Genomic DNA, 57,671 nt, shown 5'->3' on the forward strand with positions numbered 1-57,671 from the left:
AAAACCATCCCTATCTGCATCAAATGGACGAGAAGCTTTTTCTGGATCATGGTTTGTCGATAAGGCAGTGTTGGCACAGAAACCGGCCATAGACATTTTCGTGATCGGCGCTTCTGTTCCTCCCGTAACCATTACATCTGCATCACCGCGCTGTATGACTTTAAAGGCGTCTCCGATGGAGTTGGTTCCTGTTGCACAAGCAGTGACAGTACATGAATTGATACCCTTTGCCCCCAACAGAATGGATACTTGTCCTGCAGCCATATCAGGAATGATCATAGGCACAAAGAACGGACTGACTCGGCGGTATCCGCGCTTTTGGAAAGTTTCGAACTGGTTCTCGAATGTTTCCATTCCCCCGATACCCGATCCAATCCAAACACCAACTCTGTTAGCAATTTCGTCAGTGATTTCCAAATTGGCATCTTTTACTGCCATCATGGAAGCGGCAACAGCATATTGTGTAAAGCGATCCATTTTTCTCGCTTCTTTTTTCTCAACATATTGTTCAGGGTCGAAGTCCTTCAATTCTGCCGCTACTTTTGCCGGGTACTCATCAGGGTTCAACCTTGTAAGCGGTCCTATCCCGCTCTTCCCTGCCAAAACATTCGACCACGTTGTTTCTATATCATTGCCAAGCGGTGTCACTGCACCTAATCCTGTTACGACTACTCTGCGCTTATTCATTGAATTCCATCTCCTTTATCCGGTCCTGGAAGATTTAGATTTAGTTTGTATCTCGATAAAATTAATTTGTTATCCAAAAAGTTAACGGCCCCATTTAAGAACAATGGCACCCCATGTCAATCCGCCGCCAAAACCTACCATTACGAGCACATCATCCTCTTTAATCTTGCCGGCCTCCAATTCCTCAACCAGCGAAATGGGGATTGATGCAGCCGATGTGTTTCCGTATTTTTGAACGGTTTTAGACATTTTTTCTTCAGGCAGCTCAAGACGCTGCCTGGATGCTTCCATGATTCTGATATTAGCCTGGTGAGGAATGAGGAAATCGACATCCTCTTTTTTCAGTCCAGCTTTCTCAATTACATTGAGACTTGATTCTCCCATTTGCCTTACAGCAAATTTGAAAACCTCCCTGCCGTTCATATAGATATAATCATTGTCTTGAAACAGATGCTTTCCACCTGAGCCATCAGCCCCCAGTTCAAAGGAAAGGATTCCTCTTCCTTCGGAAACAGGGCCCATCACTACAGCTCCAGCTCCGTCGCCAAAAAGAACTGCCGTGTTCCTGTCGTTCCAGTCTGTGATTTTAGATAATTTTTCCACACCAATAACCAGAATATGTTTGTACGCATTATTCTCAATGAATTGTTTGGCTGTTATCATGCCGTACATAAAACCTGCACAAGCCGCACTCAAGTCCATCGCGGCAGCACGCTTTGCCCCCAGCCTCTCCTGCAACATTGTTGCGACAGAGGGAAAAGGTTTATCAGGTGTCACTGTCGCTACCAAAATCAAGTCTATTTCTTCCGGTTCAATCCCGGCATCCTTAATAGCATTTTTCGCTGCCTCATAACTCATATCGGAGGTGTTAATATCATCGCTTGCAATTCTTCTTTCTTCAATCCCTGTCCGGGTACGGATCCATTCATCAGAGGTATCAACTATTTTTTCCATATCAGCATTCGTCAATACTTTTTCAGGTACGTATCTTCCAATTCCGATAACCCCAGCATTCATAAACTTCCCCTTCTTTCTGGTTTTATTGGCGCAGGCTGTCTGACTCCCCAGAGTCAAATAACTGCGTATGTAAATGTTTATATCCCAACTATGAGTTAATATTTATATCAATTATTATGACTTGGTACTAATTTTAACGAATATTTTCTTTTGTTGCAAGATTTTTTAGGAATCCACTGAGTTAATTTTTTGTTAAAGAGTGATGTTTTTTAGGAACCTAAATAGATGGAAGTGCATGATCTCCGCTCCAGGTGCGCGACTCCGCGGGGCGGGCGGTGAGCCTCCTCAGCTTCATAAAAAGCGGAAGCGGCCGTTCAGCACCGTACGGATTGGAGGGCTCCTGCATGAGATAAAGGAATCACAACGAACAAAGTGAGTTGATGATTACTTATCGCAAGGAAGGAGACCGAAATCCGCTAGGTGCTGGCCGCTGGAGCTGGATTCGCCTGCGGGGTTACGTTCCAGTGGGTACGTAACCTTGGTCTCACCTGTCCCGCTAATCCCGCAGGAGGTCGCACACCTTCCGCTCCAATCAACCGTTGTTTCTATATTTAACTGAACCATTAGTTTCTAGTACTAAGAAACAAATTTGCTTCTATAATCGGGTTCCAGAAAACTCACCAATAACTGAAGTAGCATCAGAAATAATGCAGTTTGTTAATAGATAAAAAAACATTCCACATTTAAACCTGAATAACAACATTATTAACTAACAAATCCTTTAACTAATATACGTTTGTCTATACACCCGGGGCACATATACATACTCTAATAAAAAAGGGAAAACAAGATGAAAGGAGTCAAGCATATGGATCAAAATACATCACGACAGCATCCTTTTGATATCATGGTCAGAGGGAGAAGGCAGGAACACTCTCATGATGAGCACGGCGAAAAGAACGTATTGAGCGAAACTTCGGAAGAAGATATTAACTATGGGGATCTTATGGCTCATGTTGAAACACTCATGGGGGCTGCTTCCGAACTGAAACCAATCTTTAATAAATTCTTGCCGCTGCTAAATAAATGGATGAAATGATTCAATGTAAATTTAAAAAAAGATTGACCCTATAAGGATCAATCTTTTTTCATTTCCTGAAGTGCGTCTTCGCGCCCTAATTCATATGCTTCATTCATTACTTGCGTGAAGAGATTCATGAACGGCTGAATCATCTCCATAGATAATTCAACACCAGACTGTTCGAGCTGTTCTTTCGCTTCAGGTAAGTATTTCATAGCGATTTGCATAAACTCCATATTCTTATCCTGCATTTTTATTCCTTCCTTTCATTAGGCAATTCACCTGTTTTAATATAATGGTCAATATCTTTTTCAATGTCTTCACGGAACTTTTGATCGACTAAAGGACTGAACCTCCCCATCGAGATGACACCATCTTGAAAGTCGAAATGGATGTTCCCCGCTTTAAGGTCACCTTTGGAATACCTATCTGCAATCAATTTATAAAGCTTGTCCACATGCTGCACAGTACTGGTCAACACCGTGGATTCTCCCATATCCGATTGATCGGAAACAAACCCAATGGCAAATAAGCCTCTTTCTTTAAGTTCTTCAATAATTGAAACATTATATCCGTCACCAGCTGGGTAGACAACATCAACCTGTTTCTTCAACTGCCTATAAAGCAGGACCATCGCCGCTTCATTATTATTCCAGTCATTTGTATAATCAACATGAACTTTCACGTCTGTATCCTGATAACGGGCACCTTCAATGAACCCCTTTACCTCAGGCTGCCACGCAAAAGCAGCTACAATACCGATGTTATCCGTTTGTGTTTGATGAGCGGCTGTCATACCACCAAAAAAACCCATTGCATATGCTTCGAAATTGACACTTGTCGTATTGGAATTGATTGCATTACCATTAAAGCTGACAAAATGTATCTCCGGATATTCGTTGGATAGTTCATTGAAGATAGGGGCATATTCCTGCCCATGGCCGAAAATCAAGTTAACACCTTTACTCTCATATTCAGCAACCGCCCGTTTTATAGCATCTTCGGAAGCCATTCCCTCTTTATAATAGACATCCACACCAAATTCAGATTGAATTTTCAATAATCCTTTGTACCCTTTTGTCCCCCATACTTGATCACTCACCGTTTCAGGAACAAGCAGTCCAGCCTTTTGCAGGCTTCCGTTATCTCCCTGTTGAGCACACCCGGCCAGGGAAAGCAGCAGAAGCAGGACAACGTAAATTTTTTTCTTCATTATAGCATCTCCTTAAGGATGTCATCCCACAGGACTCTTTTTCCTGTATTAAGTATTGACATCTTCATTCGCAGCGAAAATCCTGCGAATCCCTTCCGCAAAAAGGATTTCTTTCAGGGAGGGTTTGACTTCTCTATTTTACATGGGAATAAGTATGTTGAAAAGAAAAATTTAGCAGTGTGTTCTTCGTTAGATATTTCGCTGAAACTCGATTATTTCCTCGAGCGTTGAAGAAAACTCAACTTTAATGTTCTCCAGGCCTTCCGGACATAAGTTTTTAGTGTTTTGCTTTTCTCTCATATCTGCTGCCTGGTCTTTATCCAATAATTGATGAGTTTTCTGCCAGCTGTCAGGAGTACTTGAGATCAAGAGGTATTCCTTTGATTCTTTTTTCTTATTTATTATAGCATGCGCTGCATCTCTTACGAATATTGCATTACGGGTGTCATCGATAAATGGTGAATTTTGTTCCTGGTTGGTAATCAGCTGTTGAAATAAAAAGGTCTCGGGCTGATGAGGTCCAATCAAAGTCGGAACATAAACCTTCGATTGAACTTCAAATGGCTCTTCATCAAGGAATGTCAAGAATCCGGACAGCTCTTCTTCATCGACTCTATGGGAAAGAACGGTTGGTACCAGCACCACTGCTGTTCCCAGTCTCTTGTCGCTTTTCCCCAATACGTTCATGACTCCATCGTAAAAGTCCTGCTTCTCTTTCTTGTCCTCCGTTAGAATGTCATATAGATTTATATAGAAAACAATCTTTCCGTCTTTGCCTGTTAAATCTTGATGGAGGGGCTGGTAGGTGATATTGGAATTCCTGCCAACTTCAAGCCACCTCTCTCCCGCCTCATCATGTTGATCGACAGCCAAAACCTCATACCCCTCTTCCAACAAGACCGAACACAGTTCAAAGCCGAGAAACCCTAGGCTGCCAGCCACTATTGCTCTTGTCATGTTTAACTCTCCTCCCGCTTCTGTTATAGTTCGTCTTCATGCCTGGAAAAGTAAGATACGATTTTCAAAGAAGCTTTGTATCTTTTTTCAGGCAGAATGAAGAATACTTCTCCCGGTACCTGATTTTTGTTCCGCTCCATATATATATCTTTTATGAGAGGAAATTGATTTTTATAACGGGAGCCTGCTATCGATTGGATTGTATATAACGGGGTTTTTGCCTGAATAAACGATTCTCCATCTTTTACTTTCTCACTTATTATCTTCTCACACTGCTCTTCGCTAATTTCGTAGCTTTTTGAAATTTCTTTTTTTAACTTTTTATAAAAAAATTTTTGTTCCTTTTCTTGTGAAAAATGTTCATAAAGAGATACACAAGGTGTGAGCATTACAACTGACCGAATCTGACTTTCTAATGAAGGAAGAAGTTTTTCAATTATCAACCCTCCCATCCCTTCGGCTAAAATGTGAATTTTTTCATTAATGATCTCTGTCCGTTTTATATAGTGATACAGCCGCCGGGCAAGACTGACAGCTTTATCACTTGCCCAGTTCGTACCGTATAAATTCGAGTAAAAAACAAGATACCCTTTGTCTGTCAGTTCCTTAATGATTGATTTCCTTGTTTCCTGCTGCAGCCAGAAGCTGCTCTGCTCATCAACATAATGATTGACATCCCCAAGAATAAAAACGGCAAATCCATTGGGTTGAAAAGGGTAATGTATAATACAATGTTCATTTTCAATTTTAAAAATTCGTTGGCTCATTTAAAATTTCCCCTTTTAACAAGCTGTCATCTCAATAGATAATTTACATTTGCACATAATCGCAAGATGCAAAACACAATTTGTCATAATATTTTATGAAGAAAATTTATCTATGTATAGATGTCAGCCCACAATTTTTAATATCAAAATTTTTTGATAATTTTCTAATCTTAATACCTAAAAACTAATTCCTCAATAATCACACCAAAAATTCAGTATATTCCTATAGTTATAAAAATTTGCAATTAAGTTAGTTTTTCGAAGAATGCTTAGGTTGAACTGTTAAAAGTGACAAATTATCCTAAATTCATACTTTAGAATCATGTTGTATTATATAAATTGTAAGAAATACATGAAAAAAGGCGGTGTTAATATGAAGAAAATCTCAATTAAAAAAGTAGAGAAATTAGTTCCTTTAAAACCTCTTCCACACTTTTATTAATCAACAGAGGAGATACTAATACATAATGAAAAGGAGGAATACATTTTGAAAAAGATCTCGATTAAAAAAGTAGAAAAGCTTGTACCATTAAAACCACTACCACATTTCTATTAAGAAACAAAATATTTTTAAAAAAGGCTTAAGGATTCAACATCCTTTAGCCTTTTTAAATAACCACTAAGAAAGGGCGGTTTTCATGAAGCCTCAATTTAAGAAATCTTTTACATCCTTAATAGAGAATAATGAAAGCATACTATTATTTTTTGAAGATGATTGCTTGGAGATTCAAGATCCAGACAAAGAATTTAAATTACTTATTGATCAATTAACCGGTACTCAAAGTATTGAGGAAATAGCCAATAAATTAAATTCATCTACTGAGGTTATTCTTGATGTAATTCTTGACTTAAATGAGTATGGTCTAATAGAGGATTTTATACATAATGAAGAAACTGATTTAACAGATAAAGAGAGGGAACGATATCGTTCAAATTTAAATTACTTTAGTAATTTTTCAAATCTAAAAGTAAGCAGATACTCTTACCAAGAGAAGTTGAAAGACTCAAAAGTAACGGTTTTAGGCCTTGGTGGCAGCAGTATTATTTTGAGTTGTTTGGCAGGTATGGGTATAGGGAGTATTGTAGGCTTAGATTTCGATGAAATTGAACTCAGCAACTTAAATAGGCAATTTTTATATAATGAAAACGATGTCGGCAATTTGAAAACCGCGGCGGCCAAAACCGCTCTTAGTAAAATGAACAGTGATATAAACATAAATGTGTATAATCAAAAAATTACTAGTGCAGCAGAATTATCGATGATAATTGAAAATTCCGATATTATCATCAACAGTATAGACCAGCCAAGTATACTATCGACAAGGTGGGTGAATTTTGCGGCAGTAAAACATAATATTCCAATACTTCAAGGCGGCACAGGGAGTAAAAAATTGCTTTTACAGAGATTTATGCCTAACAAAGGTGGTTGTTTCGATTGCTACCTTATTCAAATCCTTAAGGAAAATCCAGATTTTGAGCAAGAATTAAGGTATATGTATGGAGAAATCCTGGAAGGCAGAAATACTGCATTTGCACCTAACGTTGCCTTCTTGGCTGGTTTAATATCCAATGAGACGGCCAATATTTTATGTAACTTCAATAACAATACGGAAGAATCAAGTGTAACTACTGAATACAACTCTATAACAATGAAAGAAACTGCTTCGAAAGAATGGGTAAAATTAAATATTTGTCCAACTTGTGGAAACACAGAAAAAAACAGTGAACCGGTTGATCTTGACACTTTAATTTTCATCGCCAATAAACAAAAGCAGGGCTTGAAAATATGAATAATATTAGTGATAATTCTGTGGTTTGCACTCAACTTTCCATTCAAAAAGATGCTGAAGAATTTATTATTGGAAGTGTTTTTAATAACGTTTTCATTAGAGTCCCGGAAGAAGCTGTTATTCTGATCGGATATTTGGATGGGAGTAAAACAATTGATGAAATTAGAAATATACTTAAAGTAGAACACCAGCTTGATATTGATATTATCGACTTTATTCAGGATTTATTAGAGCTGGAATTAATCTTCTCCATAGACGGTAATAGATTACATAATAATGTGAAGAAACAAAATAACTGGCTGGTGGGAATCTCATCTATGGCATTTAACAAATTCACAAATATTTTATATCTTATATTATTCTTAAGTTGTTTTGGTATTTTTATTATTAGAAAAGACCTTTTCCCTACCTATAATGATATTTTCGTGTATGACACTATGGGAATAAGCCTTCTAATTCTAACGGCTACAACATGGTTCTTGACTTTTTTTCACGAGTTAGGACACTACCTAGCTACAATAAAATTGGGGGTTCCAGTAAAGTTTCAGTTATCGCTAAGACTATATTGGCTTGTTGTGGAAGCAGATGTTAGTGGATTATGGTCTGTTCCACAGAAAGCAAGATACGTCCCCTACCTGGCTGGAATGGCTTTTGATGGATTGCTATTATTCTTAGCACTTACTATTCAAATTCTGTTCCCTTCGTTTTTTCCTGGCTTTTTTGCTATGTCTAGTTTGCTTTTGATATTAACATTTGGTTTTCATTGTCTAATTTTTCTCAGAACGGATATTTACTATGTAATAATGAACTTATTAAACATACCCAGTCTTCATGATCACGCAAAAGAATATATAAATTCATTAATATGGAAAAGAATGGAATCACCAACTGTAAGTTTAAGTAAAAAAGAACGTTTTTATATAAAAGGGTATTCAACAATTTATATTCTGGGATCTTTTATAGCCCTAACCTTATTGTTTTTATATACGATACCAGGATCCTTACTATTAATAAAGAATACATATAATCAAATTATTAGTATTAATTCATCAACTTTCTACTTTATTGACGGTTTAATTACCTTATTAATAATCTTATTTAATTGTATTTTATGGATTTTCGGAGCAGTATCTAAATACAAACAACAATTAATGAAACCCTATTCTAAAATAGGGAATTAAGAGGAGAAATCATTATGCTAAAACCATTAAAAAACAAAAATTTCTTCCTCCTATTTTTAGGAAGATTAATTACCAACATCGGAGACAGCATCTATGCGATCGCGGCTATGTGGCTTGTGTATGACTTAACTAAAGATCCCCTATTTTCCGGGATTGCGGCAGCATTAACAATGGCTCCAGGAGTATTCACATTTTTAATTGGCCCACTTATTGACAAATGGTCACTAAGAAACATTTTAGTAAGGACACAACTTCTTGAATTCTTTCTCATATCTCTTATCCCTTTAGCTTATTATCTTGGCGTATTAAATGTCTGGCTGGTTTTAATTGTAATGCCCATCGCTGCATTTATTGAACAATTTGTATATCCCGCCCAACAGTCAGCAATGCCAAGAATATTGTTAAAAGATGATTTGGTTGAAGGAAATTCTTTGATGTCTTTTGCTTATCAGGGAACAGATTTACTTTTCATGGGTATATCAGGTATTATGATCGTTTATTTTGGAGCTATTAACCTTTTTGTTGTAGATGCCTTTACTTTTCTTTTAGCAGCGTTTCTATTTAAGTTAATAATAGTTCCAAAACAAAAATCTCAAGATTCCCTTTACGACAGCGACTCGCCAAAGAATTATAAACAAGAATTAATTGAAGGATTTAACGCAGTTAAAAATAGTTTCATTTCAAAATTCCTAATTCTAATTATTTTTGCGAACTTTATTTTTGGCTCCATCCAAGCAATCCTTCCTGCTTATGCCGATTACCGAGGAAGCTCTGCCTACTTAGGTTTTTACCTGGCAGCCTTAACAGGAGGAATTTTAGTAGGTTCACTGGGTGCTGCTATCCTTAAAAAATTGCCAATTGGTGTTACAGTTATAATTGGCACCTTTTTCTCTGCATTTCTTTGGCTTGCTTCAGCAATGGTTGAACACACTTTTGTATCGGTTATTCTATTCGGTTTCTCCTTTATTCCCATCGGGTATTTGAACGTTAATATTTTTTCAATTTTACAAGCTAGTACACCAGAAAATTTAATTGGAAGAGTGTTTTCGTTTATCGGGAGTATTACAGTCCTATCAATGCCGGCAGGTGCACTGGTAGGTGGAGCAGCCGCAAAAATATTCGGTGCAGAGACTGTTTTCTTATTCGGCTGTATAGGTAACTTTTTAATTGCCTTCTATTGGTTATTTTCTCCTGCCTTAAGAAAGTATAAATCTTTAATTTCTCTTGATAAGTCAGATCAACAGGTATCTGCTTAATTCTTTAACATGAGGACATGTGTCTAATTTATTTTTTCAACGTTAATTTTTATTTTTCTTCACAAATAATAAATATGAAGATTTATTATTTGTTTCTCTTATGGTACTATAATACAGAAAAAGAATTATCGTTGAAGGATGAAGGGCTTTTCTTCCTTCTTGAATCTCTATGATGATAACTATACATAGATGCAAGGAATTGAGGTGAATGTTTTGAAATACTTTTGGACTTTCTTTTGGACTTTTCTGCTGGTAGAAATGCTTACGTATGTAGTCAGCTCAATGACTGGCGCTCACTTTGAGTTCGAGACTGGCGCAATATTGGCTGTTGCAGCAACAATCTTGATCTTTATCGTTTCAATGATCATTCCGAACGACCCTGTTGAGAAACATTAATCTTTCTGACAGTGAACAGCAGACAAAAAGGAGAACCCCTATTGCGGGTTCTCCTCAGGCTGTCGAGAAAGTCTCGACAGCCTTTCCTTTTGTTTGAATACTTTAATAATTCACCGCGTTAATATGTTAAAATATAATTATAAAACAAAGGTGGGTGTTATCGTGTTTAATACTAGAAAAGACATGCAAAATGAAATCGAATTTATCTCAATTGAAGAGTTAGTCCCCCAAGATCACCTTCTAAGAAAAATCGATCAGTACATAGATTTCTCCTTTATCCTCGAAAAGGTTCGTCCTTACTATTGTGAAGACAACGGGCGTCCTTCATTAGATCCCCTCGTCTTATTTAAAATGATGTTTATAGGTTATTTATATGGAATTCGTTCCGAACGCCAACTTGAAAAAGAGATTCAAATGAATATAGCTTATCGTTGGTTTTTGGGTCTTCGACTCGGTGACTCCGTCCCTCATCACTCCACCATCAGTTGGAATCGTCATCATAGGTTTAAAGGAACGAATATTTTTCAAGAGATCTTTGATGAAATCGTTCTTCTGGCCATCAATCATAAAATGGTCGGCGGAAGAGTTCTATTTACTGATTCAACGCATCTGAAAGCGAATGCTAACAAACACAAATTCACCAAAAAAGTCGTAGAAGTCGAAACACGGGAATATGTGGAAGATTTAAACAAAGCTATTGAAGAAGACAGGAAGAATAACGGAAAAAAGAACTAAAGGACCGCGAGGAGGTGAAGGATACAAAAGAAATAAGAAAAAGTAACACAGACCCAGAGAGTGGATTTATGTCGCGTGACCAAAAACAAGAGATGTTTTGTTATTTAGATCACCGGACGACCTATATGAAATTCAATATTATTACCGATGCCTTTGTCACTCCTGGTAATGTCCATGATTCTGTACCTTACCTTCAGCGTCTTGACCGTCAGATTGAACGATTCAATTTAGAAGTAGAAGCTGTCGCATTAGATTCCGGGTATCTCACGAATCCGATTTGTAAGGGGTTGGCTGATCGTACAATATACGGAGTAATAGCTCATAGAAGATACCATCCTACAAAGGGGCTTTTTCCAAAATGGAAGTTTATTTATAACTCAGAAGAAAACCACTATATTTGTCCAAACGGCCAGACTTTGCCTTACCGCACGACAACCCGTGAGGGGTATAGAGAATACAAATCCGATCCTAAACAATGTGCACAGTGTCCTCTTTTACAAGAGTGTACACGTTCAAAAAACCACCAAAAGGTAGTGACACGCCATGTTTGGGAGGAACATAAAGAACAAGTAAGGTTGAACCGGTTGTCAAAGTCCGGAAAAAAGCTTTATAAATTTAGAAAAGAAAAAGTTGAGCGAAGCTTTGCAGATTCAAAACAACTGCATGGGCTTCGCTATTGCCGGTTAAGGGGAATACAAAATGCAAGTGAGCAGGTGTTGCTTACTGCAGCTTGCCAGAACATGAAAAAGATTGCCACACACCTAGCCAAGAAGGGCTAGGTGTGTGGGAGGCTATTTTCAGTAAAATTTGGAGGGTAATTTCAACAATATATTTAACCACAAAAAAAGCTTGTAGAGAAAAACACTAGGTTTCTCTACAAGCTGAGGAGAACCCCTATTGCGGGTTCTCCTTTTGTTTCGTTTATATTGTTACTATCAACAAGGTCAGCGTGATTTCCGCTCGGGCATGTGACTCCAATTGACAATCGCTGATTAATCACTTGGTTTAGTAATATATCCAACCTAATCTGGGTATGTTCATTTATATGAAAACAATCTCACCGTTACTTTCATTGATTGTAATGATATCACCCGGTTTTATGCGGCCCGAGATGATTTCCCGTGCCAATTTCGTTTCGATATTCTTCTGAAGGTAACGTTTTAACGGCCTTGCACCATATACGGGATCGTATGCCCCTTCCGCAATGAATGCTTTTGCAGCTTCGCTGATCTTCATTGTAATATCCTGTTCTTTCAAACGTTCCTGAAGTTCTTTAGCAGTGTTTTCAACAATTCCTTTGATATTTTCTATACTCAGTGGTTTAAAGAGGACAATATCATCAATACGGTTCAAGAACTCCGGACGGAAGGAGGATCGTAATTGACTCATTACCAGATTTTTTGTCTTCTCATCGATTTCTCCAGCCCCCTCTTCTCTCTCTAATAAAAATTGAGAGCCGATATTGGAGGTCATTATGATAATCGTATTCTTAAAGTCCACGGTCCTGCCCTGTGAGTCAGTGATTCTTCCATCATCTAAAACTTGAAGCAGGATGTTAAATACTTCAGAATGAGCTTTTTCAATTTCATCAAGAAGTATGACTGAATATGGTTTTCTTCTAACGGCTTCTGTCAGCTGTCCGCCTTCTTCATACCCCACATAACCCGGAGGTGCACCAATCAGCCTTGATACTGCATGTTTCTCCATATATTCAGACATATCTATTCTGATCATTTGATCCTCACTGTCAAACAAGGTATGGGCAAGGGTTTTCGCTAATTCAGTTTTTCCGACACCGGTTGGCCCAAGGAAGATGAATGAACCGATTGGTCTATTGGGGTCTTTTATCCCGGCTCTTGCCCTTAATACTGCATCACTAACGAGCTGGACCGCTTCATCCTGTCCGATGACCCTTTCATGCAAAATACTTTCGAGTTTCAGGAGTTTTTCCCTTTCCCCCTCAATGAGCTTGCTTACTGGGATTCCAGTCCACCTTGCGACGATTCCGGCAATTTCTTCTTCTGTGACTTCTTCCCGCAGCAACCGGCTGTCCTGCTCCTGCAGCATTTCACTTTCAAGTTCTTGAAGTTCACGTTCTGCAGAAGGTATCTTCCCATGCCGGAGTTCGGCAGCTTTATTGAGGTCATATTCCCCTTCTGCTTCGTCAAGTTTTCTGCGAAGCCGGTCCAGTTCTTCCCTCTTCTCCTGAAGTGAACTAATTTTATCTTTTTCCAGCTGCCATTTTGCCTTCATGGTATCTCTCTCTTCTTTAATATTTGCTAGTTCTTCCTGTAAGAGGGATAAGCGGCTTTGGCTTGCTTCATCTTTTTCTTTCAACAATGCTGCTTCTTCTATTTCAAGCTGCATGATTTTTCGTGTCACTTCATCCAGCTCAGAAGGCATCGAATCTATTTCAGTCCTGATAAGCGCACAAGCTTCATCCACCAGATCAATTGCTTTATCCGGGAGGAATCTGTCAGTTATATACCGGTCGGACAAAGACGCGGCTGCGACAATTGCTTTATCATGAATATTGACCCCGTGATGGATCTCAAACCTTTCCTTTAATCCCCTTAAAATAGAGACGGTATCTTCTACATCAGGCTCTTTGACCATCACTTGCTGAAACCTGCGTTCTAATGCCGGGTCTTTTTCTATATATCTTCTGTATTCGTTCAGCGTCGTGGCTCCAACGCAATGAAGTTCTCCTCTTGCCAGCATTGGCTTCAACAGATTTCCTGCATCCATTGCCCCCTCTGTTTTTCCGGCACCGACAATGGTATGGAGTTCATCGATAAAAAGCAGGATTTTCCCTTCGCTCCGCTTGACTTCATTCAACACTGCTTTTAGCCTTTCTTCGAATTCCCCCCGGAATTTTGCGCCTGCAACCAGCGCTCCCATATCCAGCTCGAAAATCATCTTATCCTTTAAGCCTTCCGGGACATCCTTCCTCACAATTCGTTGAGCAAGGCCTTCGATAATTGCTGTCTTCCCAACACCAGGCTCTCCTATCAACACAGGATTATTTTTGGTTTTCCTGGACAGAATTCGTATTACATGGCGAATTTCACTGTCTCTTCCAATAACGGGGTCCATCTTACCCGTTTTAACTTCCGCTATTAAATCTCTCCCATACTTTTTTAACGCTTCATACTTTGCTTCAGGGTTTTGGGTATTCACACTTTCGCCTCCCCTTATTTGTTTGATAATTGTTGTGACCTTCTCCTTTGTAACTCCCCGCTCTTCCAGATAGGTTGTCAACTTATGCTGTTTCTGCCTGTATAATGCCAGAACTAAATGTTCTACAGATACATACTCATCTTTCATTACGGTTTTGGTTTTCTCTGCATCCTGGAACACAATGTTGATATCCCGGGAAGCATATTGGCCATAGGCGACTCCTTCTCCAGAGACTGCCGGCTTTTCATTCAGCAGTTGTTCGATATATAGTTTTAGTTCACTGGTATCCAAATCACATCTCATATATATAGAAGTTAATAATCCATCTTCCTGCAGCAGTAATGCTTTCCAAAGGTGAAGAATTGTAATGTCTGTATGACGATGCTCGGCAGCAAGCTGGCCTGCAGCCACAATGGCATCCTGCACTTTATAGGTGAAACCATCGATATTCATAGCACTCCTCCATATCCTGACCATTATTGACCTTTAACTTCATTATAATTATTCCCACAAAAAAGTAAAGCCATCCGCCCATGGATGGCTTTACTTTTTTATGGTTTAGGCTTGTATGTCCAATAACGTTTATCGTTTGAGGTTTCCGGAAAGCGGTCTCCCGCTTTAAGCTTCACTTTCTTCGGGTTCATGACGCCGCTCCCGGTTTCCCCTATTTCAAGGTATATTCCATTATTCGGTGCTTTTTGCCCTGCACGGAATTGTCTTGACTGGCCCATAACAGCCCCTCCTTTATGTGAGAGTACCTGAAACATCGGCGATATTTATCGCTTCATTATTACTATTGGATTAATGGACAGAAATAATTCAAGGCTATTATTGCCAATAAGCTTATAAGACGAACATCCCCTCTTCCGATTTCACTTTTGTCTTGCAGGGGGCTCCTCTTTAATGTTAAATAGAAAGATGTGAAGAATTTTATCTATGGAGGAACTTAAATGTCTGAAACTGCTTATGAGCTTCTGAAATTTCTTTTTCTTGGATTATTTCAAGGCTTTACAGAACCTATTCCGATTTCATCAAGTGGACATCTGCAGCTTGCCCAGCACTACCTTGGCATTGACCTTCCAGGCCTCACTTTTGAGATACTGGTTAATACGGCTTCGCTCTTTGCCGTGCTCATCATATATCGCGCCGATATTTTACGGCTGATGATGAACGGCCTTGGTTATTTTACTGATAAAAGCCCGGAAAACAAACGTGATTTTCACTTTATTATTTACTTAATCATTGGTACTATTCCTGCTGGAGTGATTGGAGTATTATTCGGGGATTTCATTTCCGATAACCTCTCGTCTATAAAAACGGTCGCCATCACTCTCATCATAACAGGTATTGCTCTTTGGCTGATCCGTAATTTGCGCGGGAAAAAGCATGATGGAGATCTCACCTACAAAGATGCAGTGATTGTCGGTATTGCTCAGGCAATCGCTTTAATACCGGGAATCAGCCGTTCCGGTGCCACTATAGTTGCCGCAATGGCCAGAGGGATGAATCAGGAAACTGCACTGCGTTATTCATTTCTTCTCTATATACCAGTCAGTCTCGGTGGAATGATTCTCGGTTTATCAGACCTGCTGGATGACGAAAACCTGAAAACCATGCTTATGCCTTACACGGTAGCCTTTCTTGGTTCATTAGTTGCTTCTTATTTTTCTTTAAAGTGGTTTATGAATGTTATGGCAAAAGGAAACCTAAAGATTTTTGCCATTTACTGCCTGGTTGTAGGTATAACAGTATTGATTTTCTAATTAGAACAACAATAAAAAAACATCCAAAGCTTCAACTAAGGGTTCCGTATGGGAAGAGAAAATTACAAATAGCAGGCTAATTTGCACATGAATTAGACCTGCTCTTTTTATTTTTATAATAAGGTTTTTACTTGATTCTGGGTTAATCAGCACTTCGAATGGCACCTTATTTAACAAGCGTACAAAAATTATTGTGCAGATAAAAATGAGTTGCTAATTGTGCTTCTAAAAGACTTGCGAATTAGCATCTTGTTCTTGGAGAGCATATGGTAGTTGGGAAAATGAAGATTGAGTAACCAGTGATAGAAAATAAGCGGAGTTTTTACCCTTAAATGCAGACTAGAAGTGGCTTTTGGCGAAAATAAAGGGAGTTTTCCCCTCTATACAAAGCAAAGCTGCCTATTTTCACGTTTTTTGAGCCGAATAAGAGGAATTTCTCCCTCTATTTAAGCTATTTTCAGTATTATTTGCTAATTAAGGGGAATTTTTCCCTCTATAATTCTCAATCAGCAGAGAACCTGCTGTTCACTTATTCAGCGATCGGGGTAATAGAAAAAGAAGTATATAAAAAGCAAAAAAACCGGATTTTTTGGATCCGGGTTTTTTGCTTTTAAATACAGTGTTATTTGCACTGTTATTTCTGCTGCTAATTAGGGTGTGATTTAAGGTTTTCTCTCCTTAAACGGAATCCCTTAAGCTCCAACTTTGGGTGTTTTTTTGATCATCGGATTCCCAAGGCAATCTTTGCATACCTGGACATTTTATCTTTGCTCCATGGCGGATTCCAGACAATATCGACTTCTGTATCCTTGACTTCCGGAAGGTCTGCCAACGCTGCTTTTACCTGGTCGACAATGGTTCCTGCCAAAGGACAGCCCATAGAAGTAAGCGTCATTGTTACTGTCGCTTTTCCTTCTTCATCTAAGTCTACATCATATACCAAGCCAAGGTTGACTATATCTATTCCCAATTCAGGGTCGACTACTTGTTCCAAAGTCCCCATCATACTGTCTTTCATATCTTGATCCATGCTCCAGAATCACTCCTTCTCTGTCCCTTATTCTATTTTTATCTTAACAAAGAATGTTATGTATAGAAAGTGATACGGCTCTTAAAAGAGCAGAATGATTTCCGCTCCAATCAATACTGAATTAACTGCAGCCAAATAAAAAAGACTAAAAACCACAAGCTAATCTTTTCGAAAACAGGCTTTATAGACCATCACAATCCATATGAATGCTCAGTATTGGCTAAAGGTTTTCAGCAAACCACCCCACACTCTTTAATACACCCTCTCTGGAAACTTTATGTCCGGCCAGGTCATCAGACATAAATTGCAAATCGCGAAGTGCAGGATTGCCTGTTTCTGCAAGAGTTTTATAAAATTCATAAGCAGGCTGGTAAGGGACCACTGTATCCTGCTTTCCATGCCAGAAGAACAGCGACTTGTTTTCAAGTACCTCAGGCTGCATGCTTAAATCATACTTCTTAAGCATCTCCATCAAGGATGCCACTTTTTCATCGGAATAGGGCAATCTGTACCCTTTTGATTTTAATGAATTAATTTGCGCACTCGCCAGTGCAACATAAGAAGGACAGCCCATCAGGCTTACCGCAGATTGGATCCAGGAATACTTTGTCAGCGACCCCAAAGTGACAATTCCACCCATTGAAGTCCCAGCCACTCCTATACGAGAATCTTCAATAAGACTGTGACGGCTATAGTGGCTTTTCAACGTTCCTAGTTCTTCTATGGTCGTCAGGACAATTTCCCAAAAATTCACACTTAACTGCTGCTCATCCAGACCTTCTTCCCTCTCACCATGCAATAAGCAGTCAGGCATAAGCACCCTGTATCCTTTTTCCGCGAGATAATAGGCATAATGGAGATTATGTTCCTTTGCACTTGTAAAACCGTGAATGAAGAATATTGCTGGAAGAGTATGTTCCATCTGGTTCTCTAATGCCATGTTCAATACCGGTATACTCTCAATTTTATCTTTTTGGATTGTGATCATGATCATTACTCCTTTATTAATTCATCTCATTTATATTTAACTTCAGTAAATGTTTATATAAATTAGTTTACCATGGTGGACTTCTGTTTTACGAAACATATACACTATACATGTATCTTAAAAATGGATTGGAGATTGATTCTATGGAGAAGCATTTAATCGTTCTGGACTTAGATGGTACATTACTGACTGATGATAAGAAAATATCTGAAAAAACCAAACAAACACTACATAAAGCAAAAGAACATGGCCATGAAGTCATGATTGCCACTGGAAGGCCTTATCGCGCTAGTGAAATGTATTATAAAGAATTACTGCTAAACACACCTATCGTTAATTTTAACGGGGCCTTTGTCCATCACCCACTTGATGAAAAATGGGGAATGTTTCATGAGCCGATGGAAGTAGATGTTGCAAAAGAAATCGTTCAGGCATGCCATGACTTCGACTTCGAGTTCAGAAACATTATTGCCGAAGTCATGGATGAAGTATATTTCCATTACCATGATGAACGTTTAATTGATGTTTTCAATTTCGGAGAGCCGAATGTAACGACAGGAGATTTAAGAAGTTACCTTAAAGATTCTCCTACAAGCATGCTGATTCATGCAGATGAAGAACATGTTACCGAAATCCGAAAGCACTTAAGCAGTGTGCATGCTGAAGTCATTGACCACCGCCGCTGGGCAGCTCCTTGGCATGTAATTGAAATCGTCAAGAGTGGATTAAATAAAGCTGTTGGGATTGAGAAAGCAGCAAGCCATTTACAAATCCCCCCAAGCCGCATCATTGCATTCGGCGATGAGGACAATGATCTCGAAATGCTTAAATATGCCGGTATCGGTGTCGCGATGGGAAATGCAATCGAACCGTTGAAAAGCGTTGCAGATGACATTACGTTAACCAATGAAGAAGACGGTATTGCCGTATTCTTAAACAATCATCTTCGTTTAAGATAATAGTGCAGTACCTTCTTTAGACTTTGACAGTGCTGGAAAAAATTCTGTTCACTAATCCCCTGTTGTTCCGTTCATACTAAGGTGGAGCACAATGGTGGTGCTTAAACTGACAAAGGGGTGCTGTGTAATGGGCAGAAGCAATAAATCCAAAAGATTTGTTCAACAAGGGAAAGATGCGGTTTCTAAACATGATGATCGTATTCCCTACCACTCCACACTAGCTGAAGCTGAAGCGAAAAAGCTGGAAAACGTAGAAAAATCTTCACTTGGAGGGATATAAGATGGGCAACAGATTATTCCAGGAAGCCCGTCAATATGTCCAACTGGCGAAGCAAGCTACATCTTCAGGCGGCGAAAACACCGAGCAAACCATTCAACGTGCCAAAAATGCTCTTTCATCGGCTTATGCCAATACTACTAGAGCAGAGCAGCAGCAGCTGCGTGAATTGCAGGAAGAGCTGAATCAGCTGCAATAATCAACCTAAGAATCATGGCTGAATCAGTTTTTATTTAAGTAATAAAGAAGCATTTGGCTATCGCCAAATGCTTCTTTACGTTTAATTTATCCTTTTTGCATAACTGTGATAAACTGTACCATCCTTGAGATCCCTTTCGTATAGATTGAGTATCAGCGGGCGATTGTTATCAGATATGCTTTCGGGATCCAACTCAAATGAGAAACTGAAATCAGCCCAGTTTGGGCGCTTTTTGTTCACCTTAACAAGTGTTTCTTCAATAACAATGTTATGGCCATCTTCCACCATATAATAGAAACATCCTGCGGAAACTTTTGCTTTCCCCTTGAACTTGTAGGTCTGGCCGGATTTGGACAACCCTACATCCTTAAATGAAGGATTCTCATCACCAACACTAAACTCTTCTTGTTTGACCCTCTCTATATCAGCTGGTTTACCATTAATGCTTTTCACAAAAATCGAAGCTTTTATTGAATATACACCTGAAGGTATTCTTTTCCCGTTAGAAAGAAAATTCCATTTATCCCGCCAGGTTTTCGTTTCCCCGCTCTTTAAAGTAATGAGCTGGATGGCCTGAAGGAACGATTTATTATCACTGTATTTGTAAATTGTTTTTCCTTCTGCGTTTTTTATTTCATAATCATAGAATTTACTTGAAGGGAATTCCATGGTCACGGTTTCAGCACTTGTATTAGTGGCCATCAATTGGATATCCGCATATTCTTCCGCCGGCTCCACTTTCACCTTCCAGCTTATTGCCGGAGTTGCTGAGAGAGATTGAACCTGTGGGAATGCAGCTGCCAATAGTAGTGAGAATAAGACGGTGATAATTATTTTTTTCAAAGGCTGTACCCCTTTCACTTTGGTTGCACCTTTTATTATTCTCATTTTTGCCAGACTTAATCTCTTCTGAAGAAACCAAATATCCCTGCTGTTTCAACTATATTCGTAAATGCGGTTGGATCCACTTCTTTAATAATATGTTCAAGGTCATATAACTCGTAACGGGTTATGACGATAATCAGCATTTCTTTTTCCTCGTTTGTAAAGCCGCCTTTGGCAGGGAGAGTTGTGATCCCACGCACAAGTTTCGAATGAATTGCGTCCTTCAGCACGGTTGCATTCTTCGTAATAATCATCGCTGTCAGCTTTTCGTGTCTTGTATGGATAGCATCAATGACACGGGTGGAAACATACAAGGTTACTAAAGTATACAGTGCTTTCTCCCAGCCGTACAATTGCCCGGCAGTAATGATGATCACTGAATTCATAAGGAAGAAGTATGTACCGACAGGCTTATCTTTTAACCTGGAAAGGATCATGGCGATAATATCCATCCCTCCTGTCGATGCCCCCCATTTCAAAGTGACCCCAACACCAACCGCTGCAATGACACCGCCAAACACAGCATTCAGCAAGATATCCGGTGACAGATGCGTAATAGGGATGAATCCAAGAAATACAGTTGTAGATAATACAGATACAAAGCTGTAAAAAGTAAAGGACTTTCCTACCTTTAACCACCCCAGAATCGTAACGGGGATATTGAGCAAGAGAAGCAGGATCCCTGTGGATACGTTTATAGGAGTATACTCAGTAAGTATACCTGACAGCAGCTGTGCTACTCCTGTAAAGCCGCTTGCATACACGTTAGCCGGTATGAGGAATAAATTAAGTGCCAGAGCATTGAGCAGGGCACCAAATAAAACGACGACCATTTTTTTTGTTTCGAGCAAAACAAAATCTCGAGACATTGCATTACCTCCTACTAAAAAAAATCTCTACTCTCTATTTAACCCAAAAATGCAAAAAACAACAAATGATTGTCATTTTTTCTATAAATGGCTAGACTTAGAATATAAAGCCTCGATAAATCATGCTTATATAATCCAATCTAAAAGGGTGATCGTTCTAATGAGTTTTCGTTTATTAGCTGATAGTGCCTCCGACCTGCCAACAGTTTTCTTTGAAGAACACGATGTCACACTTATACCTCTTCGTGTCTTGATCGACAGCGAAGAATATGAAGATTTGGTAACTATCCAGCCTAAAGATGTATTTCAAGGAATCAGAAATGGAAAAATGCCAAAAACCTCTCAGGCGTCTCCATTACTATTTCAGCAAATTTTTATGGATCTTGCAAAGAGTGGACAAAAAGGAATCTATGTTACCTTCTCTTCAGAATTATCGGGAACATACCAAACAGCTGTCATGATAAGAGATCAGGTTAAGGACGAATACCCTGGTTTGGACTTGACGATCATAGACAGCAAGTGCGCGTCACTTGGGTATGGGCTGGTTGTGAAACAGGCAGCCGCACTCAGGATGCAAGGGGCCAGCTCCGATAAAGTCATTTCAACTGTGCAGCATATGTGTCTTCATATGGAACATCTTTTTACTGTAGATGACCTCGATTATCTCGCTAAAGGCGGAAGGGTTTCGAAAGCTTCTGCATTCCTTGGCGGCCTTCTGAATGTTAAACCGCTTCTTCATGTGGAAGATGGAAAGCTTGTGCCAATTGAAAAGGTCCGCGGCAAAAAGAAAGTGCTCAAGCGTATCCTTGATTTAATGGAGGAAAGAGGGGAAAACCTCAATCAGCAAATCATTGCCATCAGCCATGGAGATGATGAAGAACTTGCACAGCAAATGAAACAAATGGTTGAGGAAAAGTTCCAGCCAAAAGAAGTCTATGTCAATATTATCGGCGCAGCAGTAGGCTCACATGCAGGCCCGGGGACATTGGCAATATTCTTTTCTAATGAATATCCGATTAATTAGTAATAACCCGGCTCCTCTCCGGAAAAACTAAATCCGAAAACCAAGATTTAGAAGGGAGAGTCCTGACTTGCCACATACTTCTGATAATGACAAGAAAGCAAAAGATAATAACGCACTTCGTCATGAAAAAAACATGATGAGAGAAAAAAGCCGAAAAGCAGGCAAACGCCAGTATTCAAAAAAAACAGATCACATTTAATTTTTGTTTCATCAAGAGCGAAACAGGGCCGGGTCTCGGGTGGTATCCACCGAATCCCGGCCCTGTTTTTCGGTTCTGATCCTTCACACTGCCAGACTGCAATTGTTAAATGTTGTATGGGTGTATTTCGTTGTCTATAATAAAGAAAGATGCACATACCCCCATCACTCCATGTCTCTTTGATGGTGGTGCAAAAAGCATTATGAATACATAAGGAGGTTTTTTCATGGCAAAAGAAAACTCATTTGATGTTGTCTCACAAGTTGATTTTCCAGAAGTAACAAATGCGATAAATGCTGCCTTGAAAGAAATCAAGACAAGATATGACTTTAAAGGAAGCAAGAGTGATATTTCTTTAGACAAAGAGGAAATTGTTTTAGTATCAGATGATGAGTACAAAATGGACCAGCTTAAAGATGTATTATTGAGCAAGCTGATTAAAAGGGGAGTGCCGGTAAAAAATCTTGACTACGGCAAGATTGAAGGCGCATCTGGCGGCACCGTCCGCCAACGAGCAAAGTTAATGCAGGGTATCGGAAAAGAAGATGCCAAGAAAATCAATACGCTTATTAAGAATTCCGGCGTTAAAGTGAAAAGCCAGATTCAAGATGATCAAATCAGAGTAACAGGTAAAAGCAGAGATGACCTTCAGCAAATCATGGCGGCCATCAGAGAAACGGATTTGTCCGTTGACGTGCAGTTTGTTAATTTCCGATAAAAGTATTAGTTTTCAGATAAAGTCGGATGGGTAAAATAAGCCCATCCGACTTTTTAATAAGTGTATAACTTGCGATACAGAAAACACTTTAGGAGGGATTGGCTTTGAAAAGACGAATACTCATAGTCGGCGGCGTGGCTGGCGGGGCAACAACTGCTGCCCAGTTAAGAAGATTGGATAAAGAATGTGAAATTCTCATGTTTGAAAAAGATGAATACATCTCATTCGGAAACTGTGGAATGCCCTATTATTTAGGCGATGTCATCAAAGAGAGAGATCACCTGTTTGCCGCCACTCCTCAATCAATGAAAGAAAACCTGGATATAGATGTACGGACATTTGCCGAAGCCATTTCCATCGACAGAGAAAAACAGCTGCTCACAGTTAAAGATTTGGCGTCGGACACGGAATATCAGGAAAGATACGACTCTCTTGTCCTCGCTCCCGGATCTGCTCCGTTTATTCCTCCTATCACGGGTTTGAAAGAGAGCAGTTTCTTTACCCTTAGAAACATTGCTGACATGGATAAGATCAAGCAATACATTAATCAACATAAACCTTCTACCTGTTCGATAATCGGTGGAGGTTTTATAGGTGTGGAAATGGCGGAAAATCTATTAGGGCTTGGACTGAAGGTGAATCTTATAGAAGCTTCTCCTCATGTAATGGGGATGATGGATGAAGATATTAGTGAAATAATTGAAGATGAGCTAAAGAGACAGGGCGTCAATCTCATCCTGAATGATGGAGTACAGGAAATCAAAAGTCTTTCCATCCTGACACAAAAAGGGAATAAAGTTGATTCCGGGATGATCATTGTAGCAACAGGTGTCAGGCCGCAAGTAAGTCTTGCAGAAGCAGCCGGTCTCTCCATAGGCACAACAGGCGGTATTTCAACGAATGAGTATATGCAGACATCTGACCCGTCCATCTATGCTGTTGGGGATGCTGTTGAAACGAAAAGTGCTGTGACAGGACAGCCTTTGCGGATTCCTCTTGCCTGGCCTGCACACAGACAATCCTATATAGCAGCAAAACATATTACTGGGGAAGCTGTCCCCTTCAAAGGACTGCTCGGAACTTCCATTGTGAAAATTTTTGATTTGACAGCTGCCTCCACCGGCCTAAATGAGAAGCTGCTCATAGAAGCAAATATCGGCTATAAAACGGTCACTCATACTGGAAAATCCCATGCCGGATATTATCCTGGAGCTTCAAGAGTCATAATTAAAGTACATTTTAGTGAAGATACGGGCAAAATATTAGGGGCTCAAATTATCGGTGGAGAAGGAGTCGATAAGAGGATCGATATACTAGCAGCCTCCATACAAGGCAATATCACTGTAAATGAGCTTCAGGAGATTGAGACAGCGTACTCTCCTCCATACTCTTCACCAAAAGATCTTCTCAATATCATCGGCTATAAGGCAGAAACCATGTTGAATGACCAGCAAGGTTAATCCTTAAAATAATGGGTAAATACATTTAATGAAAATATGTAAAGGATTGTTTCGTTTTAAAAAAACTAAGGAGTGATATTCACTATGTCTCAAAACAAAAACACATTTCCTCCTCAGCATCAAGACCATCAACCTGGCACTGAAAAAGAGATGAACCCGCAGCCGAAATACATGGATGAAAATTACAAAGGGAGCGGAAAGCTCCAAGGCAAAGTAGCTCTCATATCCGGCGGCGACAGCGGTATCGGAAAATCAGTGGCTCTCTATTTTGCCAAAGAAGGGGCAGACATCGCCATCGCTTACTTGGAAGAAGACCAGGATGCCCAGGATACGAAAGCCTTGATTGAAAAAGAAGGAAGAACCTGCTTGCTGTTCGCTGGTGACCTTGGAGATTCCTCCTACAGTGCTGATGTTGTCAAACAAACAGTTGACCGTTTTGGAAAACTCGATATCCTTGTGAATAATGCCGCAGAACAGCATCCTCAAAAAAGCATCCTTGATATATCAGACGAGCAACTGGAGAAAACATTCCGTACAAATGTGTTTTCCTTCTTCTATTTAACAAAGGCTGCTCTGCCTCACCTTAAGACCGGCAGCACAATAATCAATACTGCCTCTGTAACCGCCTACCAGGGAAATGAACAGCTGCTTGATTATTCCTCAACAAAGGGTGCAATTGTTACCTTCACCCGATCACTTTCACAGCAGCTGGCATCAAAAGGAATCAGAGTAAACGGTGTAGCTCCGGGTCCTATCTGGACACCGCTTATACCATCAACTTTCGATGCCGATAAAGTTGCAAAGTTCGGTTCAGATACAGCGTTCGGGAGAGCCGGACAGCCTTTTGAACTCGCACCTGCATATGTTTATCTGGCAAGCGGGGATTCACCATATACCACCGGACAAATCATTCACGTAAATGGCGGCCAGATCGTTAATGGGTAAAATTAGTTCCAGGAGCATCAGGAGCTATAAGTCAATCTTTTCAATCCAGAATATCGTAATCCACTAAGGAAACGCTGTTGATATTTTCAACAGCGTTTCCTTAGTGGATTAAGCAACAATCTTTTAGAAAAGAGCATTAGGAAAAAAACGTAATAGCAAAAAAAGACCCAATTATGAAATTGAGTCTCTTTTGCTTAAATATATTGACGTTGCTTATTATCTGTTTAGTTCAGGCTGAACCTCTACATCACTGCACGAAGCACGTTCAACAATTTTATGTGGGATGGTAATCCGTTTGACAGGTTCACGCGGATCCTCAATTTTTTGGATAAGGCTCCGGGCTGCCTGGTAACCAAGATCAAAAATATTAATATCCACCGAAGTCAAAGGAGGACGCGACATTTCTGAAAGCAAAACATTATTAAAACTGATGATTGAAATGTCTTCAGGCACACTGATCCCCATTTCATTTAAAGTGTTCAGAACGCCTAATGACATTAAATCATCGGCCACCACCAATGCGGTTGGCGGGTGTTCCAGCCTCATCAATTCTTTAACGGCCTCCTGACCGCCCTCTCTCAGAAATTCTTCATGAACAATGTATTCATCCTGAAGGGGAATTCCGGCGTTTCGAAGTGATTTTTCGTAACCGAGCAGGCGTTCTACTGTGACAACAAGATTTAAATCACCGCCAACAAATGCAACCCTGTCATGACCTGCCATTAACAGATAATCTGTTGCATCTTGAGTCGCCCTGAAGTTGTCATTATCGACATGAGTAATTTCTTCAGCTGCTTTGAAAGGTTTGCCAATGACTACAAAGGGAAATTCCCTTTCCTTTAAATACATCATCACTTTATCTTCTACTTTAGAGTAAAGCAGTACTATTCCGTCTACTCTTCCGCCTTGAACCATTTGAACGATTCCATCATATATCTCCTGCTCGCTTTGACCTGTGGTCATTTGCAGAGCATATTGCTTTTCATGCGCACCTTCGCTCAGACCGCGCAACACTGTCGGAAAGAACGGGTTTTGAAAAAATTTATCAGCTGATCCCGGCAGTACAAGACCCAGCACACGCGTCGATTGATTCGCCAAGCTGCGGGCTATAAAGTTAGGGTGATACCCCAGCTCCTTCATTGCCTCTCTTACTTTCTGCTTGGTACTGTCACTTATGCGGGAATTGTTGGCTATCACTCTGGAGACAGTCGATGGAGCAACATTAGCAAGCTTTGCTACATCTTTGATTGTTACAGCCATATGCTTCTCCCCTTCCCTGTAACTGGAGCCTGAAATGGTGATACCTTTAACAGAAATGGTCCGTTATTGTACATAACGGCTCACCGATCAAAAAGCCAATATTATGGCAGTCTTCTTTGGTTAGTATCACTATTATATCATCTATTCTTTGCGTTTATTTCTGCCTTTCTTCCAAACATAATAAATAAAAATGAGGAAAATGATGTAAACTGCCGCCAGCGCTCCGATAAAGCCATAATTCAAGCCGCTTCTTGGCGAAAGCTGGTATACTTCAGCTTTTTCACGATCAAGGATTATGTCATATTTGCCTTCCTCTGCACGGACCAGGTCACCTTCCACTAATCCTCTCAGCTCCATACCTTCAGGCAGCTGCGGCGATTCAAGCTTAACACTCTGCGACTTACTCGTATTGTTGATAGCGACAATAATTGTTTCACTTTCTGCTTCACGTTTGTAAACAGCCATCCCATCTTCTTCAAAAAGAAGTTCCATCGACCCTCTTGTTAGGGCAGGATGAGTGTTTCTTAATTCACCAAGCTTTGAAATGTACTGGATCAGTTCCTCGTCTGCCCGAAAACTCATCATTCTCCGGTTATCAGGATCTTCCCCGCCGTTCAATGCTATTTCTGAACCATAATACATGATCGGGAGGCCGGGAACTGTATACATGTAAGCAAGAGCCAGCTTCCAGCGGGTCCCGGGGAATTCATTATTTTGAGCAATTAAATTAGTGAACCTTGTCATATCATGATTATCAATAAATGTCCCCATAAGGTATGGGTTTTCAAAATAGGTCTGGTTATACTGCCAGAAATTAAACAGTCTGTCCATATCGACATCAGGTCTTTGGAAAACATCTCTCATTTCCTGTGCCTGAGGAAAATCTGCAAATCCGTCAATTCCGACTCCTTCATATTTGGCAATATTCCTAGGGTCATAATCAAACACTTCTCCCAAAAGGTAAAAGTCCTCTTTCTCAGCTTTCACCACTTCGGAAAATTCATCCCAAAATTCCTGTGGAACATGCCGGACAGTATCCAATCTGTATCCATCAATGCCTGTTTCCTCGATCCACCAGCTGGCGGCATCCAATAAATATTCTCTTACCTCCGGGTTTTCAGTGTTCAAGTCCGGAAGATCATAAAGCCATGCATTTTGCAGACTTTCTTCATCATTCATGTTCATTGGCTGTTGTTCATGGAACCAATCTTCTTTTTCAGGATCATTCAGCCACTCATGATCCGGTCCAACATGGTTAACAATAAAATCCAAAATAATTTTCATATCCCGCTTATGCGCTTCGTCCACAAGTTCCTTGAACTTTTCCATTGAACCAAAATGTTCATCTGTATTATAGAAGTCTTTAATCCAATAGCCGTGGTATCCTTTTTCAAGGTTATCAAAAACGGGCGTAAGCCATATGGTTGTGAATCCCATTTCCTTGATGTAATTAAGTTTATCGATAACCCCTTGAAAATCTCCGCCCTGATAGGCTTTCGGGTCATCTTTATCTACATCGAAGTCATTTGAAAGATCTCCATTATTAAACCTGTCAACCATTAGGAAATAAATTGATTCATCTTGCCAATTGCGTTCTTCTTTTTCAGCAGCTCCTGCAGGGAGGGCGTAAAAAAGAAGAAACGGAATAAGAATGAGAGATAATACTCTTCTTTTCATCTCCGCTCCTCCTTAAATTCAAAAATAAGTTTACGCCTTTAAGATTATCCTTTTGTCCCCCCAGCCGTCAATCCGGAAACAAAGTATTTTTGGAAGTACAGGAACAAGCATGCAATCGGAATTGCTATTAATACTGAACCTGCTGCAAAAGTGGTAAATTCTGCTCCAAACTGTTTTGCGACCATATCATATAAGGCTACAGGCAGTGTATATTTCTCTTCCGTTCTTAACAGGATGCTTGCAATGATAAAGTCCGCAAATGGGGCGATGAAAGAGAATAATGCGACTACTGCAATAATAGGCTTAGCCAGCGGCATAACGATTTGGAAGAAAATCCTGAAATGGCCTGCCCCATCCATCTTCGCAGATTCATCAAGTTCTTTCGGAATCGTATCCAGGTATCCCTTCATAAGCCAGGTGTTCATCGGTATCTGACCGCCAACATAAACAAGGATCAGCCCAAGATGTGTATCAAGCAAGTCTGTTACAAGTGCCAGAACAAAAATGGCGATCAATGCAGCAAAGTTGGGAATCATCTGCAAGATTAAGAATGTCATCAATCCATTTTTCCTCCCTACAAATCGGTAACGGGAGAAAGAATATGCTGTCAGGCTGACCATCAATACAGTAAGTGCCATCGTGGAAAGGCTGACTTTCAAAGAGTTCCAATACCATATCAAGTAGTTGCTTTGTTCTAAATCAAACAACTCTTTATAGTGGGCAAGTGTGGCATTCTTCGGGATAATGCTGGAGCCGGATAAGCTTTGTCCCGGGTTAAAAGATGAACCAATAATCCAGGCAACTGGATAAAGGATGATCGCGAACATAAAGGCAATCGCTATATACGAAAATGTAAGTCTTATGAGTTTTTGTTTTTTAAAATTCATATTACATCATATCCTCTTCTTGGAATGATTTTGTTCTTCTGAACTGCCATACTGCCACTGTTATAACGATAATGGAAAGCAATAATGTGATAGCGGCTGCTTTAGAATATTGAGCTGACGTCATAGTCAAGCTGTATATCCATGAAATAAGGATGTCTGTTCCACCTGCATTCTGTCCGGTCAGAGCGGGACCTCCACCGTTAAACAGGTAAATAACATTAAAGTTATTGAAGTTAAATGTGTATTGTGTGATCAAGATTGGCGCAGTTGCAAACAACACCAGCGGCAAGGTGATATTTTTGAACTTTTGCATACTTGAAGCTCCGTCCACTGTGGCAGCTTCATACAGCTCATCAGGAATCGATTGAAGGACTCCTGTTGTCATAGCAAAAATGAACGGGAAGCCGAGCCATGTCTGGATAAAGATCAAGGCGATTCTTGTATACATCGCTTCTGTCATCCAAGGAAGATCCCCAATTCCTAAAAACGCCAGTATATCATTATTGATCGTTCCGAATGATTCATTAAACATACCGGCAAATACAAGAATTGAAACGAATGCTGGAATCGCCCACGGCAAAATGAATACCGTTCTGATGATGGCTTTTCCTTTCAAGTCTTTCTGATTGACAAGGATAGCCAGGAAAATACCCAATGCCACTTGTGTTGTAGTAGCTCCGAATGTCCAGACAAGTGTCCATGCCAATACTGAAAGGAAAGTACTTCTCCAAATATCAATTTGGAAAATATCTATAAAGTTTTGAATACCTACCCAGTCGACCAGTTTTGCCGGCGGGGAATGATAAAGGTCATAATTTGTAAATGCCAGAAGTATAACGAATATAATCGGGAATATAACGACAAATACCAGCAATAAGAAGCCTGGAGACATAATCAGGTACGGAAACCCATTATCCACAAGGTTGCGGTATTGTTCCCTGATTGTACTGAGCTTCTCTCCTCGGTCTCTCTTTTCTCCATTTTTAAAGGCATCATAGAGGTTATATGCATAGAATCCCAATCCGAATATAAGAATGATGATAGCAAGAATTCCATAAACCATCAGGAAGATGGAATGATCGTAGTATGGAGCACCCGTATCTTCACCGAGCGTGAAAATCCCCCAAAGGCCGTAATCAATTAAATCCCTGAATACAAAAATGAAAGCTGCAGCCATTATAAGGAAAAAAACGCCCTTAAGCTTTTGATTGTTGTAGAATTGTCCCAAACCGGGTATTAAGGAAAGGGCAAGTGCTGTTTTTCGGTGTTTTGTTTGATAGGAATTAGCAGCCATCCTAAATTCCCCTTTCTTCTCTTTATATTTTTAGATTCCTTAAGCTTTCAGAAGCTTCATCAAGAAAGAAGCATTTCTGTCTTCAAGAAGATCCTGAAAACAATTTTATTACTTCCAGAAATATTCAGTACCATCTGGAATGTAGAAGACTGACTCGATTCCGAGTCAGTCCCCTCTATTATATTAGTTGGAATGGTTTGCTTGAATATTTTGCTCAATCTGGCTTACAGCTGATTCAAGTGCAGCCTTTGGTTCCTGTTTGCCAGTGACAACTGTTTGAAGTGCATCTGCCATAGGATCCCAAACTGTTCCCATTTCAGGAATGTTCGGCATTGGAACCGCATATTGAGATTGCTCTGCTACAGCTTTAGCTCCTTCATTTTCAGCGATTACCGGATCGTCGATAAGAGCTGCATTTGTAGGAACTTCTTGTGTCTGCTCGAAGCGAAGTTTTGCATATTCATCTTGAGTGATGAACTCGATGAACTTCTGAGCCCATTCTTTATTTTCAGAATAACCGGAAACATGCCATCCTTTAACACCCATGAATGTCTTCATCGGCTCTCCGTTTGGAAGCTTAGGCATAGCGGCAACACCGATATCGATACCGGCATCTTTATAGCTTTGGAAAGACCATGGCCCGTTCATTACAGAAGCTACTTTTCCTTCATTGAAAAGACCGTCCATAGCAGCTCCGCCGTTTTCACCAACGATACCTTTAGGGAATAATCCTTCTTCATACCATTTTTCGATATATTCAGTACCTTCAACAGCACCTTCGTTAGCAAGTCCAAGATCTGCCGGATCTAATGCACCATCGTTTTCAGCGAAAACATATCCGCCGTAACCGCCGATAGGAGCATGGGCAAAGTAGAAGTTATCCCACAATGCAAGGAATCCGTAGTTATCTCCAGTAGTGAATTCTTTAGAGAATTCATATACTTCGTCCATTGTGGCAGGAGCTTCTTCCATCAATGCTTTATTATATACAAACACTGGTGTTTCAGAAGACTTCGGAAGACCATAAAGTGTTCCATTGTAAGTTTGTGCTAATACAGATGATTCTGTAAAACGGTCTGTTAGATCCTGTTCTACATTAAGTTCTGCGATATGGCCTGCAAGCGCCATTTCACCGATTTGGTCATGAGGCAGTGTAAGAACGTCCGGGCCTGTCCCAGCAGGACCATCTAAGCGTAATTGTTCTTTCATTTTTGAAGCCATTTCAACTTCCTTGACTTCAAGTTCGATACCATATTCTTCAGTGAACTTGGCACCTACTTCATCTAACCAGCCTGATTTCTTTTCATCTTCCCAGATTACCAGTTTTTCTGGTTTATTGGCATCATCAGCAGTATTTTCTTTCTCGCCTTCATTGTTATTGCCTGTTCCTTCTTCACGATTAGGACCACAAGCAGCCAATGCGCCTAAAACAAGCATGATAACCATCAGCAATGATAGTGCTTTTTTCATTCTGACCCCTCCTGATTACTCTATTAATATTTTATTGCACAACCGTTTGCACAAATAGACAAAAAATAAAGGGTTAAAGATACCGCTTTCAAATTTGTGAAACCGATTGCACAACCTACCCCTATTATAATGCCTATATTTTTTTTGACAATACTTTTTTACTTTTTCTTTATATTAATTTTATTTTTCCCAACAGCCATCTGCGTTGACTTTATCTATGATTTGGAATAACCTTTAATGGAAAATTGATATAGGGGGATTTATATGCATTTAGAAGCGATTTATCATCGGCCAAAAGATAATTATGCATACGCTTGCACAAATAAAGCCATACATATCCGGATTCGCACCAAAAAGAAAGATGTACAAAACGTATCCCTCCTGCATGGAGATCCATACGAATGGAAAGATGGAAAATGGTTGTACTCATCAGTAAAGATGGTGCATACAGGCTCGGACCAGCTCTTTGACTACTGGTTCGCCTCCATTGAACCGCCATTCAGACGACTGCGCTACGGCTTCCTATTGGAAGACGAGAGCGAATCTCATTTCTATGGGGACCGAGGCTTCCTTCCTCAACCTTCAAATGATGTTGGCGATTATTTCTGTTTTCCTTTCTTAAATTCAATCGATGTCTTCGAAGCTCCTTCCTGGGTCAAAGATACAATATGGTATCAGATCTTCCCAGAGAGATTCGCTAACGGAAACCAGGATTGGGATCCTGAGGGCACCCTGCCATGGGGAAGCACCGATCCCCAGCCTGATAACTTTTTCGGGGGAGACCTTCAGGGTGTCATTGATGGCGTCCCTTATTTAAAGGAACTGGGCATTACCGGAATTTATTTTACTCCTATATTTAAAGCTTATTCCAATCATAAATATGATACGATTGATTATTTCGAACTCGACCCTCAATTTGGTGATAAGGACACTTTGAAAGAACTGGTCAAGACTTGCCATGATAATGGAATCAGAGTGATGCTGGATGCCGTTTTCAATCACAGCGGCCTTTATTTCTCTCGATTCCAGGATGTGTTGGAGAATGGAGAAAAATCCTCTTATAAAGACTGGTTCCACATCAAGGAGTTTCCATTGAGGAAGGAACCGCTCCCAAACTATGATACTTTTGCTTTTGAACCATCCATGCCGAAGCTGAACACAGAAAATCCCGAAGTAAAGGAATATCTCCTGGAGGTTGGCCGTTTTTGGATAAAAGAGTTTGACATCGACGGATGGAGACTCGATGTTGCCAACGAGGTAGACCATGCATTTTGGAGAGACTTTCGCAGAGAAACAAAAGCCCTGAAACCTGATTTATATATCTTGGGGGAAATTTGGCATGATTCTATGCCATGGCTAAGAGGAGACCAGTTCGATGCTGTCATGAATTACCCTTTTACAACCAACATTTTAGACCTCTTCGCCAAGGAGAGTATAAACGCCAGACAGTTTGTGGAAAGTATGACCCGGGTAATCCATATGTACCCAAAGAATGTTATGGATGTGGCCTTCAACCTTGTCGGCAGCCACGATACCCCGCGCATCCTTACTGAGTGCAAGGATGACAAAACCAAGGTGAAACAGATATTCACTCTAATGCTCACATTCATCGGTTCTCCCTGCATTTATTATGGAGATGAAATTGGTATGAGCGGTGGAGCCGACCCGGGATGCCGCAAGTGTATGGAATGGGATACAGAAAAACAGGACAAGGAATTGCTGAATCACATCCAGACTCTGACTTCATTAAGAAAGAAGCACCGTCTGCTAGCTAATGAAGGGACCTTTAGCTTTTTACCAGTTGAAATTAATGAAAATTGTATTGCCTATACTAAATCAGACGGTAAAGAAACGATCATTGTTATATTGAATACAACAAATGAACCAGAAATATACCCTCTGCCTTTCGATTTAAAAGGCAGGAAAATCACGAATATTTGGAGCGGTACGGAATTTGCGGCTGAATCAGCGGATATTGGTGTAGAACTTTCGCCGCTGGGCTTTAGCATCCTTAAATTCTGAAGAATCTCCTCCCGGTAATCAAAAGAAATTCCGGGAGGTTCTTTTGTGTGGAATGGAAGACTCAGGCAGCTGTAAAGATTTTTCACTTTCCGAAATATATTTTGAGAGTATAATAGTAAGTTGTACATAACGACTACGTTATTTAAAATCCCTTAGAAAAGAGCTGGTACAGCATGAGTATTGATAAGAAGCGGCTGAGCCTCTATGCATTGACATGGCCGATTTTTGTTGAGATTTTTTTACATATGCTTATGGGGAACGCTGATACCCTGATGCTGAGCCAGTACTCGGATGATTCAGTCGCAGCAGTCGGGGTATCTAACCAGGTCCTCTCCCTCATCATCGTGATGTTCGGCTTTGTAGCTACCGGGACATCGATCCTTGTATCTCAAAATTTAGGGGCTGACAAAATCGGTACAGCGAGGGAAGTGGCGGTCGTTTCTTTGATTGCCAATCTCGCCTTTGGATTCCTTTTGAGCATAGCTATTTTTATTTTCAATGATGAAATATTAAGTTTAATGGACATCCCTCAGGAGCTGAGAGGTGAGGCTTCATCCTACTTAACAATTGTAGGCGGGTTCTCTTTTATTCAAGCATTGATCATGACGGCGGGTGCCACTCTCCGAAGCTATGAATTTACCAAAGATGCAATGTATATCACCATTGGAATGAACATACTGAATGTAATTGGAAATTATTTATTTATATTCGGGCCATTAGGTATACCAGTCCTTGGAGTTGAAGGGGTATCAATCTCTACCGTCATCAGCCGCACACTTGGACTGGCAGCGATTCTTTTTGTGTTAGTAAAAAGAATCCCTGGACTATTTTCAATCAAGCGCTTTCTGCCTGTTCAGCATGTCAAAGATTTATTAAAAATTGGAATCCCTTCCGCAGGTGAACATCTTTCATACAACGGTTCACAAATGGCTATCACCTATTTCATTGCGATACTTGGAACGGAAGCTTTGACCACAAAGGTATATGCGCAGAATCTCATGATGTTCATCTTTCTATTCAGCCTTGCGATCAGTCAGGGTACACAGATCATGATCGGGCATATGGTTGGAGCAAAAGATTACAAATCGGCATATGATCGATGTATCAAGAGTTTAAAAATTTCAATCATCATTTCTTTAACAATGGCTGTGATTTTTGCCCTGTTCTCGGGAGAGCTATTAGCCATTTTCACAGATAATCAGGACATCATTTATCTGGGCAGCATTCTAATATGGCTTACCATCATCCTGGAACCGGGGAGAAGTTTCAACTTGGTTGTCATCAGTTCACTGCGTGCTGCCGGCGATGTGAAATTCCCTGTGTATGTCGGAATCCTATCTATGTGGGGAGTGAGTGTCGCTCTTTCCTACCTGCTCGGAATAGTATTCGGACTAGGATTGATCGGAGTCTGGATTTCATTTATTGCTGATGAATGGCTGCGAGGATTGATCATGCTCCGCAGATGGAAGTCAAGAAGCTGGATGAAAATGCACTTTGTTGAAAGACCAAATTCAAATTAATCGGCAAAAAGAGTGGAGAATTAGTCTCTCCACTCTTTTTTTGTTAAGTTTTTTTACATTAAAACGCTTTCAACGAAATTTATCAGTTGATTTTTTCAACAATTCAGAATATGATATAAAACATAACTAATTCATGTTAGATTTTCTAACATAATAAAAGGAGTTGAAGTTATGAAAAAAATTGAAGCAATCATCCGCCCTGAAGTCTTTCAAGCATTACGAGAAGGGCTGGCTGCCAATGGATTTAATGGGTTGACTGTTTCTGAAGCTGCCGGTTGCGGAAAACAAAAAGGAAAACAGGGACTGTTTCGCGGAAACACATTTGAGGTTGCACTTTCTCCCCGCGTGAGGGTCGAAATGATTGTAGAGGATTCTGAAACGGAAGAGATCGTAGATTTAATTTGTGCATACTGTTCAACTGGAGAAGTTGGAGATGGAAAGATCTTCATATCCGATATTCAAGAAGTTGTCCGGATCCGTTCTAAGGAACGCGGAAAACAAGCCTTTATTTAAAATTATCCCAGCAAATTCCACATCAATGATCTTCCACAGAGAGAAACTTCTCATCCGTCCTTTCGCTTTTGAACAATTACAAAATCAGGAGGAACAAAATAATGCTGAAAAAAGTGTCTTGCTTATCTGCTTTTCTTTTGTTAACCGCCACTCCCGCCTTTGCTGCTCCTACCGCCCAGAGTGTCCAAACGTCAGTTGACGGCATGTGGGTGATGGTAGCCGCGTTATTAGTATTCTTCATGCATGCAGGATTTGCAATGGTTGAATCCGGCTTCACCCGCTCCAAAAACACTCTTAACATTTTAATGAAAAACTTTCTGACTATATCAATCGCCTCCATCCTTTATTTCCTTGTCGGTTTTGGCTTAATGTTTGGAAATACTGCCAATGGCCTGGCCGGTACGGACGGATTCCTGCTGGCGGGACGTGAAGATATCGGATTTTTCGTCTTCCAGGCAGTATTTGCTGCAACATGCGCGACCATCATCTCAGGTGCAGTGGCTGAACGAATGAAACTGAGAAGCTATATGCTTATCACCGTAGTCATCACAGGCATTATCTATCCTGTTGTCGGCCATTGGGTTTGGGGCGGCGGATGGCTATCAGAACTTGGCTTCATCGATTTTGCCGGCTCAACAGTTGTTCACTTAAGCGGTGCGGTAGCCGCCTTTGTAGCGGTGCTTTTCCTCGGGCCGCGCATCGGAAAATATACAAACTCAAAAATAAATGTGATTCCCGGCCACAACATTCCGATCGGCGCCCTGGGTGTATTCATCTTATGGTTTGGATGGTTTGGGTTTAACGGAGGAAGCACATTGGCTGCCGATCCTGAACTTGTCCCGCGTGTAATCACTGTCACTTTGCTGTCAGCTTCAGCAGCAGTCCTTTCTTCAGCTTTTTACACAGCTTTCAGGTATAAACGAATCGATCCTTCATTGACCTTAAATGGTGCCTTAGGAGGACTGGTCGGAATTACTGCAGGGTGTGCGAATGTATCCATCGGCGGATCCATCGTGATTGGATTAGTCGCAGGTGTTCTGCTTGTAGAGGGAGTACGATTCATTGAGGTAAAACTCAAAGTGGATGACCCTGTGGGAGCGATTGCTGTTCATGGCCTTTGCGGTATTTGGGGAACCGTTGCCATTGGGTTCTTCGATGTTTCAAATGGACTTTTCTACGGAGGCAACGTTTCGTTGTTGGGAACTCAGGCTCTGGGTGTAGCAGCTGTAATTCTATGGGTGGCAATTTCTACAGGTGCAGTCATCTATCTTGTAAACAAAGCGGACAGCATCCGCGTTTCCAGTGAGGACGAATTAGCAGGCCTCGACTTTTCTGAACACGGAGCCACTGCTTATGAACTAAGCGAAACTGTATTGACTTCACATGCTAATCAGCCGAATGCGGCATTCGGTAAAGAGCTGGTACGGAGACTCGACGGTTTGAGTGTTACCTCTACGAAGAAACAATACCACTGAACGAACGGAGTGACCCCCTTCAGAGTGCTGAAGGGGGTCATTGTTGTTTGATTTTGTTTGGCTGCTTTTCTAATGGCTGGATTATTCTTATTATCAGTGCCATAACCTGACTATGACTGTATATTCTATTCATTTGATGGACCTATTTGGAGTGTACTTGAATGGCTATTACTATTACTTGCCTCACCTTTTCTGATGATACTTAAAGAGCTTTTTTCTGCCACCTATCTCAATTTTCTCCTTCGCAGATGGTACATAAAGTGCTTTTTTCTGCCAGCTACCTCAATTTTCTCCTTTACAGATGGTACATAAAGTGTTTTTTTCTGCCACGTATCTCAATTTTCTCCTTAACAGATGGTACTTAAAAAGCTTTTTACTGCCACCTACCTCAATTTTCTCCTTCGCAGATGGTACATAAAGTGCTTTTTTCTGCCAGCTACCTCAATTTTCTCCTTCGCAGATGGTACATAAAGTGCTTTTTTCTGCCAGCTACCTCAATTTTCTCCTTTACAGATGGTACATAAAGTGCTTTTTTCTGCCAGCTACCTCAATTTTCTCCCTTACAGATGGTACTTAAAAAGCTTTTTACTGCCACCTACCTCAATTTTCTCCCTTACAGATGGCACATAAAGTTAATTTGATGCCGCTTTAGTCTAACTTTAACCACATCATTCCAGCCATCGGGGATCTTGACTGGTCAATGACCTTTTCTGACTACATCCTCTTACGATTTAAAGTATTTTAATGCGGCTACAACCTCCCTGGGACGATATATACCAGAGTTTAATGCCATCTCTCTTACTTTATGATCATCTCCGACGCACTTCAGCAATTTTAACTGCCTTATATGCCCCCTTCCCCAAAAAAACAAAACCCACACCCTCCAAAAGGGTATGAGTCCATATATCATCGATCAACAATATTAATATTATAATCTTTAAACCATACATGAATCTGCGCCAGATGAGCGAGCAGCTGTGGCCCTGTCATCAGCTGGCCGAACCAAGGTGTTTTAAATGCTTCTCCGTTCGTCTCCACAAGTTCTTTCAGCTGCTGCTGATCAAATAGTTCATATAGGATACTTGATTTATCCTGGAGGATCTCATCAAGCCAGTTTTTAACTAAAGATGTGTACACAGGATGATGAGTTTTTGGGTATGGGCTTTTCTTGCGGTAAAGCACTTCATCCGGCAGGGTCCCTTCCAGTGCTTTTCTCAAAATCCCCTTCTCTCTTCCTTCGTGCATTTTCATTTTCCAAGGGATATTCCAAACATATTCAACCAGCCGGTGATCTGCAAAAGGCACCCGCACTTCCAAGCTCGCTCCCATACTCATTCTGTCTTTTCTGTCGAGCAGGGTCGTCATAAACCAAATGATATTCAGATAGAATAACTCTCTCCGCTTCGCTTCAATTGGAGTTTCGCCTTCCAGTACCGGAGTTTCGGCTACTGTTTCGTTATACTTGGCAAGGACATATTCTTCCAGATTCAATTTTTTACGCAAATCGGATTTGAGCAAGGACTGCCTTTCCTCAACAGATCTCATCCACGGGAATCCTTTTCGGTTGAAATCTTCTTCATTGTGGAACCAGGGATAGCCACCAAAGATTTCATCTGCACATTCCCCGGATAATCCAACGGTGAAGTCGTTTTTGATTTCTTTGCAAAACCAGAGCAAGGAAGAATCCACATCTGCCATTCCCGGCAGGTCTCTTACATGAACCGCTTCAGTAAGGTAGTTTTTAAGTTCTTCCTGTGTGATGACAGAATTATGATGCACGGTACTGAATTGGTCAGTCATTAAATTGATCCATTTACTGTCTGAATTTGGCTGAAATTTATTGGATTTGAAGTAGTTATCATTTCCTTCATAATCAATCGAGTACGTGTGGAGCCTGCCCTTCCCATCATTTTTATAGGATTCGGCAGCAATGGCCGTTATCGCACTGGAGTCCAGGCCACCGGATAAGAATGTACAAAGGGGCACATCAGAAACAAGCTGTCTGGTAATACTATCCTTTACTAAAAAACCGACTTTCTCAACGGTCTCATCGAAAGAATCGGTATGCTTTTCGCTCTTCACATTCCAATAACGCCAGATCTTTATTCCGTTTCTTGAAAAAATCATGGCATGACCCGGTCGCAGCTCCTTGATACCGCGAAACACCCCGCTTCCCGGTGAACGAGATGGCCCTAATCCAAGAACTTCGGCTAATCCTTCCCGGTCGATTTCCGCCGACATTGATGGATGCGCCAAAAGCGCTTTTAATTCAGAACCAAACAGGATGCCATTGTCTTTTTCTGCAAAGAATAATGGTTTGACACCCATACGGTCACGACCGATAAACACCTGCTGTTTTTCACTGTCCCAGACAGCAAATGCAAAAATCCCGTTTAAGTGGCTGACACATTCTTCACGCCACTCAATATATGCTGTCAAAAGTACCTCAGTATCTGAATGTCCTTTAAAGGTATAGCCCTTTGATTGAAGGACCTTTCGTATATCTTCTGTATTATAGAGTTCTCCGTTATAACAAATGACAAACCTATACCCAGCCGCTTCTCTTGCCATCGGCTGTTTTCCGCCCACCGGATCAACAACCGTCAGTCTCTTATGTCCAAAAGCCGTATGTGTATCCAGCCATACATTCGTATCATCCGGTCCTCTTTTAGAAAGTGTTGCTGTCATGGAGTTTAACGTCTTTTCCTCACCTCTTAGGTCTTTCTTGAAGTTGATCCATCCAGTAATTCCGCACATTATTTTCATCCTTTCTGTCAAGGCAAATTGGGCTAGATGCAATATGGATTATCTTATGCAATCTTCAGAAAATGGTTAATTGTCTTATTTCGTTTTTACTCTAAATGAATATGCTAAATTAGACCCAAAATGTAGATAATGTTGATATAACATTTTCAATAAGGGGGGAAATAGGTGAATAACCTGTATAGAAAAAAGCTCCTACAGCGGCAAAACCGCTCTTTCACACTAGGAACTGTAGAATTCATTCATAATCAATGGGTATTCTTTGATGATGAGTTGGATGAGGCAACTGATTTAGAATTTTACACACAGCAGGAGGTCGAGGTTTACCGGGATCAAGGATGGGAAAGAGGTATTTTGGAGCCTGAAGGCATTGTCAAAACAGACTATGATCAAATGAATCTTAAAGATACGGAAACAATCCGGATAAAGAAATCTCTTATCTATTCACTCGAAATGTTGATTGAAGAATTAAATGACGATTCATTTTTTCAATTCCTGACAAGCTTGAACTCACTTGAGTTTTCTTTATATGACTGCATATTCTGCCATAATCACCTCTCTTTTCTGGAAGACAGGAAAATCCGGGAAGGGGTGAATTTTTTGACGTTTGATAATGGAGAAAATGTTTGTGCGGTACAACATCATTTTACTTATTTCAAGAAACAGCGTGACCGATTTGAATTCACTTTAAGTACCGGAAAAAGAATTGTAATTGAAAAAATCGAGTAAATGGTTCGGTTTAGGAAGAACACAGAGGGGTTGGGTGCAGCTATTTGGATTGCACACTAATAATGGAGGCCCGAGGATCAACTCCGGCAAGAAGAGCAGCTATAAAACTTTAGAAAAAAGGAGCAGCAGCCATTAATCAGGCTTTTGCTCCTTTCATTTTCAACCTGAAATTTTTCTTTCATCTTCTTCCCTTTGACGCTTGATAGCCTCTTTCAATTCTTTTTGACTGAGCAAAGGTGTGTGGCGATGATTGAAAGCAGCTTTTACAGATAGGGCAAAAAGGGAGACTGCCGCTATCACAATACATATAATCCACGCTCCCAAATTGGTTCACACTCCGAATCTTTTAGCTATTGCTTAATAAATAAGTTTGAGAAACTTTCATCCATTTTTCCAACTCTTCAGCTTCCACTGGCCTGGAAATGAAATAACCTTGCCCTAAATCACACCTCAAATTATCCAGCAGCTCCAACTGTTCACCTGTTTCAATTCCTTCTACTATGACCTGTAGCCCTAGTCCCTGGCCCATCATGGATACAGCTTGAACAATGGCAAAGTCCGGACTGCTTTCTTTAATATTTTGAACAAATGATTTATCAATCTTCAATATATGAAGTGGCAGATGTTTCAAATAACCTAATGATGAATAACCTGTTCCAAAATCATCAATCGCTATTTTCACACCGATTGCCGCAAGCTCCTCCATCCTGTCAATTGAATGGCCTGTATCACGGATCATGACACTTTCAGTCAATTCCAGGCAAAGACAATGAGGAGACAACCCTGAGCTTTTCAGCGCCTGGGTAATTTCGCTTGTGAAGGATGGCTGCTGAAACTGGTTCGCTGATACGTTAACAGAAATGTAAAAGTCGTCGAATCCTTTTTCCTGCCATTTCTTCGCTTGTTTACATGCTTGATGAAGCACCCAATTCCCAATCGGCCCAATCAAACCGGTTTCTTCTGCAAGGGGAATGAACTCCATCGGCGAAACGATACCTAAGTATGGATGCCTCCAGCGGATCAGCGCCTCTGCACCGATTACCCGTCTCTCACCGAGTTCAACAATTGGCTGATATAAGATGAAGAGTTCTTCTCTGTCCAAAGCTTTTCGAAGATAATTTTCCATCTTTAATTTTTCCATGGCCTTCACATTCATTTCATTTGTATAAAAAACGATTTGATTGCCGCCATTTGATTTTGCCCAGTTAAGGGCTGTATCTGCATTTCGAAGTAAATCTGACAGGTCAGTACCATGTTCTGGATAGACGCCGATCCCTATACTGGCTTTAATGTAGAATTCCTGATTGCCTTGTATAATGGGCATTTGAATATGGTCTGCCACCATTTCTGCAATCTGTTTGATTTTATCATCTGAAACATTCTTACTGATTAGAATTGTAAATTTATCGCTTCCAAATCTGCCCAGATATGCACCTTTGGGGAGAACCGCTTTGATTCTTTCAGCAAGCTCGATAAGAATCCGATCTCCAGCTGAATGGCCCAATGTATCATTCACCAGCTTAAACCGGTCAATATCAAGAAACAGGATAGCAAGGCGTCTCTTCTTCTTTTTTGCCCTGGAGATGAACTCCTCCGACAACTCCCTGAATTTCACCCGGTTAGGCAGACCTGTTTCAGGATCAAAGTATGCCAATTGAGTTATCTTTTCTTCTGTCTTCTTTTGTTCCGTGATGTTTCTTCCAATTCCAAATAAACCAACACACTCCCCATCAATGGTAATAGGGATATTTTTAATATGAAATAACTGAATTTCACCTGTCTTTGAAGGAATCCAAAGCTCGTAAAACTGCTCTTTCCCCGATAACGTACGGTAAAAGTGCCTTTTCACTCTTGGAATATCTTCTTCAAAAATGAATGAAATCGACAGTTTGCCAATCAGCTCTTCTTCAGAATAACCAAAAGTCTTGAGGAAGGTAGGATTAACTGAATTAAATTTTCCTTTTAAATCGGTAGAATAAACAAAGTCTGTGTTGTTGTCGAATAAAGAACGATAGTACTCTTCTGAAATCTGAATGTTCTCATTCAATTTCTGAATATCGTGGGAAGATGCATTAATCAAGTGCGTCAGGGACACCCTTGTGTTCCCTTCCGGTGTAAGATTATATTGAAACCTTTCCCGCTCCAGAGAGGGAAGATTATTTGCCTCGGATATGCCGAGATATGTTAGAGAATGAGAGAAAAGGTTGGGTCCACTTTCATCGTCCACCACTATTTCCCCATGGGAAAAGAAACCTGCAGCAGGAGAAATTTCAGCCATCATTTCCATTTCTGTCTCAGTAAAATCTTTCAATAGCTGCTTTCTTGCAACACAATTAAAAACAAATAATGATTCGACCGGTTTTTTTCTTAGACGATTTAAATCTTTTACTGAGTAATTTACAATCGATTCGAGGTCAGCAAAAGCGAAGGTCAGTGTTTCCCCTTGTTTCACTGCCTGAGTCATTTCAATAGATCCATTTTCATGGACCCTTATAGGGAACAGTGTTGAAGTTTTTTTATTTCTTCTCAACAGGAAAGGAAACTCCACTCCTGATTCAGGCAGACGGGAAACAAAGCTGTCTCCTAAATAATGTTGCAGAACCTTCAATGGTTTCTGATGATCAATTTTCTCAATAATGGAACCCGTTGACTTCGTTACAGTTAAAGGCCGGCCGACTTCCTTCCATTGCTCATTAATAAAAGTCTGCACCTGTAGGATTGAACTGTTCAATGCTACAGCTGCAATACCTCTTTCTGTTTCACCTTGTTCAGTCAGGACAATGGATTGTTTCTTATCTGCAACATCTATCGAGACGCCCCCTCCTACCGGAATATGGGGAGTGACAGCGTGAAAACCTTCGAGAATTTCACGAAGATTTATATCCAAATGGCTCGCAAATAAAATCACCGCTTTGGTTTCCATATCGACCAGCTCTGCCGAGAGGATCCGGCCAGTTTCATACCCATCTGCGGCATCTGCCATATCAATAAGTTTGGAATTAATTTCAGTCGACTCAAACAGCGTGAAGGATATAACAGGAGAATCATTTACAATTGTTCCATTAATGATTTGTCCTTCTGTACTGCATCCAAGGATGACAGCTTTAGGTAACAATGAAAGTATTTCCGATTTGATTTGTTTTGCTTTTTCCAAGGGCACCTGCCCCAGGAACAATTGAACGAAAATTGTCGGATACAAATCAACATTATGGCTGCTGATGTAATCAGACAGCTTCTCTTTAGAAGAATATATGCAATTTAACGATTTAGCCATTGACTCATCACCACTCTCGGACCCTGTCTATGTATGATTATTACTTAATAAATATGTATATAAATTTTAAACGGGTATATGTTTCTATCTTATATAAAAAATACCATAATTTTCAGATATAATGTATATATTTTTCGATATTTTTGCTGATTCTTGAGGTATTTTGAAGAATTCAAGGGTTTTCTATTTCTTATCTTCAATCTCACAGTCCTCCTCTCTAGTGGAGAGGTATAGGGAAGATACAAAAAAGGCTGCTCCAGTGACGGAACAGCCTTTCAAAACCTTAAGCCATAGACCATAAACCCAGTGGAAGCCAAACTCCAAGATAAATGGTTACAATCAGGGCGATAATCAGTTGAGCCCAAAATAGCCCTGTACTCTTGCCTTTGTTCATTCGTACCAAAATCATTTCAAACATAGCAATTACCCATAGTCCTCCAAGCAATTTCAAACCGTATTGCATTGGGAAGACCCCCTGGTGTTTCCAGAACAACAGCACCCCGGTAAGGATAATCAATAGATAGAACAGTCTCAATGTCATATGAACAATTTTCATCGCTTTTTTCTTGCCGCTATTATGTAGATACACTGCTGCAAAGAACAAAATAACTCCGATCACCCAGGTTGTTATGTGGGCATGGGTATTATCAAACATGTTATATCCTCCTTGAATATTACTTTACATCTTCATTATCTTACCATACTCGCCTTCATCAACACGAATTATAGCTGGTCCCGACATAAAATTGTAACTTCTATTCGACTGTATTGACCAGAGTGCCGATCTTATCAATGCTGATTTCGATTCTGTCTCCAGACTTTAAAAATCTAGGCGGCTTAAAACCCTTTCCAACCCCGGATGGAGTCCCCGTCGCAATGATATCACCTGATTCAAGTGTCATGCCGGCCGATAACTCAGAGATAATTCGCTCAACCGGAAAAATCATATCCTTTGTATTTCCATCCTGCCGGAGTTCACCGTTGACGTATGTTGTCACTTCAAGCGCTCCTGGCTGGTTTATTTCATCTGAAGTCACAATACAAGGGCCTGTCGGGCAGGTGGTATCCAGGCTTTTGCCCATAAAGAATTGCTTATGTTTCTTTTGAAGATCTCTTGCCGTGATGTCATTGAGGACAGTATAACCAAACACATGGTCCAAGGCATTTTCTTCACTAATATTAACACCTCTTTTGCCAATCACAACAGCAAGTTCTCCTTCATAATCAAGCTGATCGGTCAATTTCGCATGAGATTGAATCTTGGCATCTGTTCCTATAACCGAGGTTGGAGCCTTGGTGAAAATCATGATATCTTCAGGGATATCCGCTTCGCTTCCCATCTCCAGGACATGGTCGCGGTAATTTTTGCCGACACACATAATATTTTTCACTGGTCTTGGAATCGGCGCAAGCAGACTGACCTCATCCCATGAATAGAGGAAATTCGATCGTTCTTCACAAGACTCTCCAAAAATAATTAATTTCTCCACCCTTTTGGTAAATACTTGTCCTTCCTGAATTCCTTCGAGCAATGATGAAGGGAGTATCTCTTTTCCGTCATAAATCCTTTCCATCTCTGCAAGGTTCCAGATGGTTTTCCCGTTTTCCTTTACAACCCCATATGTCTCATGACCATTAACATTAAACGATAGCAGCTTCATTTTTCCACCCTGCCTTTTTATCATAATTTTCATTAAAAGATTATGGTTTTTTAGTCTGTTTTTACCGGCTTTAATTAAAGATTATTTTATTTGGAGCGGGCGGAATTTATCCTCTTTCTCCTTGACTCTGCGATCCGTAGGAAGAAACAGACTTATAAGTGAGCTTTCTCCATAACTTCTCCATTGGGCCCTGCTGGAACTTGGAGAGCCACAATTCCGAAAGAATCACTTGTATAAGAAATATTCCAATGGCAAGCCAGGTACCTGTTACAAGAGTGACCTCGCCGTACAGACCCAGTCCATAATTATAAAAAATCAACGTTCCGACAATGGATTGCATCAAATAGTTTGTCAGAGACATCCTTCCGGCAGCTGCCAAAGGCCTAAGGACAACTGAAATTTTTCGGCTAATCATTAATAATGCCAGAAGAACCGCATATGATACTGATAAGAATGGAGCCCCGAGCATATCTTGTATATAGCTGTAGGCAACATTGGCATCAATCAGGAACGGCAAAGATTTCAAGAAGATGCCCACTGCCAGAAAAACAGTCAATAAGGACAGCCAAAGCTTCCTGTTATCGGGCAGCCTCTCAAGAAAGTGAAGCTTCCCTGCCCCTGCTCCTATTATCATCATCGGCAGGATTGAAAGCATCAGGAACAATGCATTTCCCGGACCGTTAACGTTATACCAATCTTCAAATCTCTGAAGAAAGATTTCTTGAAAACTGCCGCCGCTATAGGCGGAGATTGAATCCTTGATATTTGTTATGTCTGAATAAAATGCAACCCCGGTTTGATCTGTCAAGCTCACCAAAATAAGCAGAATGCTGAAAAACACCTGCGGGAGCAAAAATAAAAGTGCCCCAGTCCAAATCAATGCTTTGCCTGGCAGTTTCATAAACAACAGCAGCAGCAAACCGATTAATGCATAGTTAATCAAAATGTCCCCTGACCATACCAAAAATGCATGAATACACCCGATCACGAGCAGTACAAGAAGCCGACGGACTGCCAGCGGATAAAAGCCGGACCCTTTTTCTAAAGACCTTTCCTGCTGAAGCGCAAGTCCATATCCGAAGAGCATAGCGAATAACGGGTAAAAGCTCGCCTGCACAAAAATATCAATCCATGGATACAATTGTTGATCACCAGGGGTTTTCCACCATGTATAGTGATCAACATATAAAAATGGTGAATGAAAAGAAATCATATTGATAATGAATATTCCTAATAATGAAAATCCCCTGATCACATCCAGTGAAAGGATCCGTTCCTTTTGCCTGACTGGCTGAAGTATCTGCATAATCCTGTCTCCTTCTTCAAAGTTCATCTACTACTCATTGTAACTGGTTTTAATCATTTAGGCGATTATCACAATCATCTCATGTTTTCATAAGATACATTATCTAAATAAGGAGAAAAGGTGTGAACAGTATGCCGGCATTTGTAGGAGCTGTTCAAGTGATCAGTGTAGGATCAAGCGGCGTCTTCCATATCGGGGATGTATTTCAAATCAGGCCTGTATCTTCAGCAAAAACCTTTGCTGGAGCGGGGTCCTTCATTACCGGCGACGGAATCTCCGTTTACAACGAAAGTTCCCTGACTTACACGATTGATGATGATACGCTTGACCAAGGAAACTATTTAAACTTGTGAGTGTGATGTAGATGAAACTATATGTTCAACAGTCCATTCATATCCAAATGATCAAGATAGGGGGAATGTCGAATTCCTCTGTATTTCAAATTGGAACATCAGGGCAGATTCTTCCTGCCTCATATTTGTATAATACCGGGGGATTTGTCAAGCCTGCTCCTGAACCTGTCAAAAATGGCGCGACTGCAGAACTTGGTTCAGGAGAAGTACTGGTTCCCCTGGCCTCCCCTTCTCCAAGCTAAATATAATAGAAAGAGGTGATTGCATTGCAGCAATATTATTCTTATCAGCAGCTTTACCATTATATTTCCCAGCAGGACAACAGAATTAAAAATCTGGAAAAGCTGATTGCCGGGCTGCAGCAAGAAGTCTCTTCTCTTAAAGAAAAACCTTCAATCAATGTTGAAAGAATTGAATATAAGTTCGACCAGCTTAAAGTAGAGACACTGGAAGGAACCTTGAACATTGGACTGAACCCCAGTGATCTTGAGAACAGCATTGAAGACTTTGCTGTTAAAGATAAGGTCCCTTCACCTTATCCCGTCCCCCCTGTTCCTCAAGGAGGGGATTTAGAAAACATGCAAAAGGTCCTGATTCCGAGAATAGAAGATTACATCGAGAAAGACGTCCCAGTAATTATCAGTGATACGGAATTACAGCTTGGAACATCAATCGATGCTTCGTATCATCAGTTGATAAAAGAAGATATCAGAAAGCAAATTCCTCAGCGAATACAATTCTACCTTCAGTCAATGCCTGTTCACCAGGACAGGAACACTAGCGACGTTTCCTGGGAGGATAAGATTTTTTCCAAGGTTAAAAACGATATTAATACAGCGATTTTTTCATTTATGTCAAATCTGCCTGAAAACCTGAAAGGAGCCGGGAATAATGAACCTGCAAGTGATCAACCGTGAGTTATGTGTAGATATCATGGATGTCAAAGCCGTATCAAGTTCATCCCTTCTTCTAGTCGGAGATGCCAACATCATTCAACTGGCTTCTACATTCGATACACCAGCAGAGTCGCTTATCATAGGTCCTTTTGTACCTCTCACACCAAAAGGGTGATACTGAATGAGTCATCGTTATTCGATTGTCAATGATATGAAGGTAAGAACCCTCTCTTTCAGCTCAGTACTGGAAATTGGCGATTCTGACTGGATCAATTCTGAAACGAAAGCTTTTGCCGTTCAAAGAGAAAGAGAGCTATTTTTTTCCAGTGAAGGCGATTTCAGCCAGTATCCTATATACCATGAACCAATTCCTCTGCCCTCACTGCCTGAAACTGTAAGAGTGTCAACAATTGATGAAAGGCCCATCAAGGTCAACAAAATAAACATCACCGGTATTTCCTTTTCTTCTGTGGTACAAATCGGCCAAACCTGTAACGTTTATATGGAATCAAGAGTTAAAAACATCAGGCAGTTGACGCCCAGAGAAGAAGAATGAACATTTCGTTTGACAGTTTCATAAAGTAAGACTATAGATCAATCTGAATATAAAGGATGTTTTATATGCCGGCTATTATAGGCCCTGTCCAAATTCTGAGTGTAGGCGGAGGGAATGTCCAATTCGGTGATGCCGGAATCATCTCCCCCAAATCCAGCCAGAAGACGACTGGAGGCTCCGGAGGATTTAATACCGGCCCTTTCCAGCTTACGTATAATGTCTTCAGTGCTAACACGACTTTTGATTGTAATGTGATTGATCAGCCTATTGCAGGAAATAATTAAGGGAAGGCAGATGATTTCATCGCCTTCCCTTTCGTTTTCGATCGTTCGATTTTTTTGACTTGACCAGCTTCGTTGCCGGCTGCTTGCGGATCCATTTCAGGAATTTCCCGATTCTTTCATCCAGTTGAAGGTTTTCTATGGTATTAAGTCTCACAGCAAGCTCCTCATTTGTGTACAATGAATGAATCTGCTTATGGCAGGCTTTACATAACTGTGCAGTGGGCAGAAAGGTTCCGCCTTCTTCCTTAGGAGTTAAATGATGCTTGGTCGTTTCCACTTCATCCCGCAAACACAGCTCACAAGTCCCGACAGAACTCTTTCCCAATCCGGTCACCTCCTGGCCAAATGTTTTTTCTTCCTAGTATGCTCATTTCCAAGCCGGTTAACAAAAAAGCCGCGGGCTTTAATTAATCCCCCGGACCTTTTTGTTATCATTCGTCTGTATTCAAAATATGGGAGCCATCAAAGAAGAATAGGTACTTCTCATTTATCGTTTCCTTCCATATCCTTTCAACTGCATTCGTGTATAAACCTACCTGAACTCGATACCTGTCCCGCAGTATTGGACGTGCTTCATCAAAACCGCCTTTGTAGCGATCATGAATACTGTCCGTTTTATAATCCACTAAAACCAAACCTTTTTCATCTTTGAAAATCAGGTCGATAATCCCTTGAACCAGAACGGTTTCAGAATCACTGGCTGCAGATGGGTCAATTTCGTTAACAGGCACAGCCATACTGAAAGGCACTTCACGATGGACTTCCGCTGCATTCAGCACCCTGCTTCCGATATCACTCCTGAAAAACGCCAAAATGTTGGATGCATCAATGGATGCAGCCTGTTCTTTTGTTAAGAGCTCTTTATGCTGAAGATCCTCCAGAAGCTGCTGCAATGACCCTTCATCCGGCATCTCTGAGAAAGAGATGTGCTGCATAACCATATGCATGGCTGTCCCAATTTCTGCTGGTGTCAACTTCTTGGACTGCAGAAATTTAGGGCGCCTGAAAATCGGTTTTTGAATTTTCCTGACCATCCTGTCGCTGCTTGCCTCATCCGAAATTTCAAACATCCGCTTGATTTCAGAAACAGATTGTTTCGAAGGCAGCACCGATGCCTCTGCGTATGGATAGTTCCAGTTAAGCCTTTCGGTTATTTCTTCCTTATCCATTGATTCCTTCTCAACAGGCAAGCCTTCTTTCACTTTTTCCTGCCACTCGTTTTCCTCTGCTCCATCCTCATCCCCTAACATTAGGAAGTATGATTTAGGATATATATCCAATTTCCAGCAGGAGGGATGGGAATTGATTTCAGGGGAAACAAAAGCCGGTATGGCTGCGCCTTGATTTAAATGGGCACAATCCTGGTGCCTCACTAATGCAGGACCAATCCAGTCCATGAAGCTCATCGCCTTGGCCCTTTCAAAGTCTGGAAGCAGCCAGTCCTGATGGCGTAAAGCACTTTTCCATTGTTTCATTGCTTTTTCTGCATCTTTTACAGTGCCCAATAGATAGAGCTTTTCCTTAGCCCGTGTCAGAGCGACATAGAGAACCCTCATCTCTTCTGCAATTGTTTCAAGCCGCTTCTTGCGTTTAAATGCAAGCTGAGGCAATGAAGGGTAACTGATCCGTTTTTCTGGATCAAGGTATTTCGATGAAAATCCATATTCCTTATCAAGCAGATATGCCTGGTTCAGATCCATTAAATTAAACTGGCGCGACAATCCTGCAACAAAGACAATGGGAAATTCCAAACCTTTGCTTGAATGGATAGTCATCATGCGGACAACATCTTCCTGCTCACTTAATGCTCTGGCTGCGCCCAGATCATCCCCGCGTTCCCTCATTCTGTCGATGAAACGAAGAAAGCGGAACAACCCTCTGAAGGAAGTCTCTTCATATTGGCGTGCACGGTCATACAATGCCCTTAAGTTCGCCTGTCTTTGTTTTCCTCCCGGCATCCCTCCTGCAAAATCATAGAAGCGGGTATCCCTGTATAACTGCCAGACGAGTTCCGCAAGTGCTCCCTGCCTTGCCTTTGTGCGCCATACTGTGAGGTCAGAAAGAAACCTGCTTAACTTCTCATGGACTTCTTCATTGCTGACACCGCCAGACTCTTTGCCTATATACTTCTGGACCGCTTCATAAAACGTTCCGGACTTTGAATGAATCCTTACTTCCGCAAGCCCTTCTTCATCCAATCCGACTATTGGCGAGCGGAGGACCGAGACAAGCGGAATATCCTGATAGGGATTATCAATCACTTTCAACAGGGAAAGCATAATCGCAACCTCGGTCGCTTCAAAATATCCAGAAGAAAGATTGGCATAGATCGGAATTCCATGTTTCTTGAATTCTTCCATTATTTCTGGAGCCCACGGCATTGAACGGAGGAGAATGACGATATCTCTGTACTGAAGCGTTCGATATCGCCCGGCTTTCGGGTCATAGATTTCCCTTCCCTCACTGATGAGCTCTTTTACCTTTCGAGCCATATAGCGTGCTTCAATTACTGATTTTTCCAGATCCCCTTCATCATAGAGGATTCCTTCATTGTCTGACGGATTACCGGAAGCCGGAGCTTCATCATCTGACTGATCAATAATGGCAACCTCAATTGGATATTTTTCATCTTCTGGATACGTTGCCCCTTTCACAAGCAGAGCTTCACTATCATACTCAATGTCACCGACGTTAACTCCCATGATTTGTTTGAACAAATAGTTTGTCCCTTCAAGGACTTCCCTTCTGCTCCTGAAATTTCTGGATAAATCTATTTTCATTCCAGCTTCCAACCCGGAAACTGTGAAACGGTTATATTTGCCTAGAAACAAGTTTGGTTCTGCCAAACGGAACCGGTAGATGGATTGTTTCACATCTCCCACCATAAACAGATTCCCTGTAGATTCTCCGTCAGCCGTTACAAGTCCCAGAATAGATTCTTGTACAAGGTTGGTATCCTGATATTCATCGACAAGGACCTCTTTAAACTGTTTTCTGTATTCCAATGCAGCAAAGGAAGGTTTAAGTCCCTTATCCTCTGCCGCTTCTCTGTCGTTCAGGATTTCCAAACAAAAATGTTCAAGGTCCGCAAAATCCACAACTCCTTTTTCGTTCTTCAGGTCATTGAATTTTTTGCTGAATCCTCTCACTGCTTCAACAAGTGATTCCACGGTCCCTCTCATTTTCTTCATATCCCTCAGGTAGGTTTCAGGTTTGCGCATGAAGAAATCCTCGGCGAGCTTTTCAATCATCTTCTTTCCTTTATCCCTCAGGCCCTTCGCTTCCTCGACTAATTCAGCATCATACTCATCGCCTTTACACGGTTTCAGCCTGGAGAACTTTAAATTCTGAAATTGGCTGTGCCCTTCACTCCATGATGCTTGAAAGGCAGTGGCCAGCCTCTCCGTAACCGCAAGGTCATCAAGGAAATTCTCGGCACGCGGCGATGGCCCCCCCGGTTCCTTTGCCATTTCATATGCCTGTTGAAACAGTGATTCCGCTCCTTTTAGACTAAGGGAAATATCAAACTTCAATGCTTCTATAAAAGGAAGGTCATCGATACTATCCTCTTCTTCCACCTCATACATCTTCACCAGCTCGCCAAGCCAGGCATCCGGGTCTGGATGGGACCTGGAAAAGTCGTAAAGTTTGCGGATCATATCCTGGAGAGCCGCGTCACTCCTGTCATTTGTAAAGGTATCTACCAGTTTGTAAAAAGCATCGTTATTTTCTTTTCCGTATTCTTCTTCAAACAGCTCATCAAGCACTTCATCTCTCAGCAGTTCACCTTCAGTATCATCGAGAATCCTGAAGCCGGGATCGATGTCGATCAAATAATAATATTTTCGGATCACTTCAAGGCAGAATGAATGGAGAGTTGAAATGGATGCCCTGTTCAGCAGGCTCAACTGCTTTCTCAGATGGTAAGATCCCGGATCAGCAGAAATCGCTTTTTCCAATGCTTCCCCGATCCTGTGCCTCATCTCTGCTGCTGAAGCATTCGTGAATGTAACGACAAGCAGCTCGTCAACATCAATTCCGTCTTCCTTCGCGAGGATCTTCTGGATGATCCGTTCTACAAGTACCGCCGTTTTACCGGATCCTGCAGCCGCAGCCACCAGAATGTCCCTGTCTTTCGCCCAGATCGCCTTCCATTGGTCATCCGTCCAGGTCACATTCTCTGGTTTAACAGGCACGTTATTATTCATGGACACCCTCATCTCCTTTCATCTTTTGCATTAGATCAGCAGGTTTTTCTTCTGGAAAGATACGATACTCATTTTCCTCAAGCGAGGAATCAAATTGACATACGGACTTAAACGAACAAAATTGGCAGGGTGTCCTGTCTTTTAATTTATATGGGGCTATATCCGTTTTCCCGGCCATTATGTCATTTCCCGACTTATTATAGAGCTTCCTGACATGCGACCTCATCAAATCAAATTGGGTCCTGTCTGCCGCTTTTGTACGGGAGGATAATGTGCCGTCTTTTTTCAAACCTGCTGAAATGATATTTGAACTTCCGGATTCCAGTGATTCATCCATCATACGCACAACATCCGTCTCCCCGAGGACCAATCCCTTCATCTTGAAACTTTTGAAGATTTCTTCTTCTATCTCCTCAAGGGTGAGAATTTTTTTGCTGTTCACCATGGGATTATGGACATGGAAATAGAAAACACCTGCCGGGTGGGCCTCCGCTCCGATCAATTTTTGGGAATGCGTCAGAACAATATCCAGATAGGTCAGCATCTGCAATGATAACCCATGATAGACTTCAGTGAGGTCAAGGTCCCTTGCACTGGATTTATAATCAATGATTCGCAAATATACCCCTTCAGCACTTTCTGCTTTATCCACCCGGTCAATCCGTCCTTGCAGGGCCATTTTCGTACCATTCTTTAAAGTAAACGAAAATGGCGGGAGTTCTGCCTTCGGTCCAAAACCGAGTTCCAGCCCCACAGGTGCGAATCCGCTTGCCTTCGCATGCTCACTCAATATTAAAGAGGCTCTTCCGATTACATCCTGCAGCTTTTTCTTTATATAGTGATGGCGATTGGAACTGAGCAGAATCTGATGCTGAAGTTTTGGCGCAAGCGACATTACAGCCTCCCTTGCGAGTTCCAGGCATTGTGTCTTTGTCAGCTGTTTCCAGGATAAACCATGCTTATCGATCTCCTCTGATATCCATTTTAATGCTGCATGGAACATATCACCGATATCCGGTGCCTCCAAACGGTAAATATCCCGCTCGCGCAGTTTAAGCCCATGATTGGCGAAGTGGGAGAACGGGCACCCATGGAACAGCTCCATCCTGGAAACACTGGCCAGTATTTCATCCCCGTATAATGCCTGACTTGTTGCTTCCGTTAATGTTTTTCCCTTGTTTTGGTAGAAAAGACTGGAAAGAATATGTTTTGCACGCTCTTTCCATGACAAGTCAGAAATATAAGAGTTATACACATCCCACCAAAAATCATGTATATGGTAACCTCTTTTTTTGGCCTGTAGACTGGACGTCAGATAAGAAATCGTCACGTTCGGGTGACATACATAGGAAAGCTGTTCATCTTTTGGAAGCTCTGAAGGGTCATTGACCAGCAAGCTAATTTCTGAATGAGGACATAACTCTGCCAACCTCTTGATGTATGGTGAAGGCAGCAGTGCCTTTCCTTCTTCATTGGCGATTGGATAAGATACATAAAGTTTCTCTGATGGTGCCGTAAAAGCTTTATAGGCAATGAATTCTTCATCCAACAGGCGCGTTTTGCTGCTTGGCGCGATGTTAAAACCGGAAGCGGACAGCTTCTCCCTGTCTTCATCGGAGAAAATCCCATCTTCGGTTATCTTGGCAGGCAGAACACCGTCATTTACTCCAATTACAAAAGCCGCCCGTAAATCAGCCAGCCTTGACTGCTCCAGGTTTGCAATCATCACCTGGTCCACTGCCGGGGGAACCAGGGAGAACCGCATCGATTCAATTCCTGCATCCATGATGGAGGCAAACTTCTTTACCGACAGCTCCTCATCTCCTAATATTTCTACAAATTGATCTAAGAGATCCATTACTGCATTCCAAGCCTGATCATGTTCCCGTGCAGAGATGATGTCACCCCTGTTCTCAGCATCTTGGCGAAGCCTCTCCAGCTTGGATGGAATATCAAGCTCTTCCAGATATAAATACACGATTTCACATAAGTCCTGTACCGTTTTCCCTTTCTTTAATCGGCGTCCAAATCTCAGGATAGGTGCAGAAATAAATAACCTGAGCTCATTTATCTCATGTTCCAGTTCCCTCTCTTTATCAGTCTGAGGAACATCCGCTTGTTCAAGTCCTCTGAATCTTCTATAGATCCACCTGTCTTTTTTCGTCCACTTGTCACCTTGTATCCCATAGGCAAGGACATAGTTTTCAAGCTTGTCCATTTTCTCCCTTAACTGCTGTGGATTTCGATCATAAGGAAACAGCAAATCTGTCTTGACCGCCCTGAATACCGGCTCATACCTCCAGTTGCTGTTCATGATTTCCAGCGTGGACCGTATAAGTTCAATCAGGGGATGGTTAAGCATCTTCCGCTTTTGATCGATAAAGTAAGGAATTCCATAATCAAAGAATACCGTCTCAATAATCTCCTGATACTCCTGCCCATTGCGGACGAGGACAGCCATGTCTTTATATCGGTAATCTTCTTTACGGGCAAGCCGCCTGATTTCCCTGGCGATTCCTTCTATTTCAGCCCTCCGGTTGGAAGCTTCCAGCAGGTACATCCCGGCTTCTCCTTCAAATGCCAATGCCGGCCTATTCTCAAATTCAGCCTCTAGATGCCCGAGTCCCGGATCAGTGAACCGGATCGCCTTGTCCAAAACCACTGTATCTTCTATTCCTCCACGGGAAACTTCGGCCATTTGTGAAAGCGCCTCATAAGTTTCAGAAGTCATTCGGAATAATTCTGTTTGGTTATTTTGACTTAAGGACTGCTCAAGGGTTAATGAAACCGTGACTTTTGGACAATAATCCATCAACTTCCCGATGACTGCATACTCCTGTGGAGTGAAGCTGTGGAAGCCGTCTATGAAAATCTCTGCATCCTTCAGGAAATCAGACTTCTCTATTGACTCTTCCAATAAGCTGAAATAATCTTCCGAATCTATATACTTTCCAGACAGGTTTTCTTCAAAGCTGTCATAAATCAACTGCAGATCGTGCAGTTTGTCAGACAATGCTTTAGACTCCTGCCCATTTTGCACCGCATTCTCACGTCTCTCCGCCAGTTCTTCCGGAGAGATGCAATAACGCTTGAATTCAGTGAGCATCACTTCTACATGCTCAATAAAGCCTGACTTATCTGAAGCTCTTGAAAATAATTTAAGCTGGTCTTTTTTATCATCGATAATCTTTCGGATCAGCATATTCAGACCGATGTTTGATAAGTGATATCTGTTTAGTCCGCCTGTGTCCTGCAGAATTCTCCAGGCAAGTCTTGTAAAGCTGTAGACTTGCGCACGGATCATCCCGTTTATCCCTTCTTCGTTCACTAAATTGTATTCAGAAAGGAATGTCATCTGGTCAGGAACTAAGTAAATGACAGGACTGCCATTTGGTTCCTGTCTCAGCTTTTCTTTGATTTCATTCAATATCATATTGGTTTTGCCTGTTCCGGCACGTCCCAAAATAAATCTGACCGACATGTTCCCACTCCCTGTTTCATCTATTTATCTAATCATAAGCTCTTGTTGTTTTCATATTTTGAATAGTGCTTGCGGATTGCAAGGTGCGTGATATGGACATATGATTCCACAGCACCTTTTACTGTCTTAATAAATAAAAAGTTAACCATTTACCATTATATCCATTAGGTATGTTAAAAAATTGTCTAGGTCCATTATAATACACTGAGTCCATTCTGTCGGGAGCGGCAGGTTCATTAATAGTTGGAAATTTCCTGGCCTGTGAAATACCGAAAACGGGGCAGGCCTGCCTGACATATTTTAAAACAGGGAGGGATATAGTTTGAAACATTCTTCTTTTCGTGTAGAAGCCCTGTTAGTGATTATGGCTGTGTTCGTTGCCTGCAATATCTATACCCTGATCCCGATTTATGAAGTTGTCGGATCATCCATCTCCATTGCAGCTGATAAAGTGGTTCTTGCAGGAAGCATATTTACCTTTTGCTATGCTGCCGGTTTATTCTTGTTTGGGGGCATTTCAGATCTG

General features: G+C 41.0%; 51 protein-coding genes and 1 pseudogene (2 of these 52 running past the window's edge). 27 read left to right on the top strand and 25 right to left on the bottom strand.

All coding sequences use genetic code 11. The annotated features are described in order from the left end of the window. Positions 1 to 687: the 5' portion of a beta-ketoacyl-ACP synthase II gene (gene fabF, locus M1E09_RS15870; protein ID WP_456271813.1), read on the bottom strand. The gene continues 552 nt to the left of window position 1, outside the view; 687 of the gene's 1,239 nt are visible here — the first part of the coding sequence; its start codon is at positions 685 to 687; the stop codon falls past the left edge of the window. Between the two features lie 81 nt (positions 688 to 768). Continuing rightward, the gene (locus M1E09_RS15875; RefSeq protein ID WP_456271814.1) at positions 769 to 1,704 is read right to left on the bottom strand and encodes a beta-ketoacyl-ACP synthase III; all 936 of its coding nucleotides are present in this window, start codon (positions 1,702 to 1,704) and stop codon (positions 769 to 771) included. An 808-nt stretch (positions 1,705 to 2,512) separates the two neighbouring features. Here M1E09_RS15875 and M1E09_RS15880 point away from each other — a divergent pair. Continuing rightward, positions 2,513 to 2,743: a hypothetical protein gene (locus M1E09_RS15880; protein ID WP_456271815.1), complete on the top strand. Its 231-nt coding sequence runs from the start codon at positions 2,513 to 2,515 to the stop codon at positions 2,741 to 2,743. A gap of 38 nt (positions 2,744 to 2,781) precedes the next feature. Here the strand turns inward: M1E09_RS15880 and M1E09_RS15885 are convergent, their stop codons facing one another. From M1E09_RS15885 to M1E09_RS15900, 4 genes are all read right to left on the bottom strand, one after another. Continuing rightward, a complete protein-coding gene (locus tag M1E09_RS15885) occupies positions 2,782 to 2,976 on the bottom strand; it encodes a ComZ family protein (protein ID WP_456271816.1) in 195 nt (64 codons plus the stop codon). 2 nt (positions 2,977 to 2,978) lie between these two features. After that, complete coding sequence (locus tag M1E09_RS15890; RefSeq protein WP_456271817.1) at positions 2,979 to 3,938, bottom strand: BMP family ABC transporter substrate-binding protein; 960 nt, start codon at positions 3,936 to 3,938, stop codon at positions 2,979 to 2,981. 189 nt (positions 3,939 to 4,127) lie between these two features. Beyond that, complete coding sequence (locus M1E09_RS15895) at positions 4,128 to 4,895, bottom strand: hypothetical protein (protein ID WP_456271818.1); 768 nt, start codon at positions 4,893 to 4,895, stop codon at positions 4,128 to 4,130. 23 nt (positions 4,896 to 4,918) lie between these two features. After that, positions 4,919 to 5,662 carry a hydrolase gene (locus M1E09_RS15900; RefSeq protein ID WP_456271819.1) on the bottom strand — a complete coding sequence of 248 codons (744 nt, stop codon included), beginning with the start codon at positions 5,660 to 5,662 and terminating at the stop codon, positions 4,919 to 4,921. 638 nt (positions 5,663 to 6,300) lie between these two features. On the opposite strand from M1E09_RS15900, the gene M1E09_RS15905 reads away from it, so the two are divergent. From M1E09_RS15905 to M1E09_RS15925, 5 genes are all read left to right on the top strand, one after another. Beyond that, entirely contained in the window at positions 6,301 to 7,452 is a 1,152-nt protein-coding gene (locus M1E09_RS15905; protein ID WP_456271820.1) for a HesA/MoeB/ThiF family protein, read from the top strand. Beyond that, positions 7,449 to 8,633, top strand: a complete 1,185-nt coding sequence (locus M1E09_RS15910; protein WP_456271821.1) for a hypothetical protein — start codon at positions 7,449 to 7,451, stop codon at positions 8,631 to 8,633. Before M1E09_RS15905 ends, M1E09_RS15910 begins: the two co-directional genes overlap by 4 nt. A gap of 14 nt (positions 8,634 to 8,647) precedes the next feature. Then, a complete protein-coding gene (locus tag M1E09_RS15915) occupies positions 8,648 to 9,889 on the top strand; it encodes an MFS transporter (protein ID WP_456271822.1) in 1,242 nt (413 codons plus the stop codon). A gap of 213 nt (positions 9,890 to 10,102) precedes the next feature. Beyond that, the gene (locus tag M1E09_RS15920) at positions 10,103 to 10,285 is read left to right on the top strand and encodes a YjzD family protein (protein WP_456271823.1); all 183 of its coding nucleotides are present in this window, start codon (positions 10,103 to 10,105) and stop codon (positions 10,283 to 10,285) included. Positions 10,286 to 10,468: 183 nt separating this feature from the next. Continuing rightward, positions 10,469 to 11,799 (top strand): IS1182 family transposase gene (locus M1E09_RS15925; protein ID WP_456275017.1). Its coding sequence is split into 2 segments (ribosomal slippage): positions 10,469 to 11,009 and positions 11,009 to 11,799, totalling 1,332 coding nucleotides; the frame shifts between segments, so codons are not numbered across the junction. A 262-nt stretch (positions 11,800 to 12,061) separates the two neighbouring features. Here the strand turns inward: M1E09_RS15925 and clpB are convergent. Together clpB and M1E09_RS15935 are read right to left on the bottom strand one after the other, a co-directional pair. Beyond that, positions 12,062 to 14,653, bottom strand: coding sequence for an ATP-dependent chaperone ClpB (gene clpB / locus M1E09_RS15930; RefSeq protein ID WP_456271824.1), 2,592 nt, complete (start codon positions 14,651 to 14,653; stop codon positions 12,062 to 12,064). Positions 14,654 to 14,751: 98 nt separating this feature from the next. Further along, positions 14,752 to 14,931: a YjzC family protein gene (locus tag M1E09_RS15935; protein ID WP_456271825.1), complete on the bottom strand. Its 180-nt coding sequence runs from the start codon at positions 14,929 to 14,931 to the stop codon at positions 14,752 to 14,754. A gap of 219 nt (positions 14,932 to 15,150) precedes the next feature. Here M1E09_RS15935 and M1E09_RS15940 point away from each other — a divergent pair, with 219 nt between their 5' ends. Next, entirely contained in the window at positions 15,151 to 15,963 is an 813-nt protein-coding gene (locus M1E09_RS15940; protein ID WP_456271826.1) for an undecaprenyl-diphosphate phosphatase, read from the top strand. 721 nt (positions 15,964 to 16,684) lie between these two features. On the opposite strand, the gene M1E09_RS15945 is transcribed toward M1E09_RS15940, so the two are convergent. Together M1E09_RS15945 and M1E09_RS15950 are read right to left on the bottom strand one after the other, a co-directional pair. Next, entirely contained in the window at positions 16,685 to 16,993 is a 309-nt protein-coding gene (locus tag M1E09_RS15945; RefSeq protein ID WP_456271827.1) for a metal-sulfur cluster assembly factor, read from the bottom strand. Between the two features lie 220 nt (positions 16,994 to 17,213). Then, positions 17,214 to 17,981, bottom strand: coding sequence for a prolyl oligopeptidase family serine peptidase (locus M1E09_RS15950; protein ID WP_456271828.1), 768 nt, complete (start codon positions 17,979 to 17,981; stop codon positions 17,214 to 17,216). A 143-nt stretch (positions 17,982 to 18,124) separates the two neighbouring features. Between M1E09_RS15950 and M1E09_RS15955 the strand changes: the two genes are divergently transcribed. The 3 genes from M1E09_RS15955 to M1E09_RS15965 all read left to right on the top strand — a co-directional run bounded on the left by M1E09_RS15955 (position 18,125) and on the right by M1E09_RS15965 (position 19,416). Further along, positions 18,125 to 18,940 carry a Cof-type HAD-IIB family hydrolase gene (locus M1E09_RS15955; protein WP_456271829.1) on the top strand — a complete coding sequence of 272 codons (816 nt, stop codon included), beginning with the start codon at positions 18,125 to 18,127 and terminating at the stop codon, positions 18,938 to 18,940. Positions 18,941 to 19,031: 91 nt separating this feature from the next. Beyond that, positions 19,032 to 19,220 carry a hypothetical protein gene (locus M1E09_RS15960; RefSeq protein ID WP_456275058.1) on the top strand — a complete coding sequence of 63 codons (189 nt, stop codon included), beginning with the start codon at positions 19,032 to 19,034 and terminating at the stop codon, positions 19,218 to 19,220. A gap of 1 nt (position 19,221) precedes the next feature. Next, a complete protein-coding gene (locus M1E09_RS15965) occupies positions 19,222 to 19,416 on the top strand; it encodes a DUF3813 domain-containing protein (RefSeq protein WP_456271830.1) in 195 nt (64 codons plus the stop codon). Between the two features lie 81 nt (positions 19,417 to 19,497). Here the strand turns inward: M1E09_RS15965 and M1E09_RS15970 are convergent, their stop codons facing one another. Beyond that, the gene (locus tag M1E09_RS15970) at positions 19,498 to 20,259 is read right to left on the bottom strand and encodes a BsuPI-related putative proteinase inhibitor (protein ID WP_456271831.1); all 762 of its coding nucleotides are present in this window, start codon (positions 20,257 to 20,259) and stop codon (positions 19,498 to 19,500) included. A gap of 56 nt (positions 20,260 to 20,315) precedes the next feature. Continuing rightward, on the bottom strand, positions 20,316 to 21,170 hold the full coding sequence (locus tag M1E09_RS15975; RefSeq protein ID WP_456271832.1) for a YitT family protein: 855 nt from the start codon (positions 21,168 to 21,170) through the stop codon (positions 20,316 to 20,318). Positions 21,171 to 21,330: 160 nt separating this feature from the next. Here M1E09_RS15975 and M1E09_RS15980 point away from each other — a divergent pair, with 160 nt between their 5' ends. From M1E09_RS15980 to M1E09_RS16000, 5 genes are all read left to right on the top strand, one after another. Then, positions 21,331 to 22,194 carry a DegV family protein gene (locus M1E09_RS15980; RefSeq protein ID WP_456271833.1) on the top strand — a complete coding sequence of 288 codons (864 nt, stop codon included), beginning with the start codon at positions 21,331 to 21,333 and terminating at the stop codon, positions 22,192 to 22,194. Positions 22,195 to 22,261: 67 nt separating this feature from the next. Next, positions 22,262 to 22,393, top strand: a complete 132-nt coding sequence (locus M1E09_RS15985; protein WP_456271834.1) for a DUF3941 domain-containing protein — start codon at positions 22,262 to 22,264, stop codon at positions 22,391 to 22,393. A gap of 226 nt (positions 22,394 to 22,619) precedes the next feature. Then, positions 22,620 to 23,111, top strand: a complete 492-nt coding sequence (locus M1E09_RS15990; protein WP_456271835.1) for a YajQ family cyclic di-GMP-binding protein — start codon at positions 22,620 to 22,622, stop codon at positions 23,109 to 23,111. A 104-nt stretch (positions 23,112 to 23,215) separates the two neighbouring features. Beyond that, positions 23,216 to 24,571 carry a CoA-disulfide reductase gene (locus tag M1E09_RS15995; protein ID WP_456271836.1) on the top strand — a complete coding sequence of 452 codons (1,356 nt, stop codon included), beginning with the start codon at positions 23,216 to 23,218 and terminating at the stop codon, positions 24,569 to 24,571. An 84-nt stretch (positions 24,572 to 24,655) separates the two neighbouring features. Next, positions 24,656 to 25,516 carry an SDR family oxidoreductase gene (locus tag M1E09_RS16000; protein ID WP_456271837.1) on the top strand — a complete coding sequence of 287 codons (861 nt, stop codon included), beginning with the start codon at positions 24,656 to 24,658 and terminating at the stop codon, positions 25,514 to 25,516. Positions 25,517 to 25,732: 216 nt separating this feature from the next. Here the strand turns inward: M1E09_RS16000 and M1E09_RS16005 are convergent, their stop codons facing one another. The 5 genes from M1E09_RS16005 to M1E09_RS16025 all read right to left on the bottom strand — a co-directional run bounded on the left by M1E09_RS16005 (position 25,733) and on the right by M1E09_RS16025 (position 32,104). After that, positions 25,733 to 26,776, bottom strand: coding sequence for a LacI family DNA-binding transcriptional regulator (locus M1E09_RS16005; RefSeq protein WP_456271838.1), 1,044 nt, complete (start codon positions 26,774 to 26,776; stop codon positions 25,733 to 25,735). Positions 26,777 to 26,917: 141 nt separating this feature from the next. Continuing rightward, positions 26,918 to 28,453, bottom strand: coding sequence for an alpha-amylase family glycosyl hydrolase (locus tag M1E09_RS16010; protein ID WP_456271839.1), 1,536 nt, complete (start codon positions 28,451 to 28,453; stop codon positions 26,918 to 26,920). A gap of 44 nt (positions 28,454 to 28,497) precedes the next feature. Next, positions 28,498 to 29,340: a sugar ABC transporter permease gene (locus M1E09_RS16015; RefSeq protein ID WP_456271840.1), complete on the bottom strand. Its 843-nt coding sequence runs from the start codon at positions 29,338 to 29,340 to the stop codon at positions 28,498 to 28,500. Position 29,341: 1 nt separating this feature from the next. Next, on the bottom strand, positions 29,342 to 30,634 hold the full coding sequence (locus M1E09_RS16020) for a carbohydrate ABC transporter permease (RefSeq protein WP_456271841.1): 1,293 nt from the start codon (positions 30,632 to 30,634) through the stop codon (positions 29,342 to 29,344). A gap of 183 nt (positions 30,635 to 30,817) precedes the next feature. Continuing rightward, a complete protein-coding gene (locus tag M1E09_RS16025; RefSeq protein ID WP_456271842.1) occupies positions 30,818 to 32,104 on the bottom strand; it encodes an extracellular solute-binding protein in 1,287 nt (428 codons plus the stop codon). 264 nt (positions 32,105 to 32,368) lie between these two features. Here M1E09_RS16025 and M1E09_RS16030 point away from each other — a divergent pair, with 264 nt between their 5' ends. The 4 genes from M1E09_RS16030 (at position 32,369) to M1E09_RS16045 (ending at position 37,634) form a co-directional block, all read left to right on the top strand. After that, complete coding sequence (locus tag M1E09_RS16030; protein ID WP_456271843.1) at positions 32,369 to 34,126, top strand: alpha-glycosidase; 1,758 nt, start codon at positions 32,369 to 32,371, stop codon at positions 34,124 to 34,126. Positions 34,127 to 34,299: 173 nt separating this feature from the next. Continuing rightward, on the top strand, positions 34,300 to 35,646 hold the full coding sequence (locus M1E09_RS16035) for an MATE family efflux transporter (RefSeq protein WP_456271844.1): 1,347 nt from the start codon (positions 34,300 to 34,302) through the stop codon (positions 35,644 to 35,646). Positions 35,647 to 35,817: 171 nt separating this feature from the next. Next, positions 35,818 to 36,159, top strand: a complete 342-nt coding sequence (locus M1E09_RS16040) for a P-II family nitrogen regulator (protein WP_456271845.1) — start codon at positions 35,818 to 35,820, stop codon at positions 36,157 to 36,159. Between the two features lie 101 nt (positions 36,160 to 36,260). After that, positions 36,261 to 37,634, top strand: coding sequence for an ammonium transporter (locus M1E09_RS16045; protein WP_456271846.1), 1,374 nt, complete (start codon positions 36,261 to 36,263; stop codon positions 37,632 to 37,634). 906 nt (positions 37,635 to 38,540) lie between these two features. On the opposite strand, the gene asnB is transcribed toward M1E09_RS16045, so the two are convergent. Then, positions 38,541 to 40,391 carry an asparagine synthase (glutamine-hydrolyzing) gene (asnB, locus tag M1E09_RS16050; RefSeq protein WP_456271847.1) on the bottom strand — a complete coding sequence of 617 codons (1,851 nt, stop codon included), beginning with the start codon at positions 40,389 to 40,391 and terminating at the stop codon, positions 38,541 to 38,543. Between the two features lie 174 nt (positions 40,392 to 40,565). Between asnB and M1E09_RS16055 the strand changes: the two genes are divergently transcribed. Then, a complete protein-coding gene (locus M1E09_RS16055) occupies positions 40,566 to 41,126 on the top strand; it encodes a DUF2777 family protein (RefSeq protein ID WP_456271848.1) in 561 nt (186 codons plus the stop codon). A 346-nt stretch (positions 41,127 to 41,472) separates the two neighbouring features. Here M1E09_RS16055 and M1E09_RS16060 read toward each other — a convergent pair whose 3' ends face one another. The 4 genes from M1E09_RS16060 to M1E09_RS16075 form a co-directional block, all read right to left on the bottom strand. Further along, a complete protein-coding gene (locus M1E09_RS16060; RefSeq protein WP_456271849.1) occupies positions 41,473 to 44,400 on the bottom strand; it encodes an EAL domain-containing protein in 2,928 nt (975 codons plus the stop codon). A gap of 283 nt (positions 44,401 to 44,683) precedes the next feature. Beyond that, entirely contained in the window at positions 44,684 to 45,055 is a 372-nt protein-coding gene (locus M1E09_RS16065; protein ID WP_456271850.1) for a YisL family protein, read from the bottom strand. A 100-nt stretch (positions 45,056 to 45,155) separates the two neighbouring features. After that, positions 45,156 to 46,061, bottom strand: a complete 906-nt coding sequence (locus M1E09_RS16070; RefSeq protein WP_456271851.1) for a fumarylacetoacetate hydrolase family protein — start codon at positions 46,059 to 46,061, stop codon at positions 45,156 to 45,158. 106 nt (positions 46,062 to 46,167) lie between these two features. Next, entirely contained in the window at positions 46,168 to 47,367 is a 1,200-nt protein-coding gene (locus M1E09_RS16075) for a DUF418 domain-containing protein (RefSeq protein ID WP_456271852.1), read from the bottom strand. A 131-nt stretch (positions 47,368 to 47,498) separates the two neighbouring features. On the opposite strand from M1E09_RS16075, the gene M1E09_RS16080 reads away from it, so the two are divergent. The 6 genes from M1E09_RS16080 to M1E09_RS16105 all read left to right on the top strand — a co-directional run bounded on the left by M1E09_RS16080 (position 47,499) and on the right by M1E09_RS16105 (position 49,456). After that, positions 47,499 to 47,720: a spore germination protein gene (locus M1E09_RS16080; RefSeq protein ID WP_456275018.1), complete on the top strand. Its 222-nt coding sequence runs from the start codon at positions 47,499 to 47,501 to the stop codon at positions 47,718 to 47,720. Positions 47,721 to 47,731: 11 nt separating this feature from the next. Next, entirely contained in the window at positions 47,732 to 47,962 is a 231-nt protein-coding gene (locus M1E09_RS16085; protein WP_456271853.1) for a spore germination protein GerPB, read from the top strand. A 24-nt stretch (positions 47,963 to 47,986) separates the two neighbouring features. Beyond that, entirely contained in the window at positions 47,987 to 48,637 is a 651-nt protein-coding gene (gene gerPC / locus M1E09_RS16090; RefSeq protein WP_456271854.1) for a spore germination protein GerPC, read from the top strand. Continuing rightward, complete coding sequence (locus M1E09_RS16095) at positions 48,612 to 48,791, top strand: spore gernimation protein GerPD (RefSeq protein ID WP_456271855.1); 180 nt, start codon at positions 48,612 to 48,614, stop codon at positions 48,789 to 48,791. The genes gerPC and M1E09_RS16095 overlap by 26 nt, the downstream gene beginning before the upstream one ends. Before the next feature lie 6 nt (positions 48,792 to 48,797). Continuing rightward, positions 48,798 to 49,172 (top strand): spore germination protein GerPE, encoded by a 375-nt coding sequence (locus tag M1E09_RS16100; RefSeq protein WP_456271856.1) that lies wholly within the window; start codon positions 48,798 to 48,800, stop codon positions 49,170 to 49,172. Between the two features lie 65 nt (positions 49,173 to 49,237). Further along, positions 49,238 to 49,456 (top strand): spore germination protein, encoded by a 219-nt coding sequence (locus tag M1E09_RS16105; RefSeq protein WP_456271857.1) that lies wholly within the window; start codon positions 49,238 to 49,240, stop codon positions 49,454 to 49,456. Positions 49,457 to 49,472: 16 nt separating this feature from the next. Here the strand turns inward: M1E09_RS16105 and M1E09_RS16110 are convergent, their stop codons facing one another. From M1E09_RS16110 to addB, 3 genes are all read right to left on the bottom strand, one after another. Beyond that, positions 49,473 to 49,781, bottom strand: a complete 309-nt coding sequence (locus M1E09_RS16110; RefSeq protein WP_456271858.1) for an HNH endonuclease — start codon at positions 49,779 to 49,781, stop codon at positions 49,473 to 49,475. A 106-nt stretch (positions 49,782 to 49,887) separates the two neighbouring features. Further along, positions 49,888 to 53,664 carry a helicase-exonuclease AddAB subunit AddA gene (gene addA, locus M1E09_RS16115; RefSeq protein ID WP_456271859.1) on the bottom strand — a complete coding sequence of 1,259 codons (3,777 nt, stop codon included), beginning with the start codon at positions 53,662 to 53,664 and terminating at the stop codon, positions 49,888 to 49,890. Next, the gene (addB, locus tag M1E09_RS16120; protein WP_456271860.1) at positions 53,657 to 57,145 is read right to left on the bottom strand and encodes a helicase-exonuclease AddAB subunit AddB; all 3,489 of its coding nucleotides are present in this window, start codon (positions 57,143 to 57,145) and stop codon (positions 53,657 to 53,659) included. Before addB ends, addA begins: the two co-directional genes overlap by 8 nt. A 364-nt stretch (positions 57,146 to 57,509) precedes the next feature. Here addB and M1E09_RS16125 point away from each other — a divergent pair. Next, positions 57,510 to 57,671 (top strand): annotated as a pseudogene (locus tag M1E09_RS16125) (MFS transporter); it runs 984 nt beyond the window's last position.

This window comes from Bacillus sp. AK031 (assembly GCF_053903065.1).

What these genes read in the sequence shown, in the direction of transcription:
- M1E09_RS16070 (WP_456271851.1), bottom strand. Translation starts at nt 46,061, where the DNA reads ATGAAGCTGCTATCGTTTAATGTTAATGGTCATGAGACATATGGGGTT.
- M1E09_RS16105 (WP_456271857.1), top strand. Translation starts at nt 49,238, where the DNA reads ATGCCGGCTATTATAGGCCCTGTCCAAATTCTGAGTGTAGGCGGAGGG.
- M1E09_RS16085 (WP_456271853.1), top strand. Translation starts at nt 47,732, where the DNA reads ATGAAACTATATGTTCAACAGTCCATTCATATCCAAATGATCAAGATA.
- addB (WP_456271860.1), bottom strand. Translation starts at nt 57,145, where the DNA reads ATGTCGGTCAGATTTATTTTGGGACGTGCCGGAACAGGCAAAACCAAT.
- M1E09_RS16080 (WP_456275018.1), top strand. Translation starts at nt 47,499, where the DNA reads ATGCCGGCATTTGTAGGAGCTGTTCAAGTGATCAGTGTAGGATCAAGC.
- M1E09_RS16075 (WP_456271852.1), bottom strand. Translation starts at nt 47,367, where the DNA reads ATGCAGATACTTCAGCCAGTCAGGCAAAAGGAACGGATCCTTTCACTG.
- M1E09_RS15975 (WP_456271832.1), bottom strand. Translation starts at nt 21,170, where the DNA reads ATGTCTCGAGATTTTGTTTTGCTCGAAACAAAAAAAATGGTCGTCGTT.
- clpB (WP_456271824.1), bottom strand. Translation starts at nt 14,653, where the DNA reads ATGAATATCGATGGTTTCACCTATAAAGTGCAGGATGCCATTGTGGCT.
- M1E09_RS15905 (WP_456271820.1), top strand. Translation starts at nt 6,301, where the DNA reads ATGAAGCCTCAATTTAAGAAATCTTTTACATCCTTAATAGAGAATAAT.
- M1E09_RS15945 (WP_456271827.1), bottom strand. Translation starts at nt 16,993, where the DNA reads ATGGATCAAGATATGAAAGACAGTATGATGGGGACTTTGGAACAAGTA.
- M1E09_RS16010 (WP_456271839.1), bottom strand. Translation starts at nt 28,453, where the DNA reads ATGAAAAGAAGAGTATTATCTCTCATTCTTATTCCGTTTCTTCTTTTT.
- M1E09_RS15990 (WP_456271835.1), top strand. Translation starts at nt 22,620, where the DNA reads ATGGCAAAAGAAAACTCATTTGATGTTGTCTCACAAGTTGATTTTCCA.
- M1E09_RS15890 (WP_456271817.1), bottom strand. Translation starts at nt 3,938, where the DNA reads ATGAAGAAAAAAATTTACGTTGTCCTGCTTCTGCTGCTTTCCCTGGCC.
- M1E09_RS16100 (WP_456271856.1), top strand. Translation starts at nt 48,798, where the DNA reads ATGAGTCATCGTTATTCGATTGTCAATGATATGAAGGTAAGAACCCTC.
- M1E09_RS16000 (WP_456271837.1), top strand. Translation starts at nt 24,656, where the DNA reads ATGTCTCAAAACAAAAACACATTTCCTCCTCAGCATCAAGACCATCAA.
- M1E09_RS16020 (WP_456271841.1), bottom strand. Translation starts at nt 30,634, where the DNA reads ATGGCTGCTAATTCCTATCAAACAAAACACCGAAAAACAGCACTTGCC.
- M1E09_RS16065 (WP_456271850.1), bottom strand. Translation starts at nt 45,055, where the DNA reads ATGTTTGATAATACCCATGCCCACATAACAACCTGGGTGATCGGAGTT.
- asnB (WP_456271847.1), bottom strand. Translation starts at nt 40,391, where the DNA reads ATGTGCGGAATTACTGGATGGATCAACTTCAAGAAAGACCTAAGAGGT.
- M1E09_RS16005 (WP_456271838.1), bottom strand. Translation starts at nt 26,776, where the DNA reads ATGGCTGTAACAATCAAAGATGTAGCAAAGCTTGCTAATGTTGCTCCA.
- M1E09_RS16095 (WP_456271855.1), top strand. Translation starts at nt 48,612, where the DNA reads ATGAACCTGCAAGTGATCAACCGTGAGTTATGTGTAGATATCATGGAT.
- M1E09_RS15965 (WP_456271830.1), top strand. Translation starts at nt 19,222, where the DNA reads ATGGGCAACAGATTATTCCAGGAAGCCCGTCAATATGTCCAACTGGCG.
- M1E09_RS15900 (WP_456271819.1), bottom strand. Translation starts at nt 5,662, where the DNA reads ATGAGCCAACGAATTTTTAAAATTGAAAATGAACATTGTATTATACAT.
- M1E09_RS16015 (WP_456271840.1), bottom strand. Translation starts at nt 29,340, where the DNA reads ATGAATTTTAAAAAACAAAAACTCATAAGACTTACATTTTCGTATATA.
- M1E09_RS15885 (WP_456271816.1), bottom strand. Translation starts at nt 2,976, where the DNA reads ATGCAGGATAAGAATATGGAGTTTATGCAAATCGCTATGAAATACTTA.
- M1E09_RS15980 (WP_456271833.1), top strand. Translation starts at nt 21,331, where the DNA reads ATGAGTTTTCGTTTATTAGCTGATAGTGCCTCCGACCTGCCAACAGTT.
- M1E09_RS15935 (WP_456271825.1), bottom strand. Translation starts at nt 14,931, where the DNA reads ATGGGCCAGTCAAGACAATTCCGTGCAGGGCAAAAAGCACCGAATAAT.
- M1E09_RS15875 (WP_456271814.1), bottom strand. Translation starts at nt 1,704, where the DNA reads ATGAATGCTGGGGTTATCGGAATTGGAAGATACGTACCTGAAAAAGTA.
- M1E09_RS16030 (WP_456271843.1), top strand. Translation starts at nt 32,369, where the DNA reads ATGCATTTAGAAGCGATTTATCATCGGCCAAAAGATAATTATGCATAC.
- M1E09_RS16060 (WP_456271849.1), bottom strand. Translation starts at nt 44,400, where the DNA reads ATGGCTAAATCGTTAAATTGCATATATTCTTCTAAAGAGAAGCTGTCT.
- M1E09_RS15895 (WP_456271818.1), bottom strand. Translation starts at nt 4,895, where the DNA reads ATGACAAGAGCAATAGTGGCTGGCAGCCTAGGGTTTCTCGGCTTTGAA.
- M1E09_RS15955 (WP_456271829.1), top strand. Translation starts at nt 18,125, where the DNA reads ATGGAGAAGCATTTAATCGTTCTGGACTTAGATGGTACATTACTGACT.
- M1E09_RS16035 (WP_456271844.1), top strand. Translation starts at nt 34,300, where the DNA reads ATGAGTATTGATAAGAAGCGGCTGAGCCTCTATGCATTGACATGGCCG.
- M1E09_RS15880 (WP_456271815.1), top strand. Translation starts at nt 2,513, where the DNA reads ATGGATCAAAATACATCACGACAGCATCCTTTTGATATCATGGTCAGA.
- M1E09_RS16040 (WP_456271845.1), top strand. Translation starts at nt 35,818, where the DNA reads ATGAAAAAAATTGAAGCAATCATCCGCCCTGAAGTCTTTCAAGCATTA.
- M1E09_RS16045 (WP_456271846.1), top strand. Translation starts at nt 36,261, where the DNA reads ATGCTGAAAAAAGTGTCTTGCTTATCTGCTTTTCTTTTGTTAACCGCC.
- M1E09_RS15915 (WP_456271822.1), top strand. Translation starts at nt 8,648, where the DNA reads ATGCTAAAACCATTAAAAAACAAAAATTTCTTCCTCCTATTTTTAGGA.
- M1E09_RS15950 (WP_456271828.1), bottom strand. Translation starts at nt 17,981, where the DNA reads ATGATCACAATCCAAAAAGATAAAATTGAGAGTATACCGGTATTGAAC.
- M1E09_RS15960 (WP_456275058.1), top strand. Translation starts at nt 19,032, where the DNA reads ATGGTGGTGCTTAAACTGACAAAGGGGTGCTGTGTAATGGGCAGAAGC.
- M1E09_RS16025 (WP_456271842.1), bottom strand. Translation starts at nt 32,104, where the DNA reads ATGAAAAAAGCACTATCATTGCTGATGGTTATCATGCTTGTTTTAGGC.
- addA (WP_456271859.1), bottom strand. Translation starts at nt 53,664, where the DNA reads ATGAATAATAACGTGCCTGTTAAACCAGAGAATGTGACCTGGACGGAT.
- M1E09_RS15910 (WP_456271821.1), top strand. Translation starts at nt 7,449, where the DNA reads ATGAATAATATTAGTGATAATTCTGTGGTTTGCACTCAACTTTCCATT.
- M1E09_RS15940 (WP_456271826.1), top strand. Translation starts at nt 15,151, where the DNA reads ATGTCTGAAACTGCTTATGAGCTTCTGAAATTTCTTTTTCTTGGATTA.